This window comes from Mucilaginibacter mali, assembly GCF_013283875.1.
Classification (GTDB): domain Bacteria; phylum Bacteroidota; class Bacteroidia; order Sphingobacteriales; family Sphingobacteriaceae; genus Mucilaginibacter; species Mucilaginibacter mali.
Map to the genome: position 1 here is coordinate 57,672 of NZ_CP054139.1, position 57,671 is coordinate 115,342.

Sequence of the window (57,671 nt, forward strand, 5' to 3'; positions counted from 1 at the left end):
AAGGCCTTTGGCAGCATGCTGATAGGCGAACAAAGCGACCTGGGTGTATTTGAAAAAGCGATTGAACTTACCAGGCAGCATAAGCCTTACGAGGTGGAAATGCTGATCTACAAAAAAGACCGCACCCCTATTTGGGTGTATCTTTCAAACAGCCCGCTGTTTAACGAGGCCGGGCAACTGGAACGCCAGATTGGCGTAATGGTGGATATTACTGAACGGAAACAGCAGGAACAGCAGGTAAAACTACTATCGCTGGTGGCCAGTAACTCGGTAAGCGGGGTGGTTATTAACGACGCTGTTGGCCATGTAGAATGGGTGAACGATGCCTTTACACGCATTACCGGCTATACACTAAAGGATGTAAAGGATTATCACCTGGGCGATGTGCTGAAAGGCGAACTGACCGATGTAAGCATCATCGAGAAAACCCGTGAATTATCAAAAAATAAGCAATCGTTTGAGGTTGATCTGTTGGTATACCGTAAAGACGGGCAGCCGCTGTGGCTATCGGTTATTAACTCGGTGATAGTGAACGCCAGCGGACAGGTTGAAAAATATATAGAGGTACTGATTGACATTACCGCCAAAAAGAAGGCCGAACTGGAACTGATAGCCGCCAAGGAGGAAGCCCTGCAACTGGGCCGCGCCAAGGAGATGTTCATATCGGTAATGAGCCATGAGATACGTACGCCGCTGAACGCGGTGATCGGTATATCGCACCTGTTGCTAAAGGATAATGCCCTGGCCGCGCAGAAGGAAAATTTGAACGTGCTGAAATTCTCGGCCGATAACCTGATGATGCTGATAAACGATGTGCTTGACTTTACCAAGATGGAAACCGGTAACGTTCAGCTGGAAAAGGCCAACATCAACCTGCGCGAAATTGTGCAGGGTGTGGTTGCAACCATGCAGTTTAAGGCGGTTGAGAAAGGCATATACGTTAAGCAGCACATAGATAAAGGCATCCCCGAAGAAGTGGTTGGCGATAGCGCGCGCCTGGTGCAAATATTGCTTAACCTGGCCAGCAACGCCGTTAAATTTACCAATGAAGGCGGCATCAGTATAGATTTGAAGCTGGTAGAACAGTCATCTGAAAGTATAAGGATACGATTTGGCGTAACAGATACTGGAATAGGTATTGCACCCGAGAAGATTAACACTATATTTGAGCTGTGGAAACAGGCCGAGGCAGACACTACCCGCAAATATGGCGGTACAGGTTTGGGTTTGGCAATAAGTAAACGTTTGGTCACACTGCACGATTCGAGGATAAATGTGGATAGTGTTGTAGGGCAGGGGTCAACGTTTTGGTTCACGATATCTTTTAAAAAGACTATTGATCACTTAGTAATCAAGAAAAATAAAGTGGAAGAAGGACTGAAAATACATGCGTTGGTGGTAGACGATAACCAGATAAACCGCCTGCTTATTAATAAAGTGCTAAAAAAATGGGGCGCTACTGCCGATTTTGCCGAGAACGGGCAGGAAGCCGTAGATAAAATAAAAGAGAACCGCAACTACGATGTGGTATTGATGGATATCCACATGCCAATAATGGGCGGTTTGGAAGCTACACAAGTAGTAAGGGCCATCCCCGAAGCTTATTACCAGCAATTACCTATCATCGCGCTTACCGCATCGATGCTTAACAGCCAGATGGACCAGATTGGTGGCGCCGGCATGAACGACTACGTGCTGAAGCCGTTTGACCCCAAAACATTGTTCGAAAAACTGAGCCGCTACCAAAAGCAGTAAAATAAAAAAGGCAGGGTATTTTTCAATAAACCTGCCTTAACCAATTATAATTAAACGCTCCTGAGTACTTTTACGAGAATTGTTTTTAAAAGGTTTCGATTTTTTTTAATTATTATTTAAAATATTTCGGGGCTCTTCTACCCGTATTGCTAAGCGATAGCGAAGCATCCCAAACTTTCCATTGTCGCCCAAATCGGGGATTCTTCGCTATCGCTCAGAATGATAGTTTGTTTTTCCGCTGAAGCCTCACCCTACCCTCTCCAGAGGAGAGGGTTCCAAAGTCTCCCCCTTTGGGGGAGATTTAGAGGGGGCTTTCATCGGCATGTCATAAAAACCATTAGAGGCCGCCGGGATTATATTACTCAGAATGACAGTTTGGGAAAATCAGGTCTTCTGCTTTTTCTTTTTAGCAGCCGGGAAAAGTACATTATTCAATATCAGGCGATAGCCTGGTGAATTGGGGTGCAATTTCAGGTCGGTTGGCGGGTCGCCTACCTGGTGCTGGTAATCTTCGGGGTCGTGGCCGCCGTAAAAGGTCCACTGGCCTTTGCCGTATTCGCCGTGGATGTAGCGGGCCTCGTTGCCGGTTTTCATTTCGCCCATAATGGTAACGCCAGGCTTGATGAGGCTTTTGTTGAAGGCGGTAGTAAGGCCCATAAAACCTTTGATCACCTTATCGTGGTTTTGGGTTAGCATGCTGGGCACCACATCCCACTTGGCCGAAAAATCAAACAGGGTGAAGAAATCGCGGGTGCGGTCTACCTGGCGCGAGCGGGTTACGTCAATATTACTGAACCTGTTAGACATCGGGTTCATATCTACAGTAAAATTCTGAAAAGCGAAGGTTTCACTAAAATCCAGTTTGGATTGCGCGTCGGGATCGGCGCCATCGCCATCAAACATGCCCTCGCAAATATCGGTATTGGCCGCGGCCAGGGCTATATCAAACGTATCCGTACCCGAACACATGGCGAACAGGAAGCCTCCATTGCCACAAAAATCGCGGATGTGGCGGGCTACATCCAGTTTCATTTTTGATACCTTTTGGTAACCCAGTTTATGCGCTACGGCCTCGTTATTACGCACATCATCAATATACCATTGCTGAAAACGAAAGCCATTGAAAAATTTGCTGTACTGACCGGTAAAGTCCTCGTGGTGCAGGTGCAGCCAATCGTATTTGCCCAGATCGCCGCGCAGCACTTCTTCATCGTAAAGCAAATCGTAAGGGATCTCGGCATATTTTAGCACCATGGTAACGGCATCGTCCCAGGGCAGGATGCTTTTGGGGGCGTATACCGCCATGCGCGGGGCCTTTTCCAGCTTCACGATATCCATATTTACCGATGGATCGCTCACTTCTGTCATGATCTCGTTTACCTTGGCATCGGCAATTACCTCGTAGCTTACACCACGGATCTTGCATTCGTCTTCCACCTGCTTATCATACTTCAGCATAAAGCTGCCGCCGCGGTAGTTTAGCAGCCAGTCAACCTCCTCGCCCTTTTGCAAAGTCCAGAAGGCTATACCGTACGATTTCAGGTGATCCTTCTGCGCCTCGTCCATAGGCAGCAGCAGCGAAGCCGCGCGTGAACCGGCAGCCATAAGCATCAGCAGAATAAATAAAATACTTTTGGGTAACCGCATAGTTTATCAAAAATAACGAATTGCATCGGAAAGTTATTATAGTGCTACGGGTAATATTCGCAAACCGTCAATTGCGGGGTACGAAGCAATCTCCAAGCATGTTAGGTCTGTACAACTATGATCGATTAGTGTTGTTATTAATGTCAGTCTGCTCATAGCCGCAGGGGCCTATTTCTTTTTCTTGATAAAAAGAAACAAAAATCAAGACAGCGCTAATGCTTCCTTTGCCGCACAGGGCCTTTGCCCGCATCAGGCAAAACCACGGTACGCAAGAATTTGCCCCTGCTCGCACACCCGCTATGCCAACGCTTCAGGCAAATCCGCTTCCCTTTCCCTGCCCGCAGGGCCACCATCGTTTTGCCTGATCTTGCCGGAAGCAAACCGCTGTCGGTAGACCCCTCCCAAACCCTCCCCGAGGGGGAGGGCTTCAAAAGCAAATCCGGGCGGAGCAAAGCTCCGCCCGGATTTACCCCCATTCTTCCTTACTTCCCGACAGCAAAACAGCTTCCGGGTGAAAACGAGCAGAACATGGTGGGCTGTGTGGCGGGAAAGGGCATTAGCTTGGTGCCTGAAGCGAAAGCCTGTGGGTGCGAAGCAGGGGCATCAAGGTTCAGCCCTGTGGTTCTGCTTGTTTTGCAGGGCAAAGGCTTTGTGCGGCAAGGAAGCATTTTTGATGTCTTGATTTTTGGTTACTTTTTATCAAGAAAAAGTAACAGCCCACCCGGCGGCGATTGAGCCGGACTGACGTTCATGGTGCACTAACCAACAAAACAAACACTAACCCACTAACGTAGAGATTGCTTCGTTCCTCGCAATGGCGTGGTGGAAAAGGCAGCGACGCCTTAACTACTCCACTTTATACCTATACACCATCCTCCCCAAATTACCATCATTATCAATGCCTTCAACCACTACCCGGTAGGTGCCTTTGGCATCGGCATTAAAAAACTCGAATGATGTTTTGCCGTCCTTGTCGGTTACCAGGTTGGGTTTCCAGCAGATGGTGGTGCGCAGGTCGGCTACACTGGCGTTGGTTTTAGGGTCATCGTACTTAGGGGCATAAAATATCCGCGAGGCATAATAACCTTTAGGCGCATAGGTAGAGATCCCCGGCGCGTAGCGGATATAATTGGTATCGCTGCCGCCACGTTTGGTGGTGATGATCAGTACACCGGCGCCGCCACGACTGCCGTATATCGCTGTGTAACCAATGGTGCGTAAAACTTCTACGCTCTCCACATCCTGCGGGGTTATATTATCCAGTGTAAAATCTTCAGACATGGTCATGCCGTCCAGAACGATGAGCATAGGGGTGTTGGGGCTACGGGTAGAATAGGCCATACCATCGCGAAAAGTAACAAAGTTGGCGCGACCGGTTAAACACATCTCCAGTGTTGGGCAACTGTTCAGCGCGTCGCTTTTAATTACCTGGTCGGCATTGCCGCCACCGTTAAGGTTGTTGGAGTTTTCCATCACCGTTTTCTTTTTTTCAGTAATTACCACCTCTTTAAGGGCGGTCACATGGTCGCCCAGGCCGTATTTTAGCTGCTCGTTATACTGGCTTTTGCTGTTTTGCAGGTAGCCGCTCATAGCGTTGCTTACGCTCACCTGTATATCGGGCGCGTTTTTGTTTTTGCCGGCTGGCAGGGGGCCAACATTATCCAGGAAGATCTCCACATCCTTGCCACCTTTTGGCGTGCGGGCCTGCACCAAAAAGCGCACGCTATCCTTAAATACCAAATTTTTAAAGGCGAACCGCCCCTGATCGTCAGCGATGGAATCCTGCATAAAAAATCCGCCCGAAGTACTGAAGAGCATCACCTTAGCCTTAGCCACCGGCTTGCCGCCGCTGGTTTTAATGGTACCCGATATGGATAATGATTTTTCGGGCTGATAGGCCATCGGTGGGAAAACGTCGTTCAATATCTGTTTCCATGCAAAGCGGCGGTAGCCCTGGGTCAGCATCAGCGCGTCAAGGTTGCCGCGGGTTTCATCGGTGGGGTTGTTAAAATAATAGTTAGGTTTTTCGATATAACCCTTCAGATCGGATGTGAGCAGCAGGTTGCTAAGGATGGTGGTTTCGCTGTTCTCATCTACCGGTACTTTGCTTTCGTCGATTACCGTTGCCGAGAAGCTGCCAATGATAGGCTTATCCGCGGCGTCCTTCGCGTTAAGATCTATCTTCACTTTTTGGCGCGGGGCATAGCTTTGCTTTTCGGTACTCACAGCCAGTTTAAGCAGATCGTTATTTTGTACAAACACCACCCGCTCGTTCAACGGTTCGCCGGTGGCCGAGAACAGCGTAAACTGCACTATGCCGCTGGGAAAACGACTTTTAGGGATAGTGGCTGCGAAACTGGGCTTGGTGATCTTTGTTTTGGCCGCGAAATAAACCTTGCCATTTTGCTGCGCCACCACACTGATCTCGGCATCGCCCTTATCAACAATATCCTGGCTGGCACCGATCTTCATGATCAGGTTGTCGGGATCGTTGCCAACAACACTCAGGGTAAATCCCTTGTCGGTTGCCTGTGGCAGGGCTACGGTGGTCTCGCTGCCATCGGGCAGGGTAACTACGGCTTTGTAGCTTTTGCCGGCTTCGGGCGCCATTACCAGGTAGCCCATGCCAAAATGCGATGCCCCCATGCGTACCACATCGTTATTGGCATTATCTTTTATAATGCCCTTTACATCAACACCCAGTCCATCGGCGCCGGTAGCTTTAAAGCCTATCTTACAACGCAGCCCATTTACCAGGCTGCCCCCCTCGGGGAAGAATTGCACATCTACCTTATTACTTAAAGCCTTTACCGGGAGGGTTTGGGCGGCGGATTTTTTATCGGCGTATTTAATGGTAGTAACAATGCGGCCGCTGTTCAGTGTATTGGGCTGCGGATTGGTAAAGCTGATGTTAAGCACCCCGCCGGCATCGGTAATTCCCTTGCCACGGATGGTGTTTTTAGCATCCAGTTGTACCTCGTAGCTTACCTCCTTACTGGCGTAAGGCGTGCCGTTCAGATCGGTATAGGTGATGGCGGCGCTTACCTTTTGTTGCCCGTTTTGGGTGCTGTACTGGTAAGCCACTTTGGTAAACACGCTATTGTTTACCGCATTGCCAATGGCCAGCGTTTTATCAAAAAAGTATTCGTTACCGGCGTTGCGCATATAATTGGTATAGGCGCGGATGCGGTAGTTGCCGGCATGCAGGCTATCGGGCAGGGCAAAATCGCCCCAGGTAATACCATTGGATACCGGCAGCTTGATGGCCCGTTTAATAGAATCGCGGTCGTCTATCAGTTCTACATTCAGCACCGAACTGAGGGCCGATAACTGATGCTTCTCGCCGATGGTGATATAGGCTTTAAACCACATATCCTCGCCGGCGGCGTAATAGGGTTTATCCATTTGCAGGTAAACCTTTTCCTGCGGGTTATCATCAAGCCATTTGCTTAACTGGGTAACTATCTTTTTTATCGGGTCGTCATCTTTAGGGGCAAAGGCAAACAGTGCCGCGACGCCTAAACAAGCAATAAGGCCGGTAAGTATCTTCTTAGGTTTCATAGGGATATAATAAATACTAAGTTAGATAAAAATAGGGGAGTATTTGTTGGGTAAATGTTTGAGCGTGGGGGGAGTTCATTAAATCTTCATGGAGGGGGGAGGTTGCCATGACATTGCAAGGTTGCAAACCTATGGAGCAAAAACAAGCCTTACGAAGCTTTTAAAACTTCGTAAGGCTTAAATTAAATATCAATAGTATTAACGCCAGCCCAGGCCCGGCGCTACATGTTCTAAAATAGAAGATAACAGGTGGATGTTGTAATCGACACCTAAAGTATTGGGGATGGTTAAAAGCAGCGTGTCCGCTTCCTGTATGGCCTCATCTTCAGCTAATTCTTTAATTAATTGGTCTGGCTCGGCGGCATAACTCCTCCCGAAGACAGCGCGCTGATCGGCTTCTATATAACCAAACTTGTCGGCCCCGTTGCCTTGCTGCCCAAAGTAAAAGCGGTCCTGATCGTTCACCAGTGCAAAAATAGACCGGCTTACCGAAACCCTTGGCTCGCGTTCATGCCCTGCTTTTTTCCATGCCTCTTTGTAAAGCCTGATCTGTTCGGCTTGTTGTATATGGAAAGGCTTGCCGCTTTCATCAAACTTTAAAGTAGAACTTTGCAGGTACATACCATTTTCGGCAGCCCAAACAGCCGTAGCGTTAGATCCGGCCCCCCACCAGATCCGTTCGCGTAGCCCTTCGGCATGTGGTTCCAGGCGCAACAGTCCCGGCGGATTGGGGTACATCGGGTAAGGATTAGGTTCGGCAAAACCAATTCCGTTTAGCCTTTGCAAAAACAGCATGGCATTACGGCGCCCCATTTCGGCATCGGTTTCTCCTTCGGCAGGTTCGTAGCCAAAATAACGCCAGCCATCTATCACCTGCTCCGGCGAACCGCGGCTAATACCCAGTTGCAACCGCCCGCCCGATATAATATCGGCCGCGCCGGCATCTTCCACCATATACAATGGGTTTTCGTAGCGCATATCAATTACGCCGGTACCAATCTCAATGCTGTTTGTTTTAGCACCGATGGCCGATAACAATGGGAAGGGTGATGCTAACTGCGCGGCAAAATGATGCACTCTAAAATAGGCGCCATCTAAACCAATTTCTTCGGCGGCAACGGCCAGATCTATGGATTGCAGCAGCGTATCGCTTGCCGTACGGGTTTTATATGCGGGGTGGTTTGACCAGTGCCCGAAGGATAAAAAACCAATCTTTTTCATAACGCTTTGAGGGTTGATGTGGTAAACTGATGTAAAGATAATCATCATGCAGGCAGAATGCGTGTTTAAACACTTTTTTACATCAGATATGGCGTTGAACCGACAAAAAGCTTCTTTTGCCACATCGGGTAATTTTTTGTGTGATTACGATCGACCATAGCTGAATAGCATACGGACTATTTTTACTCACCCGGTCGTTGCTTCGCCGACCACCCTTTCTCCGCTGTGCGGAAAGAGGGAATGGGTAACCGTAGCGATGGGTTTGAAACCCATCTATGCAAATGCACCACAACTCCTGCCCGCTGCCCCGCGCAGCGGAGAGAGGGCCCACCAGCGTAGCGCGGTGGGGGCGAGTCTGCGTCGCTTTGCTTGTGGTCGATGTTCTGACCGCGCCACATTACCATTTACTGAAGATCACTTCGTCTCACCCTCCTCCCATCGGGCAAAAACGCCTCTGCAAACCCTGCGGCTCTTCACCAGCGCGCCAACCTCCAGTGTAAGGCCAAGCCCCAACATAAACCCCTGCAAAAAATCGGGCCAGTGAAAATACCGGGCCAGCATGGGCCCCGAGGTGGTTAACAGCAGGCCGCTGATGAGCAGCGCCAATGCAGGTTTTGATAGTTGTCTATTCTTCATCTCCTTCAAATTGTTGGGCCAGTTTTTGGTAATGTTCCTTTATGCGGTTTAGCTTGGCGGCGTTTTTGGCAAACAGGCGCGGCCTTACCACAAACCACATCAGCAGCCAGTAGATAACGGTAACAGCGAATAGCACCCCCGTATACAGCGGTCGCCGGGTAGCCGGTTCGTACAGGTATAATATCAGGCCGGTAACAGATAGCGACATGATACGCAGCTGGGTCTTTTTATAATAGCGTAGCTGGTTTTCGCGCGTACGATCGATAAAAGCCCAAAACTCGCGGTTGCTGCAATTATCCAGCTGATTAAAGCGTTTAAGCGAGCGCCAGTTATCTACCGCCAACAGCATGCAGGCGGTGGCGATAAGCGTACCGCCCAGCCAGGTGCTCACCATTTTAGACCCCGACCAGATCATGGTACCAAACATAAATGCAGCGATGAGCGTGGATAAGATGATCACCATCCATTTTTTGCGCACCCGCTCGGTTTGGAACGATTTGACCATCCGCTTCATTTCGCTTGGCGCAGGCAAGTTCGGTGTGCCGGCGCTGTGCCATATGGCCTTTAGTTCATTCAAATTGTCCATACGCTTTAAATTTTTTAGCCAGTTTTTCCTTTATGCGGTGCACCTTAACGCGGATGTTCACATCGCTTAAACCCAGCACCTGCGCTATCTCGGCCTGTGGCATGTCCTCCAGTTCAAGCGATATGATGATGCGTTCGGTCTCGGGTAGTTCGGCTATGCATTTATACAAAAGGGCCAGTTTGTCGTCGGGCGGGGTAGTTTCGGTTGCCGCTAAATGATAGGGCATTTCGCCTGCGGGCATCCGTTTGGCAATCTCCAGCGCGCGCAGGCAATGGTTGGTAGCAATGCGGAAGATCCAGGTACTGACGCGGGCCTCGTTACGGAACGATGACAGGTTGCGCCATACCGAAAAGAAGGTTTCCTGCACCAGGTCCTTGGCCTGGTCGGGGTTGTTGGTATAACCCATACACACGCGATAGATCTGCGGGGCGTACTGCTTATATATGTCGTCGAAGTCCAAGTTTGGGGTAATTTGCGGTTTTAGATACGGGGTGTTTGAAAATGTTACACCCGGCCTATATCACCTCATTATAATGACGAAGACAGCTTTGAAAGAGACGATTTATTTAGCACGGTAAAAATGGTGAGGGCAGTAAATAATGTTAACGGGAATTATCGTAGATCTGCCGGCCTTAATCTTTTCACATCAAAAAATACTTCATGCAGGTGATCGAAATCTCCATCCGTTGTAACCAGCTTTAAACCCAGCAGGGCGGCTGTGGCAGCTATCCACAGGTCGTTCTTGCCCATATTTCGGGCAGTTGTAAAATTATATTCGGTAAATAGTCGATTTCGACGCTGCGAGTAAGCATCTATCTGCGCATAAGTATCTGTTAAATTGTCGCTAATTGTTACGGCTGAAATATCTTCCAGCAAAAGCCCGATTAAATTCAGTCTACGCGGCCCCCAATTATTCTGCAACGCGAATGATTTCAATTCGGCAAGGGCCACTACCGATATATATACCTTCTGATTATCCGGGTTGATCCGTTGAAGTAAACGTAAGGAATTGTCCTTAGCCAAATGGATCAGAATGTTAGTATCAAACAATAAGTTCATTTATTGTTCTTAAGATATTCCAGCGCGGCTTTGGCTTCTTCGTCTGTTAAAAAATCTTCCTTAGGAAGCGCTTTTAGTCGCGCTATCGTGTGCTGGGTATTCTTTCCCAACTGATTTGCAAAAGCAGTAGTGCCGCCGGCAGCAAGGATCTCCGAAACAGAATATGTTTTGATGTTAAATGGACTTTGAGTTTCGCCACCTGTTTTTATATCTGCCTTTCCCATAGTTGATCCTCCTTTTTACAAATTTACTAAATTTTATATTGGTTGAAGCCTTACTTTTCCAGCCAATTTTTTGTATATTGTATCAACACAAATCGTGTACAATCAGCCGATTGTACAATGTTCGCGAAGGCCGTCTTTTCAGGTGAACCTAAAACTCCAAATATAATTTTGTAAAACACGCGTTCCACAAACAATAAAATCAAGCCGTTCTTTGATATCAATGGATAAAAATATGCCCTTACAAAGCGTATGATAAGTTTTTCTGACCTGGTTTGTGATATGGCCGGATAAAAGGCGCAAATACATCAGGCTTTTGAGTGCGTTTTTCAAAAAAGTTTTTGATGATAAGATCGTAGCATCGGCGTAAAGATGAACTGAAATATGCTAACTTACATCAGCAATTTAACCGCCATGACCGTACCCGAATTCATCAGCACCATCCCTGCCGGGCGCCGGCAATTGATAACCGCCCTGCACGAAGCTATTATGGCTAACGATGCCACCGTAGCCCCGGTTATTGAACCGATGATGGGAGTGGAAATGATTATTTATAAAGAGAGGGCTTACATGAAGTATGGCCTGGCCAGCACAAAAAAGTATATGTCGTTGCATTGCCTGCCCATGTATATGAACCCACCGTTACATGCTAAGTTTAGCGCTTTGCTGCCACTGGCTAAATTTCAAAAGGGGTGTATCAATTTTACGGATACTGAAGAAATGCCGGTGGATGCCGTCGCTGCGCTGATCACAGATTGCGCCGGCATCAGCATCGCCGCTTTGCTGGAAGCCCGCAACCGCAAGAAAAAATAGGTTTTCATCACCATAATTATCGGGTTTATCCACATCGCATTAATAGGTGTGCAATAAAACAGGCATCTTGGCTGTGGTTTTCTGAAAAGAGATAAATAGCCCCAAACCCTTTAAAAAAGAATTGTAATTTTGGGGCTTGAAACCGAATTATGAATAAACCCAATCGTAAACAGGACGCGCTTAATTACCATTCGAAGGGCCGTCCCGGTAAAATACAGGTAGTACCTACCAAGCCCACCAACTCGCAGCGCGACCTCACTATGGCCTACTCGCCCGGTGTTGCCGAACCCTGCCTGGCCATAGCCGAAAATACGGAAGATGTTTATAAATATACCGCCAAGGGCAACCTGGTAGCCGTAATTAGTAACGGTACGGCCGTTTTAGGCTTGGGTAATATTGGTCCTGAAGCCAGCAAGCCGGTGATGGAAGGTAAAGGCCTGCTGTTTAAAATTTATGCCGATATCGACGTGTTCGACCTGGAGCTGAATACGCGGAACGTGGATGAGTTCGTCAATATCGTTAAAGCGCTGGAGCCAACCTTCGGCGGGATCAACCTGGAGGATATATCGGCCCCTACCTGTTTCGAGATAGAACGCAGGTTGAAGGCGGAGATGAACATCCCCGTAATGCACGATGACCAGCATGGTACGGCCATTATATCGGGCGCGGCGCTGATGAACGCCTGCGAGATCCAGAAGAAGAAGCTGGATAAGATAAAGATGGTAGTGAACGGCGCGGGCGCCGCGGCGGTTTCCTGCTCAAAAATATACCTGTCGCTGGGGGTAAAAAAGGAAAACCTGGTGATGTTTGATATCAACGGCCTGCTTACCGAAGACCGCACCGATTTGGACGAAATGCGCATGCAATTCGCTACTAAGCGTAAGGATATTAAAGACCTGAAGGGTGCGCTTAAAGATGCCGACGTGTTCATCGGCCTTTCAGCCGGTAACGTGGTAACGCCCGAGATGCTGAAGGGGATGGCGAAGAACCCTATCGTTTTTGCCATGGCTAACCCTAACCCCGAAATAGCTTACGACATTGCCGTTGAAGCCCGCCCGGATATGATCATGGCTACCGGCCGCTCAGATTTTCCTAACCAGGTGAATAACGTACTGGGCTTCCCGTTCATCTTCCGCGGCGCGCTGGATGTTCGGGCTACCGCTATAAACGAAGAAATGAAACTGGCCGCCACCAAGGCTATTGCCGAACTGGCTAAGAAGCCGGTTCCCGAAGCGGTAAATTTGGCCTATGGCGCCCGCAATCTGAAGTTTGGTAAGGATTATATCATCCCCAAACCAATGGACCAGCGCCTCATTACCGAGGTATCATCGGCAGTGGCCAAAGCTGCCATTGAATCGGGTGTGGCACGCAAGATCATTACCGATTGGGATGCTTATAACGAGGAATTGCGCAGCCGCATCGGTAAGGATGATAAGCTGATGCGTAACATATCGCTGAAGGCAAAGGAAAACCCGAAACGAGTAGTATTTGCCGAGGCTGATAACTACAAGATCCTCCGCGCGGCACAGATCGTTAAGGACGAGGGCATTGCTACGCCGATACTGTTGGGTAATACCGAAAAGATCAAACAAATTATGCGGGAGAACGACCTGGAGCTGGGCGATGTAAAGATCATCGATACCCGCCAGGAATGCGAAAACGCCGCCGAATATGCCGAGAACCTGTTTAAAAAACGCCAGCGCAGGGGTATTACGCTTTATGAGGCTAAAAAGCTATTGCGCGACCGCAACTACTACGGCGCCAGCATGGTGCAATACGGCCATGCCGACGCGTTGATATCGGGCCTGACCAAAAACTATGTAACCACCATAAAGCCTGCCTTGCAGATCATCGGTACCGAGCCCGGTGTACCAAAGGTGGCGGGTATGTATATCATGATCACTAAAAAAGGCCCGGTATTTTTTGGCGATACCACCGTGAATGTAGACCCAAGTGTACAGGACCTGGTGGATATTGCCGTGCTGATCGAACGTTCGGTACGCCAGTTTATCACTAACCCAAGGGTGGCATTGCTATCGTACTCCAACTTTGGATCGAACGAGGGCGATGTGCCTGAAAAAACCCGCGAGGCGGTAAAACTGCTGCACAAAAACTATCCCGATATGGTGGTTGACGGTGAAATGCAGGCCAACTTTGCCATCAATACCGAATTGTTGAAGGATAACTATCCTTTCAGCACGCTGACCGGCAGCCCGGCTAATACGCTCATCTTCCCTAACCTGGAATCGGGTAACATTGCCTATAAGTTGCTACAAGAGTTGGGCGGCGCCGAGGCGGTGGGACCGGTACTGCTGGGCCTTAACAAGCCGGTGCACGTTTTGCAGTTAGGCAGTTCGGTTCGCGAGATCGTCAATATGATCACCATTGCGGTGGTTGACGCGCAGCACAGGGAAGTGAAATGATTAGCTTAAAGCTGAAAGACTAAAGCAGAAAGCTTTGCGTTAGTCTTTCAGCTAATTGAAATTCAAAATATAATTAACAGGGGAGTGGCTTTATGCTTTTAGCTTTAGCCTTTCAGCTCCTAAAAGCCTAAACAAAAAATGTACGCTTACATCGACGGTAAATTAGTTTTTAAAAGCCCTGCCTACGTAGTAATTGACGCGGGTGGTGTAGGTTATCATATCAATATATCGCTTAATACCTATTCTAAACTGGGTGATGGCGAAAGATGCAAATTATTTACATGGCTGCACGTTAAGGAAGACGCGCATACCTTATACGGTTTTATAGATGAGGGCGAGCGCCGCCTGTTCCTGCACCTGGTATCGGTATCGGGTATAGGGCCAAATACGGGTCGCATGATCCTGTCGTCTATCACACCACAGGAAATACAGGCTGCTATTTTAAGTGGTAACGTTTCGCAAATTCAACGTATAAAGGGTATAGGGCCAAAATCGGCGCAGCGTATGATCCTGGAGTTACAGGACAAGCTGAAGAAGGACGGCCCGGATACGCTGATCAGTGTGCCGGTAAGTGTTACCGCTAAGGACGAGGCGCTGTCGGCATTGGTGATGCTGGGCTTCGCGCGCAACGCGGCCGAGAAGGTTCTGGATCAGGAAATTAACAAAAACGGGGGTACTTTAACAGTTGAACAGCTGATAAAATCTGCCCTGAAAAGCTTATAATTACAATATAATACCGGGTGTTGCTTGATTAAAAATTTTACTGCCAGGTTAAGGATAAGTGTGCTGTTGATCTTTGCTTTTTGCGGGGTTAACATCGCTTTTGCCCAAATTAAGCCCACCGATTCGGTAACAATAAAAACCCCCATCAGGCTTTACGATTCGCGCAACATGATGTCGCGCCGGGGCTACTTTGATGCCGACCCACCGGGGCTGGTAACCACCATCGAGTATAATGTGGCTACCAACCAGTATGTGCTGATCCAAAAACTGGGCAATATGATGTACCGCCCGCCACGCTACCTCACTTTTGAGGAATACATGGCTTTGCAGCAAAGTATCAACCGCCGTAATTACTTCCAACAACTGTCGGATAATTACGCTTACCAATCGCAGCAGCCGGGTTTTATACCGCAGATACAGGTACGCAGCCGCACGTTCGAGCAGATATTTGGCAGTAATACCATCGATATCCGCCCGCAGGGAACGGCCGAAATGATATTTGCCGGGCAAATCAACAGCAATCAAAATCCGCTGTTCAATACCAACCAGCGCAAGCAGTTCAACTTCAACTTCGATCAGCGGATCCAGATGAACGTGGTGGGTAATATCGGCGATAAGCTGAAGATATCAACCAATTACAATACCGATGCACAATACCAGTTTGATAACCAGATCAAACTGGATTATACCGGCCACCCTGACGAGATCATCCAGAAGATTGAGGCCGGTACCGTAAGCATGCCCCTGCCAACCACTTTGATCACCGGTACGCAGGCGCTGTTCGGTGTAAAAACCAAGTTGAAGTTCGGTAATCTTGATGTAACCAGTATCTTCTCGCAGCAGCGGTCGCAGGCTAAAAACATTACCATTACCAACGGTACACAATCTAACGAGTTCAGGCTTACACCGGTTGATTACGATGCCAATAAGCACTATTTCCTGGCGCAGTATTTCAGGGATAATTATAACCGGGCGCTGGCTAACCTGCCCATCATCAGTTCAAACGTTACCATCACCAAAATAGAGGTGTGGACCACCAACCGAACCGGCAATACCACCGATTCGCGCGATGTGATCGGCTTTATCGACCTGGGTGAAAACAAACCTTATAACACTACATTGGTGCAGGGTGGAGCTGGGTTTTCGGCTTTGCCTGCCGCTTTTACCGGTCCGGGTTTTACCCAGCGGTCAAACTCCCTGCTCAACAACCTGCCGGCCAACGCGCGATTGACCAATGCTAACGACATTGTGCAGTATTTCGCTTCATCTGGCGCTACGGATAACTACGCCAAGCTAACCTATGCCCGCAAGCTGACCGACAGGGAGTTTACCCTGAACCCGCAGCTGGGTTATATCTCGCTGAACTACCCGCTGAATAACGATGAGGTGCTGACCGTAGCCTACCGATATACCTATAACGGCCAGGAATACCAGGTGGGTGAGTTCTCTACCGATGTGGCGGTAGACCCGGCTAACCCCAGGGTGCTTTACACCAAATTGCTGAAGAACGAGATCCTGAAAACCAACCTGCCCACCTGGAAGCTGATGATGAAGAACATCTATTCGCTGGGCGGGAGTCAGCTTAGTCCAACCAATTTTAAGTTGCAGATATCGCGGCTGGATGAAAAATCGAGCATCGAGAAATATATTATGGACGAGGGGCAGAACACCAAAAGTAAACTTTGGCTGCAATTGACCGATGTAGATAACCTTAACCAGCAAAAAGATAAACAGCCCGATGGCTACTTCGATTTTGTGGAGGGGATTACCGTTAATTCGCAAAACGGGCAGATCATTTTTCCGGTGATAGAACCGTTTGGGTCTGACCTGGCCAAACAGTTTGTTACCCCTGCCGAACAGGCCCTGGTGAGCCGCTATGTTTACCAGCCGATGTACGACTCTACCAAAACCATCGCCCAGCAATTGTTCCCGCAGCTTAACCGCTACGTGATAAAAGGAACCTACACCGCGCAGCGCGGATCGGAATACCAGGTAGGGCAGGGTAATATCCCGCAGGGATCGGTAGTGGTAACCGCAGGCAGCATCACCCTGCAGGAAGGTGTGGATTACACCATGGATTATAGCTCGGGCCGTATCAGTATCCTTAACCAGGCGCTGCTGCAATCGGGCCAGCCTATCAATATCAAGATAGAAAATAACGAGTTGTTCGGCATCCAGCAAAAATCGCTGTACGGCTCGCGGTTTGATTACCGGGTGAATAAAAACCTGGCGCTGGGCGCTACCATTATGCACCTGAGCGAGCAGCCGATTACCCAAAAGGAAACCGTCGGCGATGAATCCATCTCCAACACGATATGGGGTTTTGATGGTAATTACAGCGCGCAATCGCGCTTCCTGACGCGTATGGTAGATAAGCTGCCGTTTATCAGCACCAAAGCGCCGTCGTCCATCAATATCAGCGGCGAGTTTGCCAAATTAAACCCCGGTACACCAGGTGCGCTCAATTTCGCCGGGTCTAAAAAAGGGACATCTTATTTAGATGATTTCGAGAATAGCCGCTCGGTGATCGATATAAAAAGCGCCGTTAACTGGCAGATCTCGGGCACGCCGCAATTATTCCCCGAAGCCAAGAACTTTGATAACCTGAGTTACGGCTTTAACCGTGCCCGGCTGGCCTTTTACAATATCGACCCGATATTTTACAACCTGTCGGGCTCAAGCGCCCCGGCTTTAAATAACTCACGCACCGAACTATCCAACCACTATGTACGCCAGGTGCTGGAGCAGGAAGTGTTTCCGTACAAGCAATCGGTTACCGGCCAGGCATTGATATTGCCTACTTTGGATCTGGCTTTTTACCCAACCATCCGTGGCCCGTACAACTTTACCGCTACCGGCATTAACAACGATGGAACGCTGCAAAACCCCAAATTGCGCTGGGGTGGGATCTTCCGCAAACTGGAGACCAACGATTTTGAATCGTTGAACGTGCAGTTCATCGAGTTTTGGATGATGGACCCGTTTATGTACAAACCGGCATCGCAGGGTGGCGATCTGTACTTTAACCTGGGTAATATATCCGAAGATATTTTGTACGATGGCCGCAAAAGTTTAGAGAATGGCCTGCCCGTAGACGGCGACCTGAGCAAGGTTGACGAAACCAACTGGGGCCGTGTACCGAAACTGCAACCGGTGATCAACGCATTTGACAGTAACCCGACTGCCCGTTTGTTGCAGGATGTGGGTTTGGATGGTTTAAGCGATGCCGATGAACGGAAGAAGTTCGCGACGGTGATCCAACTCATCAAAGCGCAGCTGAACCCAACCGCGGCCGCCGCTTTTGATAACGACCCCGCATCCGACGATTACCAGTACTACCAGGGGCCGGCTTTGGACGATGCCCACGCGGGTATACTGGCGCGTTACAGCCGTTACAACGGTTTGGAAGGTAACTCTAAAACAGCCGAGCAATCAAAGGCAGAGTTGGGCCTGTCTACATCGGCATCCACATCGCTGCCCGATGGCGAGGATATTAACCGCGATAACAACATGAGCCAGGCCGATGAGTACTACCAGTACAAGGTTTCGGTGCGCCCGCAGGACCTGGTTATCGGCCAGAATTATATTACCGATAAGGTAACCGCGCAGGTAAAGCTGCAAAACGGCAGCACCGCCTCGGTTAACTGGTACCAATTCAGGATCCCCATCGCAAACTATACCGCCAAATACGGTAACATACAGGATTTTAAATCGATCCGCTTTATCCGCATGTTCACCACCAATTTTGCCGATACCGCGGTGATGCGTTTTGCCACCCTGCAACTGGTACGCGGCGAATGGCGTAATTACAATGCCGAAAATAACAGCACCAAAGTTATCGCCGATCCGGCTTTGGTGAACCCGCCGCTGGATAACTCGACACTGGATGTGGGTACGGTAAATATTGAAGAAAACGGCACACGCAGCCCCATCCCGTATGTATTGCCGCCGGGGATAGACCGCCAGCGCGATTATAATAACCTGCGTACCGATACCCGGTTGAATGAGCAATCGCTATCGCTGAACGTTAAAAACCTGCGCGACGGCTACTCGCGGGCGGCATTTAAAACCTTTAATAACGACCTGCGATCATACAAGCGCCTGCAAATGTTTATCCACGCCGAGGGCGACCAGTTGCAAACTAATGATCTGAACGCCTTTATCCGTTTAGGCGTAGATTACCAGGATAACTATTACGAATACGAGGTGCCCCTGCAGGTTACCCGCCCCGGCACTGGCGATCCGTCATCCATCTGGCCGGATGCCAACTCGATTGACCTGGAACTTGACTTGCTGACCAAAGCCAAACTGGCACGTAACGTAGCCAAGCTGAACGGGCAGGCCTGGCCGCTGACGGTGCCGTTTACCATTAGCGATGGCAAGAACAAGATCACCATTAAAGGTCAGCCCGATCTGAGCCGCCTGCGGGCCATTATGCTGGGTGTGCGTAACCCATTGAAAACGTCGGCGTCAATAGGGGATGACGGACTGGATAAAACAGCCATTGTATGGTTTAACGAATTACGCCTGACCGATTTTGATCAGCGCGGGGGCTGGGCGGCGATCGGCCGCTTCAACGCCAAGTTGGCCGACTTTGCCGATGTAACCATGCTGGGTAGCAAAAGTACCATCGGTTTTGGCTCGATAGATCAGCGCCTGAGCGAACGCAGTCGCAGCGATAACGAAAGCTATGATGTATCGACCAGTATGGAACTGGGTAAGTTCTTCCCGGATAGAAAGGGTATCCATATCCCTATGTACTTCAGCATATCTACCCAAAGCGCCATGCCGCAGTATGACCCGGGTATGCCCGATGTGGAACTGAAGACCACCCTTGCCAACGCCATTAACCAGCATATCCGCGATTCGATAAAGAATGCCGCTATCGATTATACCATTCGTAAAAGCATCAACTTTACCAATATCCATAAAAACCGCACCGACCCAGGCAAACGGGCGCATATTTGGGATGTGGAGAACCTGAACCTGTCGTACGCCTTTACCGATTACGAGCACCACGATTTTAACACCCAAAGCGAGTTGCAGAAAACGTACAAGGCATCGTTCGCGTATAATTATACCAACCAGCCGGTGTATTATACCCCGCTCAGCAAAATAAAAAGCAATATGCTGGCCCTGCTGCGCGATTTTAATTACAGCCTGCTGCCATCGCGCCTGTCGTTCCAGATCAGCTTCGATCGTTTTTATTCGGAAAATACCATCCGCAATAACGACCCGAACAATTATATCCCGATACCGACATCGTTTAACAAAAACTTTAACATCACACGTGTTTACGGTATCACCTGGAACCTGTCTAAATCCTTAAAAATGGATATCGATGCCACCAATCTTTCGGTTGTTGATGAGCCGGCCGGCCGCATCAACGGCCTAAAGCGCGATACCCTTTGGGAAAACCTGAAGAAGCTGGGCCGTACCGTAAACTATAACCATACGCTTGATTTTAACTATACCACTCCGCTTAACAAAATACCGGGGTTAGACTGGACAAACCTGCTGGCTACTTATACCACCAGCTTCTACTGGCAATCGGCGCCCGCGTTCGCCATTAATTCGCCCACTTATAATGTGGGTAACACCATCAATAATCAGCGCACCATTAAACTGAACCCTACGCTAAACTTCAACGGGTTGTACAATAAATTCCGCGGCTTACGCAATATGGCCAGCAAACCCGACGAGCAAAACGCACTGAAGAAAACGCTGTTAGGCTTGCTGACCAGTATTAAATCGGTAAACGGATCGTACACGCGCAGCGAGGGTACTACCTTGCCGGGCTATCTGCCGCAATCTAACCTGTTTGGGCAGGACCTGGATTACAGCGCGCCGGGCATCGGCTTTTTATTAGGCAGCCAGGCCGATATCAGGCCCAAAGCATTGGCCAACGGTTGGTTATCGAGAGATACGCTGCAAAATCAACCGTATACCACCACGCTTAACGAAGTGATAGACCTGAAGGGTTCGCTTGAACCGTTTAAGGACCTCTACATCGATCTGATATTTAAGCGCCAGCAGGAAAAGGATTTCCAAACCAATTATAAATACCTGGCCAGCACCAACAGTTTCCAGGACCTGAGTCCCATCACTTCGGGTAACTACAGTATATCGTACCTGTCCATCGCTACCGCCTTTGCCAAGCCTTATGGTATCGATAATAAATCGGGCGTGTTCCAGCAGTTTTTGGATGACCGTAAAGTGATATCACAGCGCCAGGGCAGGCAAAATGCCAACTCGCTGGGCGCGGATGCCACCACCGGCTATTACGATGGATATGGCGCTAACTCGCAGGACGTACTGGTACCTGCTTTCCTGGCCGCTTATTCGGGTAAGGATCCGAATAAAGTGAGCCTGAATAATTTTCCATCGATACCTATCCCTAACTGGAACCTAAGGTATAATGGCCTGAGCAGGCTACCTTTGTTCAGCGATATTTTTGACGGGTTGGAAATTACGCACGGTTACCGCAGCACCTTTGCCGTAAGCAGTTACAGTTCGTTGCTGCGTTACCAGGAGCAGCGCGGCAGTTCGTTTAACCGCGATGCCAGCAATAATTTTTTACCGCGTTACCAGTTTACACAGGTTACCCTGTTAGAAAATTTTGTGCCGCTGATTGGCGTTAACGCCCGCTTTAAAAACGGGGTGACCAGCAATGTGGAGTTCCGCAAAAGCAGGGCGCTTAGCCTTAGCCTGCTCAACAGCCAATTGGCCCAGCAAAACGAAAATATCCTGACGCTGATGATGGGTTATACCACCACCCACTTCAGGTTCCCGTTTGGCTGGTTTAGCAATGTAAAACTGGATAACAACATGAAATTCCAGCTGGAGGCAGCCTTGAGAGATAACAAAACGCTGATCTACCGCGCCGACCTGCAATCGGCCGAGATATCATCGGGCCAGCAAAATATCACCATGCGCCCGTCGGTTGATTACGCCATCAACCAGCGCTTCAACATGACCATCTTCTACGATTCGAACATCACCAAGCCCTATACCTCGCAAACGTTTAATACCTCGGTTACCAATTTCGGGGTTAATTTGAAGCTGATATTGCAGTAAGAGAGTTGTGATTGTGCAGTTTGCTTAAGAGCCCATTTCAACAAAGCGGTGGCCAAGTGCGATTCCCTCCCATGGGGCAATGTCATTAAGTAAAGCTTTTAAGCCCCACCTAAATCCTCCCCAAAGGGGAGGACTTTAAGAATTTTACGCTTGTGCAGCCTAAGTCTCCCCTACCGGGGGAGATTTAGAGGGGGCTTTATTCGGCTGGTCATCCTTTACTTAATGACATTGCCCCAAGGGAGGGAATCGCACAAGGCTTCAGCTTTGAGTAGAACACCTACCTTTCCTCATTCTCCTCTTCAAACGCTGCCTTTAGCTGCTTCTTTGCCTCCTTTACCCGCTTTCGCTCGGCGCGGCGCTCCCTGCGTTCGGCTTTTTTTATTTTGTGTTCTTCCTTTTTAACCTTGCGTTCGGCTATTTGGGTTTTTATCTCTTTCTCCTTTTGCTCGCCGTAGCCGGCGGATGCGCGGATACCGGTAAGCAGGGTTTTCCAGATGGTTTTAAAGAAGGCGTACTCGGGTGGGCGCCGATAGTTTACATAGTACGACCGGGGCGCTTCGCCGGGAGTATCGGGGTTGTTGTGTTTAATGATCATCGCGTTGGCAAAAAGCGACTCGATGGTCATATGTTTTAGCTTTTTTTGGATGGTATCGGGTTTCAGCAGGGTAACTTTCAGGTCGTTGTATAAAACGGTTACGCGCCCATGGGCTGCATTTTTATCGCCGCTGATATTAAAATCGAAGCTTTTTAACTTGCCGCCGTTTATTTTCACCATGGCCAGCGTCATAGCTGCCGGGTTTACAATTTGCAGGTTGATGGGATCCAAATGCCCTTTGTAACTGTAACCCAGGTTAGGGTCGGCCATGTCGAATTTCAGATCGACATACAGCTTGCCCTTATTCATAAAGTACGACTGCAGCGAGATAATGCAATCTTTGTTCTTCGTCAGCGCATCGGCATTTGTGGTTAAATTTAAAATGCGGCAAGTGGTGTTGTTAAAATCAACATAACCCAACTTGTGCGATTTTACGTTCAATTCGGTATACTTTATATTAATGCGCCGCAGCAAAACCGAGTCGATGTTCAAATCGGTTTTAAGCCGGTAAATACCCGCGTTGGGAAAAGATGCCGAGCGGTCGGCTAATAGCTGATCCGGGTCAGGCAATTGCGGCCGGGAGAATATGCCAAGCCGCCCGCCCGAAAGGATCATGCTTGATGCGCTAAACCGGCGATATTTATAATAACTTAAATAGTTGAAATGATTCATCTGCAATGAATCGATATGCATGGTAAAGCGGTCGTGCTTGCTTTTATCAAAAAACTGGTTGGGGTTGGCGGCTTCCAGGTCAATATCCTCGGCGTTTATTTGCGATGTACGGGTAGATAGCTTTAGCAGCTTCATTTTGTAGTTGTACAAGCCGTTGCGGGTGGTGCCGCTAAAGTTATTCAGTTCGGTGGTGATATCCCGGCAATATAAAAATCGGCTTTTATCGGTCATTGATAACGAATCGATAAGCATATCGGTAGCGCTCAGGTTCATTTCCTTTAGTTCGGATATGGCTACCTTATTGCCGCTGTAATCCTCGTACTTAAACTTCACATCGTTAAGCCCGATATGCCCCACATGTACCGAGCGGAGGGTTTTTGAGATCCGCTCGTAAAGCGTGCGGTTATCCTTTGTGGTGGTATCCTTAGTATGATTAAGCTGGTAACTAAGGTTAAACTCGGGCGCGCTGAGGACGATCTCGTCTATATCCAGCTTGCGCCCAAAATACAGGCTGATAGGATGGATATAGGTTAGCGCAAGTTTTTTAATGTGGATATGATACAGGTTATTGGGGCCTATGCCTGCTTTCTTTAGCCGGTTGTAAACATTGGTGTCGGGTTCCAGATCGATGTTGTACATCACGATCTTCCGCTGGAAGATGTGCACATTGGCATCGGTAAAGCTAACATGGTACAAACTATCCGAACTACTAAGCACCATGCTTTTTACCGTGCGGCCTAAAATTGGCGAGAAGTAAAAGTTGATGAACAAACCCGCGGCCAGCACAATTAGGGCTATCGCTATCATAATGCGCGCTGTTATGCGCTGCCATCTGTGCTTCAAAAATTGCAGGTTCATTTAGTTAACAGGGGCGATTTTTATTAAGCCGTTTTGCAGCGGTTGTGTAAAACGGTTATAACCTAATGCAATATTACTGATTTTGAACGAGCACCGGGCGCCCCATCTCCGCTTTTTGTTATAAGCGGCTGTTTTAGAAATAGGGATAAAGCCACGTAAACCGCGATTTTGTTAATTGGCTGACAAACTGTCACGCTTTATTTAAAAGATTGTGTATTTTTGCGGGCTTAAGTTTTAAATATGATCGATCTGGTTATTCCCGACAAAACGCACGATGAAGAAAGACAAGGTGAGGCCCTGATGCTGGAGCCTGCAGAGGGGAAAAATAGCGGCCGCAAGCTGTATATTGAAAGCTATGGCTGCGCCATGAACTTTTCTGACAGCGAAATTGTTGCTTCCATTTTGCAGGAAAGCGGTTTTGAAACCACTAAGGATTATAACAATGCCGATGTGGTTTTCATCAACACCTGCTCTATCCGCGAGAATGCCGAACAGCGCGTACGTAACCGCCTGAAGGAATTTACCATCGCCAAGGTGAAGAACCCGGGCATGATAGTAGGTGTTTTGGGCTGCATGGCCGAACGCCTGAAATCGAAATTTTTAGAAGAAGAAAAATTGGTTGACGTGGTAGTAGGCCCCGACGCTTACCGCGACCTGCCCAACCTGATAGATACCGCCGATGGTGGCCAGAAAGCGGTGAACGTATTGCTATCGCGCGAGGAAACTTATGCCGATATCAATCCCGTACGCCTGAACAGCAACGGTATCAATGCCTTTGTTTCTATCATGCGCGGTTGCGATAATATGTGCTCGTTTTGCGTAGTACCCTTTACCCGCGGCCGCGAACGCAGCCGCGAACCGCAGTCGATAGTAAAAGAATGCACCGACCTGTTTAAAGCCGGCTACCGCGAACTGACCTTGCTGGGCCAGAATGTGGATTCGTATAAGTGGTCGAAGCCTCACCCTGCCCTCTCCAAAGGAGAGGGTTCTGATGTGCTGGCAGGCGAAGTCCTCTCCTCTGGAGAGGATTTAGGTGAGGCTCTAACCACCTTCGCCAACCTATTGGAAATGGTGGCGCTGATCAGTCCGGAACTGCGCGTGCGTTTTTCTACATCGCACCCTAAGGATATTACCGACGAAGTGCTGCATACCATGGCCAAATACGATAATATCTGTAACTATATCCATTTGCCGGTACAATCGGGCAACAGCCGCGTGCTTGACCTGATGAACCGTACTTACGACCGTGAGTGGTACATGGAGCGCGTGGATGCCATCCGCCGTATCATCCCGGGTTGCGCCATCTCTACCGATATCATCACCGGTTTCTGCACCGAAACCGAGGAAGAACACCAGGAAACCCTGAGCATGATGGACTACGTGCAGTACGATTTTGCCTATATGTTCATGTATTCAGAACGCCCGGGAACGCTGGCCGCCAAACGTTATGCCGATGATATCCCGGAAGCTGTAAAAAGCCGCCGCCTGCAGGAAGTGATCGCTAAACAACAACAATATTCGCATGTGCGACTATTAAAGGAGATAGGCCAGGTACAGCGCGTGCTGATCGAAGGCTTCTCAAAAAAATCGGACAAGGACTACGCCGGCCGCAGCGATAAAAATGCCATGGTGATATTCCCGGTTGATGAAAGGTTTAAGCCGGGCATGTATGTTGATGTAGTTGTTGAGCGTTGCACAACAGCAACACTTATCGGCAAGATCGTTTCATAGAATCAGGAGTATAGAGTCAAGAGACAAGACAGGAACGCAGGTAAAGAAATTGTAAAAATCATAAACCTTAATAATCATGAATCACAATTTTAAAAAACTAATGATTTGGCAACGAGCAATGGACTTAACTGACTACACGTTCGATTATTGTAAAAACATGCCGACTGACGAGCGTTATAATCTTATCGACCAGATCAACCGGTGCTCTTGCTCGATTCCGTCTAACATAGCTGAAGGTTCAGGGAAAAGCACCCCGAAACATTTTGCCGAATTTTTATCGACATCATTATCATCGAGTTACGAACTTGAAACCCAGTTGCTGATCTGCGAGCGCAGGGCTTATGGAAAAGCAGATGCCCTTAAACGATGCCTGGAACTGGTTGTTGAAGTGCAAAAAATGATATTTAGTTTCAGAGAATACATTTTGAATAGCAAAGTGTAAATGTCATTCTAATCTTGAATCTTGACTCTCAAAATCCTGATTCTATTCTACCTATGGAAGTACAAGAAATTAAACAACGCTTTGGCATTATCGGCAACTCGCCGTTACTGAACAGAGCTATAGTTATAGCAAACCAGGTTGCACCTACCGATATCTCTGTTCTGATAACAGGCGAAAGCGGTAGCGGTAAGGAGGTTTTCTCGCAGATCATCCACCAGATGAGCCCGCGTAAGCATGGTCCATTTATAGCGGTAAACTGCGGCGCTATCCCCGAGGGGACTATCGATTCGGAACTGTTCGGGCACGAAAAGGGTGCCTACACCGGTGCCGTTGGCGAGCGTAAAGGTTATTTTGAGACCGTTAACGGCGGTACCATATTTTTAGATGAAATTGCCGAAATGCCGCTGGGTACGCAGGCGCGCTTATTACGTGTGTTGGAATCGGGCCAGTTTATTAAAGTAGGTTCATCAAAGGTTGAGAAAACCAATGTGCGCGTAATAGCCGCCACCAACGTTGATGTTTACGATGCGGTAAAGAACGGCAAGTTTCGCGAAGATCTTTACTACCGCTTAAACACCGTACCGCTGAAGATCCCGCCTTTGCGCGACAGGAAGGAGGATATCTATTTGATCTTCCGCAAATTCACGTCAGACTTTACCGATAAATACCGTACCCCGCCTATCCACCTGGATGAGGGTGCGCAGCAGATGTTAGTGAACTACTCGTGGCCCGGCAACGTGCGCCAGTTAAAGAACATGGCCGAACAACTCGCCGTGCTTGAACGCGACCGCACCATCACCGCGCAAACGCTGCTTAATTATATCCCGCTGGAAAATAATAGCCGCAACTTGCCTATGCGCCTGGATACCCAGCCCAAGGAAGATCTGTCGGAGCGCGACATCTTATATAAGGTATTGTTTGATATGAAGCGCGATATGGTGGAACTGAAGAAACTGGTGGCTGATATTATTGAACATGGCGGCGTATCACCAAGCTACGCTAACCACTCGCAAACCATTAACCAGCTTTACCGCGATATCGAACTGCCGCTGAACGATCATCACGAGCCGCCACAATTTACGCTGCAACAACCCGTTAATACAGTCGTAAATAACGATCAGCATTATAACATTACCCACAATGCCGAGGAGGTGGAGGAGTCGCTGTCGCTGATCGAAAAGGAGTCGGACCTGATACGCAAGGCGCTTAAAAAGCATAAAGGCAAGCGTAAACTGGCCGCGCATGAGCTGGGTATATCCGAACGTACCCTTTACCGTAAAATAAAGGAATTAAATTTATAGGCCATTTGTATGATGAAAAGGATTATAGTTGTTTTGGTTTTATTTGCAATAATGGCTACGTATTCATCATGTTCGGTTACGTTAAACGGCGCGTCTATCCCTGCCGAGATGTCGACGGTTGATGTAGAGTATTTTGATAACAACGCGCTGTTTGTAGTAAACAACCTTAGCCAAAACTTTACCGAGGCGTTAAAACAACGCATCCGCTCGCAATCGCGTTTAAGTATTGTGCGCACACCCGAAGCCGATGCGGTATTTTCGGGCGCGATTATTGCTTACAACATAGCGCCGGTATCGGTACAGGCAACGGGTAACGGCAATACGCCGCCTATTGCAAATGCCAGCCGCTTAACCATTACGGTTAAGGTAAAATATAAGCCAAATAATAGCAAGAAGGGATTGGAGCATGCCGAAGGCTATGAGCAGGAATTTACTAAAACGGCCGATTATACCGGCGATATCGGATCGCAGGAACAGGCTTTAATTTTAAATATAACCAAGCAGTTAACAGAAGATATTTTTAACAAGGCTTTTGCAGATTGGAAGTAATTCGTAGCTTCAACCCCGTGGACGAGTATTTAAATAACAGGCAGAAGGAAATTTTACTTAAGTTATTGGCCAATCCGGCCGATACAGGCAGCGCCTACGCCGGTAGTTTGCAGGAGTTGGTTCGTGCTTATCCGCAGTCGGGTTTGTTTCGTGCCCTGCACAGTCGCGCCCTTGGGCAAACCGTTCCGGTAGCAGCCGGCGCTTACTTTGATGGCCGCGCCCTGCATAAGATCATCAATCATAACGATGATCTATTGTCGGTTGATAACGCGCAGGTGATCCTCCAGGCACAAGGCATATCGCAAAACGGGCAGGCGGCATTGCCGGGCGCGCCAGTGGTTGCCGCATTGCCACCTCCTGTTACCGAAAAAATTGAACCGGTGCTTAGCGATGTGCCGCCACCAATACCTGAAATGTTTAGTACAGGTTGGCCGGGTGCGGATGAAGTGCCGCCGATACCACCGATAGAAGATACACCTGTTATTGAAGATAAGCAGCAGCCTATTGCAGCTACTCCGGATGACGATTTAGGCCGCGCCCCGTGGGAAATGGACGACGACGAAGATGGGATGCCGGCATCTGTAGCGCAGAAACCTGTAGCGCCGATGTGGGAACTGGAAACAACGGAAGCGATTGAAAACGCGCCCGCCCCATGGGATACCGATGAGGATGAAGACTGGCAAAATGCCGCTCCGGCCACTGAAGCACCAGCCCAACCACTTTGGGACCTGGATGAGGACGAGGAAATACAACCTGTAGCCGAAACCGCGCCGGTATACGGATCGGAACCTCCCCATTGGGAAAACCAACAACCCGAACCGGTTGCCGATGAGCAGCCTGTAGCCGTTGCACCGTGGGATGAAATAGCTAACGAATATATTGCCGCCACGCCATCATATACCGAAGGAAGCCCGGTTGAAGATGATGTTTATGAAGAAATTTCGGGGATAGAGGATATTGGGATCATTCATCCGCAGGCACAGCCGGAAGTACCGGTTATTAACGATACGGAAATAGCGCATGCCGATGAGACGGCCCTGTTTGAAGCAGCATATAGCTACGATCAGCCGGAACCGGTATACCAACAACCTGCAGAGGCCCAGTGGCAGGAACCTGCTGCCCCAGCCGAGCCTATCAAAACCGACGAGGCCGAAAGGTTGATCATGGGCAATATTGCCGCCACTGATTACTTTAAGTTTGATAAGGCATTTGGCGACAATAAAAAGCAGGAGGCCGAACCGGTACAGTCGCCACCCGCCGCTCAACCCATGCCGGCAACGCCTGTTGTACAGGCTGAAGCGAACAACGATCCGGGCGTATCTAAATATCATGACGAAAAAATGCCATACACCTTTAGGTGGTGGCTTGATAAAACCCGCATGGACCATGGCGCACTGTACCAGCCTTACGTAAAGGCGCCAATGAACAGGCCATCGCCTGTTAATCCGGGGAAACCAAAGGCAGACGAACTACAACAGCAGTACTTCGAAAATATCTTCCACCTGTCATCGGCAGAGGAACTGGTTCCCGATGCGACCGCCAATACGGTTGAGTTTGATATGCAAAGCAGGGAAGATCGTATCATTCAACGCTTCCTGGCCGAAGATCCGCAGATCCATCCACCGGTAGGCGAAAAACTGGATACCGAGAACAAGGCTAAGCGAAGCTCGGAAGACGCGTTTGATATGGTGACCGAAACGCTGGCCAAAATTTATGCCGACCAAATGCTATTTCCTAAAGCCATAGCCACTTACAAAAAATTAATGTTGAAATTTCCGGAAAAAAGCCGTTACTTTGCATCCCGTATTGAAATTTTAGAAAAGAAAACGAATTAATATAAAAAGAAAATGTACATTTTATTAGTGATCATTGCCATCCTGGTTTGCTTCCTGTTAGGTCTTATCGTATTGATACAGAACCCTAAAGGCGGTGGTTTAGCATCAAATTTTTCATCGTCATCGCAACTAATGGGTGTGCAAAAAACCGGCGACTTCCTTGAAAAAGGCACCTGGGTTTTAGCCATCACTTTAATGGTATTATCGCTGGCTATTAACGTAACTGCCAAAAGCGGTAACGGTAAAACTGCCGATCCTGCCCTGAAAGAGCAAATTGAGAAAGCATCAAAACCAACTGCACCGGTAGCTGCACCTGGCCTATTGCCAGCTCCATCAGCGCAGAAACCAGCTGACAGCACCAAGAAGTAAGGTTTGGTAAAAATATTTTTGAAACGGCCCCGGTTAACCGGGGCCGTTTTTTGTTTAAGCGCCTTCCGTCATCTTGAGTGATAGCGAAAGATCCCCGGCTTGCAATTCCCGTTTGCAAGGTAATTCATAAAAAAGTATATATTTAAACACCCTACCCGGTACACCATTTAAATGAGATCAGCCAAATTCTGGATAAAAGCGCTGTTGCTTACAGCCATTACAATTGCATGCATTGGGCACATGCTGTTTCTGGGTATGATGGAGTTTTTAACGCGGCAGCAGGGTGCTGATATTACGTTTGCTTATTGGTGCCCGCTGGCTATACACATCACTATCATTTTAATATGCATATTGTATTGGGTAAACAGGGTGCTTTATTGGTACAAGAATGGCACAGCTTAAAAAAGATGAATTATATATTTTACTGCATTTATAACACACAATATCTTGACGGGAAAAACAGGATTAATAAGACCCCATGGTTCACAGCATTTGGATTAATGGTAGCCGGAAGCGTTTCGTGGTTAATGGTTTTATTTGAAATTTATTTTTTCTACATCTTAAAGAAAAATGTGCCGGCATCTTCAATGATCGGGGTGCTGACTATCTGCATTATCCTATTTGTGGTACATTATTACGTTTTCATAAGGGGTAAAAAATATGAGCGTATTTACGAACGATATAAAATAGTCGACAAAAAGAATCCTGGGATAGAGAAACTAATAGCTCTATTATATATAATTTTTTCGCTGCCGCAGGTTTAGCATAGCGTAACCTGTGGCTACTATCGCGGAAGTTTTAAACTTCCGCCAGCCAGGGGCGTATTTGATCCGATCCGCTACCCCTACTTAAACTTACCCCGGTAAAAGATGAAAGGACATTAGCAGAGCCGTAAACCAGCGTTATGGATTGCAGCGGATACCGGCCTGTGGCTAAGGCCCTGTGCAGTATGAGCGGATAGCCCGGCCGCAGGCAACGCCCAAATAGAGAACATTTATCAAACCTAAATTTGCTGCCGCAGGTTTAGCACAGCGTAACCTGTGGTTTGTATTTACGGAAGTTTCAAACTTCCGTTATCCGGGGTACAAGTTGATCCGCCCGGCTACCATCCGCTAAAACTTGCGACACCTGATGAGTTAGCAGAGCCGTAAACCCGCGTTAGGGATAGGAGCGGATACCGGCCTGTGGCTAAGGCCTTGTGCAGTATGAGCGGATAGCCCGGCCGCAGGCAACGCCCCAATAGAGAACATTTATCAAACCTAAAGCAAAAAACTTTTGCAAACAACTCACTGTAGTTATAAAATGCTTATTTACAAATACTTAAATAGGTCATAGCAAACAATGTAACATGTTTTCAAGGCAATTTTATATTAAATGATTGATTGTCAATTGTTTAATATGGAAATTTGATCGAATTATGTTACATTGTGTTACATGGATGTCAATCTTTTGGTACTTTGTCAAAACCATACACGCGTTGATTCTCTCCCGGTTGGCTAAACTTACACCAGCCAATTCAAACTGCCATCCTGACACCACCATGTTAACTAAACTTTAAGCCTTAACTGCCTGCATAACTTAAATATGACAATACAACAGTTTGTCTGACAATTATTAACTTGCGCCCCTGCTTGGCATAATTGATGTGCATTATGCCGTACAAAAGAAAATTAAAATCTAAATAAATTTTTATTTTATGTCGATTAACGCGAAACCTATTGGAGACAGGATATTAATTGAAGCTGCTCCGGCTGAAACCAAAACTGCTTCGGGTATATACATCCCTGAAACTGCTCAAGAAAAACCACAACGCGGCACTGTAGTAGCCGTTGGTCCGGGTAAATATGCCGAACAAACCGGCACCCTGATCCCTGTATCGGTAAAAGTTGGTGATAAGGTACTTTATGGCAAATTTGCCGGCCAGGAATTCTCGCTGGATGGTAAAGACTACCTGATCATGCGCGAATCGGACATATTTGTTGTCCTTTAATAAATGTGCAGATGTGCGTATATGCATATGTGCAAATGAAAGGAATGAATGTGCAGATGCGAAAATATGCAGATGTGCAAATGAAGAATAAGTAAAATCAGAAACACATCGGTGAAATCAAGAAGTAATCGGTGAAATCAAAATCAACAATATAATGGCAAAACAAGTTAAATACAATGTTGAAGCTCGCGACGCCCTGAAAAGGGGTGTTGACATTTTAGCCAACGCTGTGAAAGTGACACTGGGTCCTAAAGGCCGTCACGTAATTATCGACAAGAAATTCGGTTCACCAGCTATCACTAAAGATGGTGTTAGCGTGGCTAAAGAAATAGACCTGAAAGACGCTATTGAAAATATGGGTGCCCAGATGGTGAAAGAAGTAGCATCAAAAACTGCTGATATTGCAGGTGATGGTACTACCACCGCTACCGTATTGGCGCAGGCCATCGTAGCTGCCGGTATTAAAAACGTTGCAGCCGGTGCTAACCCAATGGACCTGAAACGCGGTATAGACAAAGCTGTTGCAGCTGTTGTTACCAGCCTGAAAACACAAAAACAAGATGTTGGCGAAGATTTCGACAAGATCAAACAAGTGGCAGCTATCTCGGCTAATAACGACGAGGTGATTGGCGAAATGATCGCCGACGCGATGAAAAAAGTAGGCACCGCCGGTGTTATTACTGTTGAAGAAGCAAAAGGCACCGAGACCGAAGTTAAAACGGTTGAAGGTATGCAGTTTGACCGCGGTTACCTGTCGGCTTATTTTGTTACCAACGCCGATAAAATGGAAGCTGAGTTAGACAACCCTTACATCCTGATCTACGATAAAAAGATCTCGTCGATGAAAGAGTTGCTGCCTATCCTTGAAAAACAGGTACAGACCGGCAAACCATTACTGATCATTGCAGAAGATTTGGATGGCGAAGCACTATCTACTTTGGTAGTTAACAAGATCCGTGGCTCGCTGAAAGTGGCTGCTGTTAAAGCTCCCGGCTTTGGCGATCGCCGTAAAGCAATGCTGGAAGATATCGCTATCTTAACAGGTGGTACCGTAATTTCGGAAGAGCGTGGTTACAAACTGGAGAGTGCCGACCTGAGCATGTTAGGCCAGGCCGAAAAGATCTCTATCGACAAAGACAATACTACTATTGTTAACGGTGCCGGCGATGCTGAAAACATCAAAGCCCGTGTTGGCGAGATCCGCGTACAGATAGAGAATACTACATCAGACTACGACAAAGAAAAATTACAGGAGCGCTTAGCCAAATTATCTGGCGGTGTGGCTGTACTTTACATCGGTGCCGCGTCTGAAGTAGAGATGAAAGAGAAAAAAGACCGTGTTGACGATGCCCTGCACGCAACCCGCGCCGCTGTTGAAGAAGGCATTGTTGCCGGTGGTGGTGTAGCTTTCATCCGCGCTGTTGAAGCCCTGAACGATTTGAAAGGTGCTAACGAAGACGAGAACACCGGTATCCAGATCATCCGCCGCGCTATCGAAGAGCCGCTGCGCCAGATCTGCGAGAACGCTGGTATTGAAGGTTCTATCGTGGTGCAAAAAGTTAAAGAAGGCAGTGCCGACTTTGGTTACAATGCACGTACCGATAAATACGAAAACCTGATAGGCGCCGGTGTTATCGATCCTACTAAGGTATCGCGCGTAGCATTAGAGCACGCTGCTTCTATCGCTTCGATGCTGTTAACCACCGAATGTGTGTTAGCAGACGAGCCTGAAGAAGATAAAGGCCATGGCCACCCGCCAATGGGCGGCGGCATGGGCGGCATGATGTAATCTTTTAGCTGAAAGCTAAAAGACCAAAGCAAAAAGCCACTTATAAATTCAAAAGCGCTACGAGATCCGTAGCGCTTTTTTTATGCAATAATATTCCCAAGCTTTCTGCTTTGGTCTTTCCGCTTTAAGCTTTCTCCCCCTGTCTGCAATTCCCTACACCCCACTGTATTCAACACCAAACGTCCTTTCGTCATGACAGGGTAAACGGAGCGTCATCAGTTAATCAAATGATTAACTTTCTATTAATTCTGTTACACTTAAACCTAAATTTGTACAGGATATCAAATAGATATCAACACAGGCACAGCTTTTGCATATATCACAATACCATGAAATACATAGTAGAAAAAAACAAACAATTAAAGAGCGCCCTGGTAGACTGGATGTTTATCAAAGGCCCCGAATTATTTATTGCCATATACGGTAAATAATAATTAGTGCGTAAATTTGCTTCTCTATATGCAACAGTTAGAGAAGTTAATAGACCATAGGGACAGGGTACAAAAGCTTTACGATAAAGCTTACGATTGGGTGCTGGATAACGGCCCCAATATAATTGCGGGACTGATCATATTATTTGTAGGCCTTTGGCTGATCAGGATCTTAAAAAACCGCATTCGCGCTCAGATGAGCAAAAGGGAGATCCACTCCTCATTACAACCATTCTTCTTAAGTGTTAGCATCATCGGCCTTAATATATTGCTGATCGTTTCGGTAATGCAAATAATGGGCATCGGCATTTCGTTGTTCACAACGGTATTGGGTGCTTTTACGGTTGCCGCGGGTTTAGCACTTTCGGGTACTTTCCAAAACTTTGCCGGCGGGATCTTGATCCTGTTGTTAAAGCCCTTTGAACTGGATGACAGCATCCTGGCCCAGGGCCAGGATGGCAAAGTAGTATCTATACAGATATTTTATACCGTGCTGCTCACCGCCGATAATAAAACAGTAATTATCCCCAATGGTAAGTTGTTTAACGAGGTAATTACCAACGTTACCCGTGAGGGTAAACGCCGGGTTGACTTTGAGTTAAAGCTGGAATACGCCGCTGATGTGGACGAGGTGAAAAAAGTGATCTATAACGCGATAGAGAACACGGCGAATATATTAGAGGCACCCAAGCCAAACGTTGGCGTTTTTGCATTGGAGCTGGATGGCGTGCGATACACCGTGCGCGTTTGGGCGCAGGCATCTGATTTCCTTTCAACCAAGCTTGAATTACAGGAAAGGGTAGTGAAGGAGTTGAAGGCAGCCGGTGTTAAGCTGCCGGGTATCATCTCGCCGGTGACTCCACCCGCGGAGGCGCGTGAGCCTGCTTCGGATAATATGTAATACACTAAGTTATGCCCGCGTTAGGGATTGCAGTGGAAAGCCCGGAGCCGTAAGGGCTTGTGTGTGGGGTTGGCGAGGACTTGTAGCGTAAAGCCCGGCCGCAGGCAACGCCAAAAATATTTTCGTGCTATCGCGATAATAATACACTAACTGCATCGAAATTTATCCGTAAATTGCACGCAATGCAACGCGAACAGATCTCCGTTTTCGATATTTTTAAGATAGGTATTGGCCCCTCCAGCTCGCACACGCTTGGCCCCTGGCGGGCGGCGCAACAGTTTGTACAAACCCTCGCCGATCAGGATGTTTTAACCTTGGTGAGCGAGGTGAAAATATTACTGTACGGATCGTTGGCTAAAACCGGTAAAGGCCACGGTACCGACATTGCCATACTGCTTGGCCTTAGCGGCGATGACCCGGTTACGTTCGACGTAAATGCCATCGACCATAAGATATCGCAAATAAAGAACGATCATAAATTGATGCTGGGCGGGCAGCAGGAGATCAACTTCAGTTACGAGGATGACTTGCTTTTCCTGTTTAGCGAAAGTCTGCCTTTTCACCCCAACGCGGTAACGTTCCAGGCATTTTTAAATAACGGGAAGGCCGTTTCGGGTACTTATTATTCTATTGGTGGTGGTTTTGTGGTAAAGGATGGCGATAGCGGTCAGGGCAAAACCGAGGTTGATCTGCCTTTCCCTATCGATACCGCCGGCGATTTGCTGCATTGGTGCATCAAAACTGGCCTGAAGATATCGGAAGTGGTGATGGAGAACGAACTGGCCTGGCGCAGCGAACAGGAAACCCGCAGCGGCGTGCTGAATATTTTCCGTGTGCTGAAGGAATGCATTTACCGCGGTTGCCATACCATGGGCCATTTACCGGGTGGCCTGAATGTTGCACGACGTGCGGCTACACTAAATAAACGCCTGATAGGCGATGCTGTGTATACCAACTTTGATGAGTGGCTGGTAGCTATTCGCAAAACCGGCATGAGCTTTAAAAATATTTTGGATTGGGTAAGCTGCTTCGCGCTTGCGGTGAACGAGGAGAATGCCTCGTTTGGCAGGGTAGTAACGGCGCCTACCAATGGCGCGGCTGGGGTGATACCGGCAGTATTAGGCTATTATATGATGTTTTGCGATGGTTATACCGATGATAAGGTGATCCAGTTTATCCTCACCGCGTCGGAAGTGGGCAGTATCTTTAAAAAGGGCGCTACTATATCGGCTGCGATGGGTGGTTGCCAGGCCGAGATCGGCGTATCATCGGCTATGGCCGCGGCAGCATTGACCGAATGCCTTGGCGGATCGCAACGTCAGGTATTAATGGCTGCCGAAATTGCCATGGAGCATCACCTGGGCATGACCTGCGACCCTATAGGCGGCCTGGTGCAGATCCCCTGCATCGAGCGTAATACTATGGGTGCCATAAAAGCTATCACTGCATCACAACTGGCCCTGCAAACCAACCCTGATAATGCTAAGGTTAGTTTGGACGCGGTAGTGAAGACCATGTGGCAAACCGCGCAGGATATGAACTCTAAATACAAGGAAACCGCTGATGGTGGTTTGGCGATAAATATCCCAATCAGTTTGCCGGAGTGTTAAGTACCACTGCTTCCTTGCGACGAACAAGATAATTTGTACGTTTGTGGTTTTGTGCTTTTAATGTTCGATTAGTACTTTTTTAACGTCAGTCTGCTCATAGCCGCAGGGGCCTATTACTTTTCCCTTGATGAAAAAGTAACAAAAGATCAAGACAGCGCTAATGCTTCCTTTGCCGCACGTAGCCTTTGCACGCATCAGGCAAAACCACGGTACGCAAGAATTTGCCGCTGCTTGCGCACCCGCAGGGCCACCGCTTCAGGCAAATCCGCTTCCCTTTCCCTGCACACCGTGCCAGCATCGTTTTTGCCTGATCTTGCCGGAAGCAAACCGCTGTCGGGAACCCCTCCCAAACCCTCCCCGAGGAGGAGGGCTTAGGAAGCAAATCCGAGCGGAGCGAAGCTTCGCTTCGCATGGATTTGCACCGTATCTCCTCCATTCCGACAGCAAAACGGCTTCCGGGTGAAAACGAGTAGAACATGGTGGATTGTGGGCGGGAAAGGGCATTAGCTTGGTGCCTGAAGCGTTGGCTTGCGGGTGCGATAGCGGCGGCATCAAGGTTCAGCCCTGTGGTTCTGCTTGTTTTGCAGGGCAAAGGCCTGGTGCGGCAAGGGAAGCATTTTTGATGTCTTGATTTTGGTTACTTTTATCAAGAAAAGTAACAGCCTATCCGGCGGCGATTGAGCCGGACTGACAATCATAAAAGCACTACCTATAAAATGAAGACTAAAACCCGCGTTGATTTGTATCGCAAATTATACTATAAATCCCATTCACATTCAATAAATTAGCCTATCATAAACCACAAACTTATGGCAGGCAATACCCTGAATAACCGCCGCGATTTTATTAAGCAAACCGCAACCGGTGGATTGGCGGCGTTATCCTTAACAACTTTAGGAAGTGTATCAGCTTTGGCTGAAACCATTAGCGCTTCTACTGCGACTTTAATAAAGCCCAATGTGCTGGTGCGTTCCATTCCGCAGAATATGGTTTATGGTTATTATGGGGCCGATGTGCCGCCGGTGGCTAAGGCTAAGGATGGCGATGTAGTGGAGATTCAATGCATCAATACCACGGGTATCAGCGCGCGCGACCCGGAGGCTTTCTTTAAAAAGAATAACTATTCGCTGGATACCGAGCATGCCAAAGATGTGGTAGACATTATGAAGAATGTAAAGCGACAGCCAGGCAACCCAACAGGCCACATGCTTACCGGCCCGGTAGAGATTGAGGGCGCTGAGGTGGGCGATATGATGGAGATCAGGGTGCTGGACATCATCATCCGCAGCGAATATGGGGTGAACAGCGTTTGGCCGGGTGGGGGAGGTTTGCCTGATGGCGTTACGCAGTCCGAGACTTTTGTGTATAAATACAATAGTAAAAAAACACTTGCTGCCTGTGAGCGTATCCCGGGTGTTGAAATACCCATTAAGCCGTTCTTCGGGGTAATGGCGTTGTCTCCGCCGCCTGAATTGGGCCGGGTAAGTTCTATCCCGCCGGGGTTTTATGGTGGTAATTTCGATATCCGTTATCTAACCAAGGGCACTACGCTTTACTTGCCGGTATCGGTAAAGGGTGGCATGTTCACTACCGGCGATTGCCATGTGGCCGAGGGTAATGGTGAGGTGAGCGGTGTATCTATCGAGGCATCGCTGTCGCTGGTGGCTAAATTCATCGTACACAAAAATAAACCACTTAAAATGGCCCGCGCCGAAACACCAACGCATTTTATCGCCATTGGTATCGACCCTGACCTGCGCGTGGCGATGAAAAACGCCATTGCCGAAGCGACTGGATTTTTAAAGGACGAGATGGGTTATACCTTTAACCAGGCTTTATCTATTTGCAGCGTAGCAGTTGATTTTGAAGTGAGCCAGGTAGTGAACCGCACGGTGGGTGTACATGCCATGATACCGAAATCGGTATTTACGGATAAGAAGTTTAAGTATTGGAGTTAGGGTGGATGTGCAGATTAATAGCTAGTACTTAACCAATATAAATTTAGCTACTTTATATTGGTGGTCTTTTTCTCCGTGGGTTTATTCTTTCTGAAATTTAGAAAAGAGTTTACTACAGCAATCAGGATTACGCCGCCGAAAACAGTTCCCTCCACTTTCATGTTTTGAGAAATTAAATAAGCGGAAAAGAACATACCAGCTATAAGAACTAAGAAAGCAGCGATGATTGTCGACATATCTATTGCAAAAGCTTTTCTGGTAGAACTTTCTATAAGGCCCATTTTTCTATTGTTAAAATCTAATCTGGCATCTTGTTCTTTTTCTGTGCGTGATTTTATCCAATCAATTATATTGGGGTCTAATTCCTTGAGTTTGCTTAATTCTACAGCTTCAGGTAACAGGCTATCATCATAACTTTCATGTTGTTCAAATGATGCGCCTTTGCCTTGTTGAGAAACAATATGACTTTGTTTGGTTGAATGAGTTTGTTTAGCCATTTGCTAATTCAGAGTGATAAGCAGCGATAGATTTTTTTATGTCGTTTTTAAAATATCCCCCATCACTTTTCATGTTCTTTTTATCTTCCCGGATTCCTTTCATCTCCAAATCACTTACGATTTCATCGTAATAATCATTAAACTCATATGGTAAATCATGTTTATGAATCAGTAAAATTCCATGCGACTTTACAAAGAATGTTTTGATAGCTTCGATCATGGTGATTATTTTCTTGAAAATCATAGAACTTGTTTTTAAAATAAAAACTGTTCTAAGGATATAGGTTAAAGTATATAAACGTATAAAAGTAATAAATAGTTGTAATTAAAAACAAATACAACTTAAAAGGTTACAAAGGTAGAACAAATAAATTAATACTGATACTTGTTTCAAATAGCAGATAATGTGCAAATATACTTACTGTATAGGAACAAAAAGATGGCATACAAATGTCAGTATGTTCCCAATATATTGAACCTATTTATCCAGCACCGCATACCGCGCTTCGGTATCCGAAACCTTTGGTTGGCATTTTACATCGATCACCATGAGGTTAGGCGACCCGGGGTTAAAGGTTTGCCATGGGGTTAAGCCTTTACCATTGGGGTTGCCGGTCTTCACAAAGTTTACAAAGTAGCTTTGCATGGTTTCGGATATTTGATGATCATCGGCCGTCCACGCGTAAACTTTATTGGTAGATAGGTTACCTAAAGCATACTCTATCTCGGCCGAATGCACCGCGCCAATGCCTGTGTTCACCTTGCCATCAACCGTGGTTGGGCGTTTGCGGGTATAGTAGTAGCGGTAAACCGGCTTACCGCCGGTTTTACTCTGCATATCAATAAACTTCCAGGTGCTGAAGGCGATAAACCTATCCGATGCCAGTTCGGTGGCTACCTGTCTAACGTCAGCATCGGTGGCTGGTACATATACCTTTAGTATTTCTACCGATTGATTGCCATACATTTTTTGCACGGCGGCGGTAAAGTTGGCAATGGTTGGCTCGGCTTTGCCTAAAACCGCGGCATCACCGCCCTCGGCCGAATTCCAGCCGGCCAATAGGTTCACGTGCATTTGCTTACCCGCGGCAAAGATATTAGCCGGAGCTTCGGGCAGAAAGTAACCATCGATATCAGTTCCGAACCGGCTGTTTGCCGATAGTTCTAAGAGTTTATCAGCCGGTATCTTACGCAGGTCTGCAAGGCTATTGGCGCCAACGGTACTGCCAAATTTTACGCCATTCTGTTCGGCTGTGGCCAGTGGCATAGGCGACAGGTTGCCTAACAAAGAACCGCTCTCGCCAATGGCGCCAATAAATAATCCCTTTGATAGCGGCGAGGCTACCTGCCCGCAAACCGACATTGATCCCGCCGATTCGCCGCCGATGGTTACTTTTTTAGGGTCGCCGCCAAAAGCTGCTATATTTTTTTGCACCCAAACCAGGGCCGCGTGCTGGTCCATCAGGCCATAATTGCCCGATGCGTGGTTGGGCGATTCCTTAGTCAGCTCCGGATGGGCCATAAAGCCGAATATGCCTAAGCGATAGTTTACGGTAAGGGTAATGATCCCTTTTCTTGCCAGCGCTTCGCCATCGTAACGGTACTCCGAACCATCGCCCGCCTGAAAGCCGCCGCCGTAGAAGTAAACCAGTACCGGAAGCTTTTCTTTAGCCGATTTGGCCGGCGTCCACACATTCAGGTACAGGCAATCTTCGCTTTTGCCATCGCTGCGGAACATCATATCATTGTAGATATATCGTTGCATAGCCTGCGGGCCAAAATGATCGGCCTTGCGCACGCCTTCCCAATTTTTTGGGGCCTGTGGTTCGCGCCAGCGCAGATCGCCAACCGGAGGCTGGGCGAAAGGGATCCCTTTAAACGAATGGATACCGCTTGCTTCGGCAACGCCCTGCAGCGTCCCGTTAGCGGTTTTTATTTGAGGGGCAGCCTCCTGCGCGTAAGTATTAACAGATAGCATGAGCAGCAATAAATAGCATATGTTTTTCATGATGGTACAAGCGTAAGCATATCGGTTTAAACGATCGGTGTTCAGCAAATTTAATGTTTATGCTGATGTTTTGTTAAAGATAATTTAAACCGTGGGGCACGTTACTTCGTGTCTTGTTTCCGTGTCGTACATCAAATAAAAAAACACGAAGTATCGTGTCTTTACTGTAGAAGATCAATCCTGCTCGAAACCCTTACGATATTTTTTCAGCGCGCGCAGGATGGATTTAGCAGTCGCCATCTGCCCTTCTTCCGAACTGAGGTATTTCTCGTCTGCCGGGTTATTGATAAAACCGGTTTCCACCATTACCGATGGCATGGCGCTATGGGCCAGCACCAATATCCCCTGCTCAATTACACCTTCCGACCGGCGGTTGTCTACATCGGCAATTTCCCGGCTAACCAGTTTGCCAAACTTAATGCTTTGCGCCCGGTAGGTTTGCATAAACATATTCAGGGTGATAAAATAGGCCGGATCGTTATCCTTATAGCCCTGGTATTTTTTGGCGTAATCCTTTTCCTGGTAAATAGCCGAGTTTTCGCGCAGGGCTTCTAACTGCTCGCCTTTGCGGTGTAAGCCATAAACCAATAGCAGCGCCCCCCTGCGCGTCCCCACTTTTTGCGGAGAAGAGTTACAGTGGATAGAGATGAACAGGTTAGCCTTGGCGTTGTTGGCAATTTCGGCACGTTGCTGCAGTTCTACAAACTTATCGGTAGTGCGGGTCATGATCACGTTGAGCGATGGTATGGCTTCGTTAATAGCATCGCGCAGTTTCAGGGCAATGCCCAGGGCTACGGTTTTCTCTTTGGTATATTCGCCGTGCGATCCGGGGTCTTTTCCGCCATGGCCTGCGTCTATCACTACGGTTTTAAACTTAAAACCCGGAATTTCCTTAGTGCCTTGCGCATGGGCAATGCTAACCAGTAACAAAATAAAACCAAGGCAGGTGATTAATTTATGGCGGAGGTATAAGTGTGGCATGTCTGTTAGTTGACTTATAGACATTTGAACGATCAAATAGTTTACAGGGCGCAAATATAAGTGCTCTAATTGGTTAGCCCCTGTATTTTTTATCAACGTATTGAGGGCGTTAACCCAGGGGCGGGAATTATATCAGATTGTGTATTTCGATTCAATAGCGCCGGCATATGAAATCTCCGGATAGGATAGCATAACTGTGTCAGTTGTGCAAAACAAGGAAAATGTTATTTCCTGTGAAAAAATGAACATGGCTTTAAATTGTCTGATATTCAGGCAGATGTGTGTTTAAATCTTGTTCAAATTCTGTTCAGAACTTGTTCATTTTTCGCAGATCCATTAAGCTATCAGGCGCCTGAAAATTGGCTTATCAGGTCGTTTTCATGCTATCACATATCTCTGTTATCGATCGGCTGATAGGTTTAAAATTGATACCGATGGCCTTTTTAATCTTTGTATTATCATAATTACGCTGCGCGCTGGCACTTTGCGCGGCAACTTTATCGATAGCCGGTGTACCACCTGTAATAGCGGCCAGTACTTTTGATGCCCGCCAGGCCAATCCCATTACCCATGGCTTGGCCAGTATGGAGGGGGCCGGGTTACCGAAGCATTGAGAGATCTCGGCGGTGATGTTTTTATAATCGCGGTTTTCGGCGCTGACGATGAAGCGCTCTTCGTGGATGTCGCTATGCATCAGGGTGATCATGCATTTGGCCACATCCTGCACATCGACAAAGCCAATGCTGCCCTGCGTATAAAACTTTAAGCCTTTACGTATCCGGGCGAACAGCTGTCCGCTGCCGTCAGTACCCGCGTTTGGACCGATGATGATGGATGGGTTAACAATTACCGCATCCAAACCCTCGGCAATGCCGCGCCATACTTCCATCTCGCTTTCCAGTTTTGATATGGCGTAGCCGTCGTTATCGCTGCTTTCGTCAAGGTGATGGTTTTCGGTGATGAGTTCGCCAGGCTTAGCCTCGCCAATGGCGGCTACCGAACTTACATGTACCAGCCTTGCCCCGTATTGCAGGCACAGGTTTACCAGGTTGGCAGTACCTTCCACATTAGTGCGGATCATCGGATCCTTATCTGCCTGCTTTAGCGATACCCATGCGGCGCAATGGTATACCTGCGTTACACCGGTAAAGGCTTCGTCAAGCGCGTGGTAGTTCACCATGTCGGCATCGGCCCACTCAATTTTATCGCTATAAGGAATTAACAAATCGGGAATTACCGAAGCGGCGCGCTTAGTACAACGAATATGTTCGCCGGCTTCAGCCAGTTGCTTAGCCACTTCCGAACCTAAAAAACCTGTCGCGCCTGTTACAAGGATCATGCTTTATAAATGTGCAAATATGCAGATGTGCAAATGTGCAGATAATTTTTTGATGTTATAATGGCGATCTTAAAGGCATCTGCACATTTGCATATTTGCACATTTCCCCTCATCTGCACATTCAAAAAATCTTACATTTGCAGGCATGTCTCTGTCCGATTTTTTTGCGCCTATCGATCTTAAAACCATATTGCCTAAAAATGGCTTTTACGCCAGTCACTTAGGTAGTAAGATCGAGCATCATTCCGTTGCCTTTCCCGATCTGGAAGGGGAAAAGATAGACATTGCCATTATCGGTGTTCAGGAAGACCGCAACGCCATCGGTAACCCCGGCTGCGCGCTGGCGCCCGATTATGTGCGCGAGAAATTATACTCGTTGTACGAGGGTAGTTATAATTCAAAAATTGTAGATCTCGGTAATATCAAACAGGGTGCGTCGGTTACCGATACCTATTTCGCCTTAAAAACTGTTGTTACCGAACTGGTTAAGAAGGATATATTGCCCATAATCATCGGTGGGGGACAGGATCTTACCTATGCCCAATATTTGGCCTACGGCGATTTGGAGCAAAGGGTTGACCTGGTGGTGGTCGATCCCAGATTTGACCTGGAAGATGATGCCCAATCAGAAACTATCGAGACCACATCAATATCCTATCTTAACAAAATATTTCTGCACGAGCCTAATTACCTGTTCAATTTTAGCAACCTGGGTTACCAAACCTATTTTGTAAACCAGGAGAGCCTGCGGGTAATGGATAAGCTATATTTTGATACCAGCCGCCTTGGCGAACTAAGCGGACAGATAGCTGTTACCGAGCCGGTATTGCGCAACGCCAGTATGATCAGCTTTGATATGGGCGCCATCCGCTCATCCGATGCTGCCGGGAATGCCAACGCTACGCCCAACGGCTTTTACGGTGAGGAAGCCTGCCAGCTATGCCGCTATGCCGGTTTCAATGATAAGCTGACATCGATAGGGTTTTACGAGTTTAACCCGGCTTACGATACCAACGGACAAACAGCCACCCTGCTGGCGCAAATGATATGGTATTTTATTGACGGCTTTTATAACCGTAAGCGCGATTTTCCGCTTAATCCAAAATCGCAGTATCTTATCTACAAAACCAGCCTTAAGCACGATGAGCATGAACTGGTGTTTGTGAAAAGCAAAAAATCAGATCGGTGGTGGATGCAGGTGCCATATCCAACCGGCGGATCGCAAAACGAACGCTACCATTGGGTGCCCTGCCGGTATGAAGAATACAAGATGGCCGTATCCGGCGAGATGCCCGACCTATGGTGGCGCACTTATCAAAAACTTAGTTGATAATTTATAGGCTTTCAAGCCGTTATTATAGCTTTAGTTCTGTTTGAAACAAATGAAGAAGTTATTTTTTTATGTGATCGCCCTGCTGCCCTTCGCAGCCAGCGCGCAGGATACTTTTACCCTTAAAGGCCAGGTTGGTAAACTGAGCGCCCCGGCCAAGGCTTACCTGTTGTACCAGGTGGGGGCCAACCGCGTGCTCGATTCGGCCTATATAATTAACGGCGAGTTTGCCATAACCGGTAAGGTACTGAACCCTGTAGGCGCTATTTTGGTGATAGACCGCGCTGGCGTGGGCATCACCCGCCTGGATAAAAGCGCCGATAACCTGACCGTTTATTTAGAAAAGGGCGATATCAACCTTAACACAGCAGATTCGGTAAGCAAGGCGCAGATCACCGGTTCGCCTATTAATGATGATAATAAGCGCCTCACCGCGCAATTGGCTTTGGTAAACAACAAGGCGAAAAAGATCGCTGCCGATGCAAAAAATGCGCCCCTGGCCCAGCAACAAACCGCCGAGTTTCAAAACAACATCCAAACCCAATTAAAAGCGTTGCAAGCGGAGCAGGAAACCACACTGAAGAACTTCATCACCGCTAACCCTAAAAGCTATTTGAGTTTGATGGCGCTTAGTTCGTTAGGTGGCCCATCTGCCGACCCTAAAACGATTGAACCATTGTACAATAACCTGTCGCCCGAGTTAAAGGCATCAGAGGCAGGCTATGCCATAAAGCAATCTATAGATGAATTGAAAACAACTGCTATCGGTTCTGCAGCGCCCGATTTTACGCAGAACGATGCCAATGGTACGCCGATAAAGTTATCCTCATTCAGGGGCAAATATGTGCTGCTGGATTTTTGGGCATCGTGGTGCGGGCCTTGCCGCCAGGAAAACCCCAACGTGGTAAAGGCTTATAATAAATACAAAACCAAAAAGTTTACCATTTTGGGTGTTTCGCTTGACAGACCCGATGGCAAAGCCGACTGGATGGCCGCTATTAAAAACGACGGGCTGACCTGGACACAGGTATCCGACCTGAAGTACTGGAACAACGAAGTGGCCGCTTTATATTTTGTACGTTCTATTCCGCAAAACTACTTAATCGACCCGGAAGGTAGGATAATCGCCAAAAACCTGCGGGGCGAAGACCTCGATAATAAACTGGCGGAAATTTTTGGAAAACTGTAATTTAAAGCACTATATTGCATTAGTATACTTCATTAACCATACTAATCAATACAGAATATGAAAAAAGCATTGCTTACTTTACTTGCAGGTTTGCCTGTATTAGCCTTTGCCCAAACCCCCTTTACAGTTAAGGGTAAAGTAGGCAACATTGGCGCCCCATCAAAAGTGTTTTTACAATACCGCAACGATGGTAAAACCGTGTTAGATTCGACCGTGGCCGTTAACGGCGCGTTCACTTTTACCGGTACTGTTAAAGATATTACTTCAGCTACGTTGATCTACGATCCGACCGGTAACGGCTTATCTAAACTTGACCGTAAAAGCAAAGTAGACGTTGCACAGGTTTATCTTGAAGCAGGTACTGCTACTGTAACCAGTGCCGATTCACTGTCGAAAGCGAAGATCAGCGGTACTAAAGTTAACGACGACAACACTGCTTATAAAGCATTCATGAAGCCGGTTAACGATAAGAGCGCCGCTTTAAATGCATGGTATAGTGCTACTCCGGCCGAAGCTCGCAAAGCGAAAGAGTTCCAGGATCAATTAGAAGCTAAGTCGGACGCTTTGGATAAAGAGCGTGGCGAACTTTCTAAAGCATACGTAAAATCTCACTCAGATTCGTTCATGGCTTTAACAGCTATGAGCAGCGCTTTAGGCTACTATCCTGAATATGCTGATGCTGCCGCGATGTACAATATGTTATCGCCTGCATTAAAAGCCAGCCCTGCCGCTAAAACCTGGGCAACCCGTTTAGATAAACTAAAAGGCGTGGCTTTAGGTGCTATCGCTCCTGAATTTGCCCAGGCCGATACTGCCGGTAAAATGGTAAGCCTGTCTTCTTTCCGCGGTAAATACCTGCTGATAGATTTTTGGGCTTCATGGTGCGGCCCTTGCCGTGCAGAAAACCCTAACGTGGTAAAATGCTTCAATAAGTTTAAAGATAAAAACTTCACCATCCTGGGCGTATCGTTAGATCAGCCAGGCGCTAAAGACAAATGGATCGACGCTATCCACAAAGATGGTTTGAACTGGACACAGGTATCTGACCTGAAATTCTGGAACAACGAAGTTTCAACCGCTTACGGTATCCAGGCTATCCCACAAAACTTACTGCTTGACCCTAACGGCAAGATCATTGCCAAAGGCCTGCGCGGTAAAGATCTGGAAGATAAACTGGCATCATTGCTTGGTAAAATATAACTACACGTCAAAACTTTTGACGCGAAAGAGGCCGTATCATAAATCAAATGATGCGGTCTTTATTTTTTTAGCCTAATAGCTGAATTTGGTATTGAGTTTCTATGGAATTTTTTGAGGGGGAGGGGGTAGCTTTCTTGGGCGAACCTGAGTGGTAAAACGACTCATTTAAGCCGCTTTTTTCCTTAGATTTTGTGCGATTGCAACTAAACCCCATTCTATTTCTACTTTTTCCTTGCCGCGGAGCATAAACCGTTTAAAGCCATGGTTCTGCTTAATATTACCAAATACAGGTTCTACATCAAAGCAGCGTTTCTTTCGCCGTTGTATGCCTTCTTCACTGTTTAACAGCTCGTGCGCCTTTTGTTTCAGGCGGTTCAGGTTTTCATTGATTTCAATGATCCGATTCCCTTTTGATTTATGGCAAATACCGTTCAGCGGACAGTTAGCGCAGTTAACTGCCTGGTATCTTTTTACCGTTTGTTCAAACTCCGTGCTTGTTTTTCTTTTACTTGTTCCGATGAAATTCATTTGCTGGCCCATCGGGCAGATGTAACAATCTTTCTCCTGGTTGTAAAAAAGCTTATTTGCTGCAAAAGGGTGCTTGTTGTTGTGATTCTCATTTTGTTCCTTATCGAACATCCCATACTTTACAAAGGCGATTGTTCCTTTTTGTTCCAACCGCGTGTAGTTCTCCTCGGAGCCATATCCGGCATCGGCTGTAAGCACTTGCGGTGCTTTGCCAAAGCTGACTTCATGCTGCGCTAAATGAGCACTTAATGTATTGGTGTCTGTGGTGTTGGAGTGAATGGTGTAATTGACAATGAACTGGTTGGATGTGGATATCTGAACATTATACCCCGGTTTTAACTGGCCGTTTTTCATGTGGTCTTCCTTCATCCGCATGAATGTGGCATCCGTATCGGTCTTGGAATAGCTGTTGCGTTCACCCAGCAGAGCTTCCTGCTGCTCATAGCGGGCAATGGCCTGCGGGTAATGTTTGCTGATATACCGCAGCTTGCTTTTGACCTGTTTGGAAACATCCTCACGCGAGGAAAGCTTCTCATTGAGTTTATCTACTGCGGCATTGACCTTTTCACTGTCAATAACAGTAAAGTCAGGCGGATCAGGCAGCCTGTCTTCTTCTTTTGCTACGCTTTGGGCATAGTCCCATATCTCTGACAGCTGCTTTTTCATCTTTTCCTTATTGGTCTGAATCGCTTTCTTCCAGACAAAGGTATACCGGTTTGCATTCGCCTCTATCTTTGTCCCGTCCGTATTCACTTCTTCAATACTGAGCAGGCCTTCCTCTGCCAAAAGTTTCACCACATCTTCGAACACATCACGCAGCGCATGCTTCAAACGTACGCCCCGGAAACGGTTGATCGTATTATGATCAGGATAGTTCATCGAACTCAGCCACATCAGGTAAACGCTTTCCCGGCAGGCTGCTGCCAGCTTTCGGCTGGAGTAGGTGTTGGTTACATACCCATATACCAGCACCTTTAACAACATTTGCGGGTGATAGCTTGAACTCCCGCGGATATGATAAGCTTTCAGCAATGGTTCCAGATAGAGCCTGTCGATCACATCGTTAACTACACGCACCGGGTGCGATGCCGGAACTAATTCGTCAAGTGTCGGAGGAATAGCCATCAACTGCCGTTGCTGGTAGGGCTTGAATACAGGTCTTTTAGAGGACATACTACGCTACTTTCGATACATAAATATATGAAAATCAGATTATTATATCAAATAAATACCCCTCTTTATTCCAATAAATTATGCACAAATAAAAAAGAGGCCATGCCATGATTTATGATACAGCCTCTTTTTGTATATTGGCATTACCAATAAAACGCTGATAATGATTAAAAAAGCACTGGTAACAGTTTTCTGTTTACTTCCTTCAATCATATTTGCCCAAACAGCTAAACGCCCGGCATTGGCCGATACCAGCGATATGGCAAGCTATAATGTATATATTAAACCTATAAAAGACAAAATAGCTAAACTGACCGCCGCCTTTATGAAGGCGCCCACGGCTACGCGGGTGTCAAAAAAATACCAGGATATTTACCAGCCAAAGTTTGATAGCCTCTACAAAGAAAGCGATCGCCTGAACCGGGAATGGGTGATGAGGCACCCCAACTCGCCAAGCAGTTTAACGGCTTTAACTGCCAGTTACATGGCCTATCACGATTACGAGCATACCTCGGCAGCCTTCAATAGCTTATCCGATCAATTGAAAAATACCGACAAGGGTAAACTGATAGCCAAAAACATAGAGAAGTTTAATACCGTGGCCTTAGGTGCCGACGCGCCGGAGTTTTCGCAGGCTGCGCCCGATGGTAAGATGATCAGCCTGTCATCCTTTAAAGGCAAATACCTGCTGATAGAGTTTTGGGCATCGTGGTGTGTGCCTTGCCGTGCCAAAAACCCTGACCTGATAAAGACTTACCAAAAATTTAGGGAGAAAAACTTTGCTATCCTTGGCGTATCATCTGATAAAGATAAGCAAGCCTGGGTAGCCGCCATCAAAAAAGACGGGCTCACCTGGCCACAGGTATCAGATCTGCAATATCGCAACAATGCTGTAGCCCTGCTTTATCGTGTTCATGCCATACCGCAAAACTTTTTGATAAATCCGGATGGTAAAGTGGTGGCTAAAAATCTTTTTGGTAAGGATTTGGATAAGAAGTTGGGGGAAATATTAGGTGTGATGTAAAATTACCTTTTTTTGGTAAATTTATTTATTTTAATTATATTTGATAAATCTTCTACAAAATGCGTGTTGTAATTGAGGATGAATATTTAGTTCGGCTTTATTTGAATGGTAAAAGCTTGGGTAAACCTAAATTTAACTACGATATTGAAAAAGGTTTTATTAAAAAAGTATTGCAGATTGAAAATGCGACGAACACACAAGATCTTCGGAATATAAAATCCTTGCATTTTGAAAAGCTATCCGGTGACTTAGAAGGTAAATACTCTATCAGAATAAATAAAGGATACAGGATTATTTTTAGGATTGAAAGGGAGGGGAATAACACCCGGGTGGAGATAGTTTGTATTGAAGAATTAAGCAATCATTATTCATAATGTAAGATCAGCTATTATGGGCAACGTATTTGACAAAGAGGGAAATGAAATAAAAACCGTCATGGCTTTTCATCCCGGAGAACTTTTACAAGAAGAAGTTGAAGAACGTGGATTAAAAAAATCTGAACTTGCTTTCAAACTGGGGATACTGCCCGGTCATTTAAGCGAATTGTTTAAAGGCAAAAGAAATATTACTGCCCGTATTGCGGTACGTTTGGAGAAAGCTTTGGATATCAGCGCCGAATATTGGTTAGGTATGCAATCATCTTACGATTTAATGCTTGCCCGCCAACTGGAGCAAGCATCATAAGGTTTACCCCACTTTCCGTTGCGCCTTATCCCATGCCGCGCTTTGGCTGCCTTTATAATAGCGCACAATACCGGCCAAAACCGCATAATTCATTACGCAAAAATAATAGGGTACAAACAGCGCCTTTACCCGTATCTGGCGCTTTTCCATAATAAAGCCCAGGAGAGCAAGGCCATAAAATAGCGCCTGTCCCACCAGTAGTAATTGATAGATCAAACCACCTCCCGGCCCGGCAACTATCAGGATGTTGCTGATAAACGCCAGTATCATAAAAAACGGCGTTACCGTCCACCGCAAAACACGGTGGCTGATGTACTGGAACGATAACAGCGGGTATTTGAAAATATTGAACAAACCCTTCAACCATATTACCGATTGTATGCCACCGGCGGCAATCCTTACCTTGCGCTTCAGTTCTTCGCTTACGTTGGCCGATGCTGATTCTATCGCGTAGGCATCAGGTTCGTACACAATGCGATACCCTTTTTCAGCAATCAGCATCGATATCATGAAATCATCAAGAATAGTATCGTTTGATACCGGCCGGTACAGGTCGCGGCGAACGCTGAATAATTCGCCGGCGGCGCCAACCACGGTAAATAACTCCGAATCCCATTTCTTCAGGGCCGATTCATACTTCCAGTAGAAACCCTCACCCGCGGCGCTGGCATCGTCGGTAGCTTCTATTTTTACGCGTTTTTCGCCGGCTACCGCGCCAACGGTTTTGTCGGCATAGTGGCGGCAGATCTTTACCATGGCCTCATCGTTCAGCATGGTATTGGCATCGGTAAATACCACAATTTCTGTATCCACGTATTCCATAGCCCTATGCACGGCTACAATTTTGCCTGAGCGACCGGGTTGATGCAATAGTTTGATCTGCGGGTATTCTGCAATAATATCAGGGGTGTTATCTGATGATCCATCTGTAACAAAAAGCACTTTTAGTTTACCGGCGGGATACTTTAGCGCAAGTGTATTATCTATTTTCTCGCGGATGATATCGGCTTCGTTATAGGCAGCAATCACCAGTGTGCATTCGGGTAAAAGATCGTACTCAGGGTCGGTGATATGTTTACGGCCATAAATGGCGCGCTTTATTTTAATGATAATAAAAAGCAAAATGCCATAGCCCACATAGGTATAAAACGCAATGAAAAGGCTTATCCAAAAAAGTATTTCCATGTGTTGCTATTTGAGGGTAACGCCCAGGTCGTGGCTATCTTTTTTATGCGTAAAATTCCACCAGATGGCTTTAAACAGGTATTTGATAAATTCAGTATTGCCCGATTTGATATAGCCGAGGATATTTCGGGGCGCAACTATCAGTAAAAAATAAATGTAAAACAAAAACACCACCACCGGTGAGGCATTACGACGGGTAAATAAAATACGGTTGCGGGTCATGAAGTACTCTTTCAACCAGCTCTTTTTTCCTACCGATATCGACTCTTTATGATAAATAACCGCGTCGCCGCGCACCCAAAGTTTGTAACCGGCCTTCTTAACGTGCTCGCACCAGTCAACCTCTTCGTAGTATAAAAAGTAGCTTTCGTGCATCGGGCCGGCCTTGTCTATCACTTCGCGTTTTACCATTACAGCCGCGCCATGAATGTAGGCTGTAGGGCCTATTACGCTGTTGAAATCATCGCCGTTGCGCTGAAACTTGCCGATCATTTTATTGCGGCCGGTAATGAAGTTGATCTGTGTTGAACCGGCGTACTGTGTCATCCCGGTATCTGGAAAGAATTGTATGCGTGGCGATACCATGCCTACCTCGGGGTGCTGGTCCAATACGTCAACCAGCTTCTGCACCAGGTCGGGGGTAAACTCGGTATCGGTGTTCACCAGGAAAAAGTAATCGCCGGTGGCAGCGGCAATACCAATATTATTACCGCCGGCAAAACCTAAATTGGCTTCGCTGCGTATAAACTTTACATCAGTAAACTGCGGTATCAATTCGGTAACCTTGCCGGTGGTACTTCCGTTATCTACAACAATTATTTCTATATCTTTATAGGTGTTTACCTGTTGAATAGATAATAGCAACTCCCGCGTAACCCCGGGCTGGTTGAAATTAACGGTAATGATGGATATTTTTTTCATTTACTTAGCCGACACTAAATATACATTTTATTAATACCTCCAGCTAATAGCTTTTTTTAATTTTTACGCTCATACTCGGTATTTAGTTACACAAAAAAGGAATGGATAATTCGGCGCTGATAGAAGATAAGGTAAACGAGCTGGTTGATTTGCTGCGCAAAAACCCACCCGATAGGGAACAGGCGCAACATATTAAAAGCAAGATAGAAAACGTGCTTGGAGATCAATCGCTTCCCGGCACATTAGAAGCTTTCCGCGAATTGGATAACCCCGATCTGAGCCGCCTGGAACTGATGGATGACCTGGAAGCCTTACTATCCAACCATCAGTTGGATAATACCATCACCAAAAAATTCCTGCTGCGCGAAAAGTTTAACAAATTGCTGGTGATCATCATAGGCATCATCATGATCACTTTGGGGATGGGCATGATCATTATGCCGGCGCCGCCTTATTTTGAAATGTATACCCTTTTTTACTTTAACCCTAATGATGGCGTTACAATAATGGACGTATTATCATTGCTTATTGTATTTACAGGTGTATATTTGTTTTCGAGTGCATTGATATCCAAGCCCAAGCACTAAACAAAACCGATCATGCCTGCATCACATAAAATACTTTTGGTTGATGACAATCCCCTTGTTTTAGAGATGATGGGCCGCGCGCTTTCGCGCGAGGGTTTTATTTGCATGAAGGCCAATTCGGCTATGCAGGCGATGGAACTGCTGGAAAAGGATGTGCCCGATATCATCCTGTCTGACTATGATATGCCCGAAATGAACGGTTTTCAGTTCAGGCAGCAGTTAATGGGGAATAAAAAATTCAAACATATTCCTTTCATGTTCCTTACATCAATGAACAATGCCGAACTGATGCTGGAGGGGATGAATATGGATGCCATTGATTACATTGTTAAGGATGTCCCGGTGCCGGTTATCGTATCTAAAATAACCAATGTTTTAAACACCATACGCGAGCAGCACGAGCGTTCCATCAGCGAATTGAGCAGGGCGGCTGTGGCCCTGAATTTAAATTCTGTTCCGCAAAAAGTGCCCGTACTTCACGGTTTCGGTATTGATTTTTGGCATAAGCCTTACCAAAATTACCCGGGGGGCGATTTTATAGATTTTATCCAGATAGATGAACGCTACACTTTTATTGTGCTGGGCGATGTGATGGGAAAAAAATGGGGGGCATGGTTTTTTTCGTTCGGGTTTTTAAGCTATGTGCGGTCGGCGGTGCGGCTTTGCATCTTCGATGGCGATCTTTCTACCAAAAGCATCATGCAAAAAATAAATTCGGTGGTGCATCACGATCCGGTGGTTAGCGAGGTTTTATCCACACTATCGCTGGTGATGGTTGATACCGAACTATCGCAGATGAGTTATTCGGGCGCGGGCGATCTGCCTTTGCTTTATTATAACTATGCCGGGGATAAAACAAGCAGGATACAATCGGAGGGCTTATTATTGGGCTTGCGGCAGGATGGCGATTTTGATGAGTTTATGCTAAAATTAAACCCGGGCGACCAAATACTGATGCTAACCGATGGGATGATAGATGAGGAAACGGCGGGAAGGAAGCGATCGGACTATAGTAACTTTGAGCAGGCAATAACCGCCTTTTTAGGTAAGCCGGATACTTTTAACCAAATAAGAAACAGTGATTTTTTAAACAAAAAGGCCCAGGAACAAATTGACGATTGCAGCCTGATTTTTTTGCAAAAGGAGATAAACTAATGATACTGAACACCCGCGACGAAAACGGCATTACCATTGCCCAAATATTGATACAGGAAGCTAATCTTACCCAGGCCGATGCCCTGAAGGCAGAAATGGTGGCGATAATTGATAAGCACCCCAAAAAGATACTGACCGATTTTAGCCAGGTGCAATATGTGGATAGTTCGTTTTTGGGCGCTATGGTATCATCATTAAAATACGCTGTAGCAAACAAAGCAGATATTGCCGTGGTTAATTTACCAAAGGATATACACGACCTTTTCGCGCTGATAAGGCTTGATAAGGTTTTTAAAATATACACCAGTGTTGAGGAGGCATTGGCCGATAGTAATTAAACCTAAACCATGGAACAAGCGATAAGGCAAATACTGATATTCCCTAACCGGGCCGATAAGATATATACCTTTATACAAAAGGTGGTAGGCTTTATTGAGCAGTATATGCCCGAAAAGGTTTCTAAAGTTTCCTTTAATATCCGTGTAATTGTAACCGAACTGCTTACCAATAGTATAAAACATACAGGCGGGGGCGATACCGGCGTGGAACTGATACTTACCCCAACCACCTTTACTATTAAAAAAACCGATGAGGGAACGCCCTTTGATATTAAGCACGACGGGGCAGGCTGGCCTTTGGATGAGGGGATAAAAGGGCCAATAAAAATATACTCGGATGTGCTGAATGGTTTATATGCCAACATTGTTTCACCCTATAGCCTTAGTTTTTATACCGAAAGCTACGCTGATGCCGGTGAAGATCATGCGGATCTGTCTGAACATTACGGCCTGATCATTATTTGCCGGGCGAGCGATTCGTTTGTGTACCAGTATAACCCGCGCAGCAGGCAAAATATTTTTACGGTTACCATTAACCTTGTTTAGGTGTTCTTTTTTAATAGTTAAGCGTAAATTCCTTCAATAATAACGTGGTAAATGTGCATATTTACAATGCGGGCATGAAACTACGTAACTAAATAATTGAACCGAATGGCAATGAGCAATATTGCTGCGACAGGCCAAAAAAAGGCTAAAATATTTTTCCCTAATTTAAACGGCGTCAGAGCTATTGCATCACTGATGGTGGTGATTGCGCATATCGAACTGGAGAAAAAAGAATTTAATCTGCCGCTTATCCCGCATATCACGCTTTTAAATTTCGGTAAAGTTGGCGTATCGGTGTTTTTTGCCCTAAGCGGTTTCCTGATCACCTACCTGTTGCTTGAAGAGCGTAAGAACTTTGGCAAGGTTTCATTTGCCGATTTTTATATGCGCCGTATCCTGCGGATATGGCCATTGTATTTCCTCATCGTTATTGTCGGTTTTTTTATCTACCCTAAAAACAATTCGAGCGAGGCGTTTTGGCTGTCGGTATTTTTTCTTCCTAACCTTGCTTTTACTTTAAAACTGTTACCCGCCTTGTTCGACCCAATTTGGTCTATCGGTACCGAAGAGCAGTTCTACATTTTCCATCCGCACTTTTTCAGGTTTAAAAAGGTATTACATGTTTTTTATGCCCTTTTCGGTTTCTTAATATTTTATCTTGTTTTTGGCCAGGTTACCCGCCATTTTTCTGAAGGTAATTATGTGGTAGGTGTAATTGGCGAATTGACCTATTACGCCCGTTTTGATAACATGGCCATCGGCGCGCTTGTGGCCGTATTATACTATAATACTAAAAACAACGAGTTTAAATTTTACTTCCAAAAACTGTTTGACCTTGTTTTTAACAAGTATGTACAAATACTGTTGCTGCTGGCATTTGTAGGCTTTGTATATATTTACCTGCAGCGCCTGCCACCCGAAGGCGACCTGGTGATAGCTACTTTAGCGGCACTGCTGATAGTTAACCTATGCGAAACTGAAACCAGCATCGTTTCGCTTAGCAACAGCAAAATTCGTTTAATTGGCGAAATTTCCTACGGTATTTATTTGATACACAAATTTCCGGTACGCCTGATGGTTTGGTTTGTAAAAACCTATATGCCTGATGCAGGTGTACTGGTGCAAAACCTGGTCATCTATATCGCGGCTATTGCCGTAACATTAGTGCTTGCCTGGTTATCATACAATTTCTTCGAGAAATATTTCCTTGGATTGAAGAAGAAGTTTGCCAAGATCACACAGCATTAAGATTTCCTGCACCTTCCTGCATCATGCTGAGCGATATAATCCCTGCGGGCCTCTTAATGGTTAAATGACATGCCGATGAAAGCCCCCTCTAAATCTCCCCCAAAGGGGGAGACTTTGGAACCCTCTCCTCTGGAGAGGGCAGGGTGAGGCTTCAGCGGAAAAACAAACATGTCATGCTGAGCGGTAGCGAAGCATCCCAAGCTATGCTTTGTTGCTCTTTATACCGGGGGATGCTTCGCTATCGCTCAGCACGACGGTGAGATTTTAAAATAATAAACATAAGGTCTCTATATCAAGTTTGCGAAACTGCAAGCACGTTTTTGGCGATGGGTAAGTAATGCTCCCCATAAAATTCTCTCCGGTGAAAAAACTTTCCGTTATCCAGCCGATATTTTCATAATCAACAGGCAAAGTGCCTTTACCATCCAGCGCCGGCATATCGGGCAGGTTATCATCTATGCCGGTTCCGCAGGCTTTTAACAGGGCCTCCTTGCGTGTCCATAATAAAAAAAATGCTGCTGTAGCGTCAGGCGAACTATTGATGTAATCCACTTCGGCTGCGCTAAAATATTGCGATGCCACGTCCGCATAAGCGAAATCAGGGTTCATCCATTCTATATCAATGCCCAATTCGGTATCGCCTAAAGCAATTAAAAACTCCCCGGCCGAATGTGAGATATTGAAATGGCAGGACCGGTCTGCAACAGCTAAACCGGGCTTTTTATTGGAATTATAAGTAAACGGAATCTGTCGCGCGGGCATATTCACTTGTTGCCCCAGTAATACCCGCAAAATACCATGCTGAATAACATAACGCTGCTTGTCCTTTAACTGGTAATAGCGCAACGCCCGGGCTTGTTCCTGTGGCTCTAAAAGGGTAAAACAAGCATCGTATAAATGCAGCAGACCGGCGGTTACCCCATGCCAAATGTAAACGGTGTATTTATGTAAACCATCAGATGCCGGTTGCTGATCCCACGCCGGG

At 46.9% G+C, this 57,671-nt stretch carries 47 protein-coding genes (2 of these 47 cut by a window edge); 29 read left to right on the forward strand and 18 right to left on the reverse strand.

Annotated elements, in window-relative coordinates; genetic code table 11:
- A protein-coding gene (locus HQ865_RS00305) for a PAS domain S-box protein (RefSeq protein ID WP_173412966.1) crosses the window boundary here: on the forward strand, window positions 1–1,755 show its 3' portion. Its footprint begins 1,371 nt before the window's first position; 1,755 of the gene's 3,126 nt are visible here — the last part of the coding sequence; its start codon lies off the left edge, out of view; the stop codon is at window positions 1,753–1,755.
- Between the two features lie 384 nt (window positions 1,756–2,139).
- Here the strand turns inward: HQ865_RS00305 and HQ865_RS00310 are convergent, their stop codons facing one another.
- Entirely contained in the window at window positions 2,140–3,321 is a 1,182-nt protein-coding gene (locus HQ865_RS00310; protein ID WP_202020478.1) for an asparagine synthetase B, read from the reverse strand.
- Between the two features lie 438 nt (window positions 3,322–3,759).
- On the opposite strand from HQ865_RS00310, the gene HQ865_RS00315 reads away from it, so the two are divergent.
- On the forward strand, window positions 3,760–4,137 hold the full coding sequence (locus HQ865_RS00315) for a hypothetical protein (RefSeq protein ID WP_173412967.1): 378 nt from the start codon (window positions 3,760–3,762) through the stop codon (window positions 4,135–4,137).
- Between the two features lie 111 nt (window positions 4,138–4,248).
- Here the strand turns inward: HQ865_RS00315 and HQ865_RS00320 are convergent, their stop codons facing one another.
- The 7 genes from HQ865_RS00320 to HQ865_RS00350 all read right to left on the reverse strand — a co-directional run bounded on the left by HQ865_RS00320 (window position 4,249) and on the right by HQ865_RS00350 (window position 10,689).
- Window positions 4,249–6,963 (reverse strand): TonB-dependent receptor plug domain-containing protein, encoded by a 2,715-nt coding sequence (locus HQ865_RS00320; protein ID WP_173412968.1) that lies wholly within the window; start codon window positions 6,961–6,963, stop codon window positions 4,249–4,251.
- A gap of 198 nt (window positions 6,964–7,161) precedes the next feature.
- Window positions 7,162–8,184, reverse strand: a complete 1,023-nt coding sequence (locus tag HQ865_RS00325) for an LLM class flavin-dependent oxidoreductase (RefSeq protein ID WP_173412969.1) — start codon at window positions 8,182–8,184, stop codon at window positions 7,162–7,164.
- A gap of 414 nt (window positions 8,185–8,598) precedes the next feature.
- Window positions 8,599–8,820: a hypothetical protein gene (locus HQ865_RS00330; RefSeq protein ID WP_173412970.1), complete on the reverse strand. Its 222-nt coding sequence runs from the start codon at window positions 8,818–8,820 to the stop codon at window positions 8,599–8,601.
- Window positions 8,810–9,406 (reverse strand): hypothetical protein, encoded by a 597-nt coding sequence (locus tag HQ865_RS00335; protein WP_173412971.1) that lies wholly within the window; start codon window positions 9,404–9,406, stop codon window positions 8,810–8,812. Before HQ865_RS00335 ends, HQ865_RS00330 begins: the two co-directional genes overlap by 11 nt.
- Entirely contained in the window at window positions 9,390–9,866 is a 477-nt protein-coding gene (locus HQ865_RS00340) for an RNA polymerase sigma factor (RefSeq protein WP_173412972.1), read from the reverse strand. Before HQ865_RS00340 ends, HQ865_RS00335 begins: the two co-directional genes overlap by 17 nt.
- Before the next feature lie 152 nt (window positions 9,867–10,018).
- A complete protein-coding gene (locus HQ865_RS00345) occupies window positions 10,019–10,465 on the reverse strand; it encodes a type II toxin-antitoxin system VapC family toxin (RefSeq protein ID WP_237073676.1) in 447 nt (148 codons plus the stop codon).
- Window positions 10,462–10,689, reverse strand: coding sequence for a hypothetical protein (locus tag HQ865_RS00350; protein ID WP_173412973.1), 228 nt, complete (start codon window positions 10,687–10,689; stop codon window positions 10,462–10,464). Before HQ865_RS00350 ends, HQ865_RS00345 begins: the two co-directional genes overlap by 4 nt.
- A gap of 381 nt (window positions 10,690–11,070) precedes the next feature.
- On the opposite strand from HQ865_RS00350, the gene HQ865_RS00355 reads away from it, so the two are divergent.
- The 4 genes from HQ865_RS00355 (at window position 11,071) to sov (ending at window position 21,722) form a co-directional block, all read left to right on the forward strand.
- Window positions 11,071–11,499 (forward strand): DUF1801 domain-containing protein, encoded by a 429-nt coding sequence (locus tag HQ865_RS00355; protein ID WP_173412974.1) that lies wholly within the window; start codon window positions 11,071–11,073, stop codon window positions 11,497–11,499.
- A gap of 149 nt (window positions 11,500–11,648) precedes the next feature.
- Window positions 11,649–13,922 carry an NADP-dependent malic enzyme gene (locus tag HQ865_RS00360; RefSeq protein ID WP_173412975.1) on the forward strand — a complete coding sequence of 758 codons (2,274 nt, stop codon included), beginning with the start codon at window positions 11,649–11,651 and terminating at the stop codon, window positions 13,920–13,922.
- 138 nt (window positions 13,923–14,060) lie between these two features.
- Window positions 14,061–14,645, forward strand: coding sequence for a Holliday junction branch migration protein RuvA (ruvA, locus tag HQ865_RS00365; RefSeq protein WP_173412976.1), 585 nt, complete (start codon window positions 14,061–14,063; stop codon window positions 14,643–14,645).
- A gap of 24 nt (window positions 14,646–14,669) precedes the next feature.
- Window positions 14,670–21,722: a T9SS outer membrane translocon Sov/SprA gene (gene sov, locus HQ865_RS00370; RefSeq protein WP_237073678.1), complete on the forward strand. Its 7,053-nt coding sequence runs from the start codon at window positions 14,670–14,672 to the stop codon at window positions 21,720–21,722.
- Window positions 21,723–21,999: 277 nt separating this feature from the next.
- On the opposite strand, the gene HQ865_RS00375 is transcribed toward sov, so the two are convergent.
- Window positions 22,000–23,847 carry a hypothetical protein gene (locus tag HQ865_RS00375; RefSeq protein WP_173412977.1) on the reverse strand — a complete coding sequence of 616 codons (1,848 nt, stop codon included), beginning with the start codon at window positions 23,845–23,847 and terminating at the stop codon, window positions 22,000–22,002.
- A 240-nt stretch (window positions 23,848–24,087) separates the two neighbouring features.
- Here HQ865_RS00375 and miaB point away from each other — a divergent pair, with 240 nt between their 5' ends.
- The 12 genes from miaB (at window position 24,088) to HQ865_RS00435 (ending at window position 38,753) form a co-directional block, all read left to right on the forward strand.
- A complete protein-coding gene (miaB, locus tag HQ865_RS00380; RefSeq protein WP_173412978.1) occupies window positions 24,088–25,578 on the forward strand; it encodes a tRNA (N6-isopentenyl adenosine(37)-C2)-methylthiotransferase MiaB in 1,491 nt (496 codons plus the stop codon).
- A gap of 76 nt (window positions 25,579–25,654) precedes the next feature.
- Window positions 25,655–26,020, forward strand: coding sequence for a four helix bundle protein (locus HQ865_RS00385; RefSeq protein WP_173412979.1), 366 nt, complete (start codon window positions 25,655–25,657; stop codon window positions 26,018–26,020).
- 53 nt (window positions 26,021–26,073) lie between these two features.
- The gene (locus HQ865_RS00390) at window positions 26,074–27,321 is read left to right on the forward strand and encodes a sigma-54 interaction domain-containing protein (protein ID WP_173412980.1); all 1,248 of its coding nucleotides are present in this window, start codon (window positions 26,074–26,076) and stop codon (window positions 27,319–27,321) included.
- Between the two features lie 9 nt (window positions 27,322–27,330).
- Entirely contained in the window at window positions 27,331–27,870 is a 540-nt protein-coding gene (lptE, locus tag HQ865_RS00395; protein ID WP_237073680.1) for an LPS assembly lipoprotein LptE, read from the forward strand.
- A 17-nt stretch (window positions 27,871–27,887) separates the two neighbouring features.
- Window positions 27,888–29,705 carry a hypothetical protein gene (locus HQ865_RS00400; RefSeq protein ID WP_173412981.1) on the forward strand — a complete coding sequence of 606 codons (1,818 nt, stop codon included), beginning with the start codon at window positions 27,888–27,890 and terminating at the stop codon, window positions 29,703–29,705.
- Between the two features lie 12 nt (window positions 29,706–29,717).
- On the forward strand, window positions 29,718–30,074 hold the full coding sequence (gene secG, locus HQ865_RS00405; protein WP_173412982.1) for a preprotein translocase subunit SecG: 357 nt from the start codon (window positions 29,718–29,720) through the stop codon (window positions 30,072–30,074).
- Window positions 30,075–30,245: 171 nt separating this feature from the next.
- Window positions 30,246–30,476, forward strand: a complete 231-nt coding sequence (locus tag HQ865_RS00410; protein WP_173412983.1) for a hypothetical protein — start codon at window positions 30,246–30,248, stop codon at window positions 30,474–30,476.
- Between the two features lie 1,294 nt (window positions 30,477–31,770).
- Window positions 31,771–32,064, forward strand: a complete 294-nt coding sequence (locus tag HQ865_RS00415; RefSeq protein ID WP_173412984.1) for a co-chaperone GroES — start codon at window positions 31,771–31,773, stop codon at window positions 32,062–32,064.
- Between the two features lie 154 nt (window positions 32,065–32,218).
- Entirely contained in the window at window positions 32,219–33,853 is a 1,635-nt protein-coding gene (gene groL / locus HQ865_RS00420; protein WP_173412985.1) for a chaperonin GroEL, read from the forward strand.
- Between the two features lie 459 nt (window positions 33,854–34,312).
- Window positions 34,313–35,185: a mechanosensitive ion channel family protein gene (locus HQ865_RS00425; protein WP_173412986.1), complete on the forward strand. Its 873-nt coding sequence runs from the start codon at window positions 34,313–34,315 to the stop codon at window positions 35,183–35,185.
- 182 nt (window positions 35,186–35,367) lie between these two features.
- Window positions 35,368–36,795 (forward strand): L-serine ammonia-lyase, encoded by a 1,428-nt coding sequence (locus HQ865_RS00430; RefSeq protein WP_173412987.1) that lies wholly within the window; start codon window positions 35,368–35,370, stop codon window positions 36,793–36,795.
- A gap of 809 nt (window positions 36,796–37,604) precedes the next feature.
- On the forward strand, window positions 37,605–38,753 hold the full coding sequence (locus HQ865_RS00435; RefSeq protein WP_173412988.1) for an acetamidase/formamidase family protein: 1,149 nt from the start codon (window positions 37,605–37,607) through the stop codon (window positions 38,751–38,753).
- A gap of 47 nt (window positions 38,754–38,800) precedes the next feature.
- On the opposite strand, the gene HQ865_RS00440 is transcribed toward HQ865_RS00435, so the two are convergent.
- From HQ865_RS00440 to HQ865_RS00460, 5 genes are all read right to left on the reverse strand, one after another.
- Window positions 38,801–39,250, reverse strand: a complete 450-nt coding sequence (locus HQ865_RS00440; RefSeq protein ID WP_173412989.1) for a hypothetical protein — start codon at window positions 39,248–39,250, stop codon at window positions 38,801–38,803.
- Window positions 39,243–39,470, reverse strand: a complete 228-nt coding sequence (locus HQ865_RS00445) for a hypothetical protein (RefSeq protein ID WP_173412990.1) — start codon at window positions 39,468–39,470, stop codon at window positions 39,243–39,245. The genes HQ865_RS00440 and HQ865_RS00445 overlap by 8 nt, the downstream gene beginning before the upstream one ends.
- A gap of 258 nt (window positions 39,471–39,728) precedes the next feature.
- Complete coding sequence (locus HQ865_RS00450; RefSeq protein ID WP_173412991.1) at window positions 39,729–41,258, reverse strand: carboxylesterase/lipase family protein; 1,530 nt, start codon at window positions 41,256–41,258, stop codon at window positions 39,729–39,731.
- 174 nt (window positions 41,259–41,432) lie between these two features.
- The gene (locus tag HQ865_RS00455) at window positions 41,433–42,239 is read right to left on the reverse strand and encodes an N-acetylmuramoyl-L-alanine amidase family protein (protein WP_173412992.1); all 807 of its coding nucleotides are present in this window, start codon (window positions 42,237–42,239) and stop codon (window positions 41,433–41,435) included.
- 367 nt (window positions 42,240–42,606) lie between these two features.
- Complete coding sequence (locus HQ865_RS00460; RefSeq protein ID WP_173412993.1) at window positions 42,607–43,578, reverse strand: NAD-dependent epimerase/dehydratase family protein; 972 nt, start codon at window positions 43,576–43,578, stop codon at window positions 42,607–42,609.
- A 145-nt stretch (window positions 43,579–43,723) separates the two neighbouring features.
- Between HQ865_RS00460 and HQ865_RS00465 the strand changes: the two genes are divergently transcribed.
- Genes HQ865_RS00465 through HQ865_RS00475 form a run of 3 tightly spaced genes read left to right on the forward strand, consistent with a single transcriptional unit; the run spans window position 43,724 to window position 47,297 of the window.
- Window positions 43,724–44,908 carry a formimidoylglutamase gene (locus HQ865_RS00465; RefSeq protein WP_173412994.1) on the forward strand — a complete coding sequence of 395 codons (1,185 nt, stop codon included), beginning with the start codon at window positions 43,724–43,726 and terminating at the stop codon, window positions 44,906–44,908.
- A 52-nt stretch (window positions 44,909–44,960) separates the two neighbouring features.
- Window positions 44,961–46,097 carry a TlpA disulfide reductase family protein gene (locus HQ865_RS00470; RefSeq protein WP_173412995.1) on the forward strand — a complete coding sequence of 379 codons (1,137 nt, stop codon included), beginning with the start codon at window positions 44,961–44,963 and terminating at the stop codon, window positions 46,095–46,097.
- Window positions 46,098–46,154: 57 nt separating this feature from the next.
- Complete coding sequence (locus tag HQ865_RS00475) at window positions 46,155–47,297, forward strand: TlpA disulfide reductase family protein (protein WP_173412996.1); 1,143 nt, start codon at window positions 46,155–46,157, stop codon at window positions 47,295–47,297.
- A 165-nt stretch (window positions 47,298–47,462) separates the two neighbouring features.
- Here the strand turns inward: HQ865_RS00475 and HQ865_RS00480 are convergent, their stop codons facing one another.
- Complete coding sequence (locus HQ865_RS00480; protein ID WP_173412997.1) at window positions 47,463–48,998, reverse strand: IS1182 family transposase; 1,536 nt, start codon at window positions 48,996–48,998, stop codon at window positions 47,463–47,465.
- A gap of 163 nt (window positions 48,999–49,161) precedes the next feature.
- Between HQ865_RS00480 and HQ865_RS00485 the strand changes: the two genes are divergently transcribed.
- Genes HQ865_RS00485 through HQ865_RS00495 form a run of 3 tightly spaced genes read left to right on the forward strand, consistent with a single transcriptional unit; the run spans window position 49,162 to window position 50,706 of the window.
- Entirely contained in the window at window positions 49,162–50,022 is an 861-nt protein-coding gene (locus HQ865_RS00485) for a TlpA family protein disulfide reductase (protein ID WP_173412998.1), read from the forward strand.
- A gap of 59 nt (window positions 50,023–50,081) precedes the next feature.
- Window positions 50,082–50,396, forward strand: coding sequence for a type II toxin-antitoxin system RelE/ParE family toxin (locus HQ865_RS00490; RefSeq protein ID WP_173412999.1), 315 nt, complete (start codon window positions 50,082–50,084; stop codon window positions 50,394–50,396).
- A 16-nt stretch (window positions 50,397–50,412) separates the two neighbouring features.
- Complete coding sequence (locus HQ865_RS00495; protein WP_173413000.1) at window positions 50,413–50,706, forward strand: HigA family addiction module antitoxin; 294 nt, start codon at window positions 50,413–50,415, stop codon at window positions 50,704–50,706.
- 3 nt (window positions 50,707–50,709) lie between these two features.
- Here the strand turns inward: HQ865_RS00495 and HQ865_RS00500 are convergent, their stop codons facing one another.
- Both HQ865_RS00500 and HQ865_RS00505 read right to left on the reverse strand, forming a co-directional pair.
- A complete protein-coding gene (locus HQ865_RS00500; RefSeq protein WP_173413001.1) occupies window positions 50,710–51,891 on the reverse strand; it encodes a glycosyltransferase family 2 protein in 1,182 nt (393 codons plus the stop codon).
- 6 nt (window positions 51,892–51,897) lie between these two features.
- A complete protein-coding gene (locus tag HQ865_RS00505) occupies window positions 51,898–52,812 on the reverse strand; it encodes a glycosyltransferase family 2 protein (RefSeq protein WP_173413002.1) in 915 nt (304 codons plus the stop codon).
- 101 nt (window positions 52,813–52,913) lie between these two features.
- Here HQ865_RS00505 and HQ865_RS00510 point away from each other — a divergent pair, with 101 nt between their 5' ends.
- The 5 genes from HQ865_RS00510 (at window position 52,914) to HQ865_RS00530 (ending at window position 56,686) form a co-directional block, all read left to right on the forward strand.
- Window positions 52,914–53,399, forward strand: coding sequence for a hypothetical protein (locus HQ865_RS00510; RefSeq protein ID WP_173413003.1), 486 nt, complete (start codon window positions 52,914–52,916; stop codon window positions 53,397–53,399).
- Window positions 53,400–53,411: 12 nt separating this feature from the next.
- Window positions 53,412–54,554 (forward strand): fused response regulator/phosphatase, encoded by a 1,143-nt coding sequence (locus HQ865_RS00515; RefSeq protein WP_173413004.1) that lies wholly within the window; start codon window positions 53,412–53,414, stop codon window positions 54,552–54,554.
- Window positions 54,554–54,892 carry an STAS domain-containing protein gene (locus tag HQ865_RS00520; protein ID WP_173413005.1) on the forward strand — a complete coding sequence of 113 codons (339 nt, stop codon included), beginning with the start codon at window positions 54,554–54,556 and terminating at the stop codon, window positions 54,890–54,892. The genes HQ865_RS00515 and HQ865_RS00520 overlap by 1 nt, the downstream gene beginning before the upstream one ends.
- Window positions 54,893–54,901: 9 nt before the next feature.
- A complete protein-coding gene (locus HQ865_RS00525) occupies window positions 54,902–55,438 on the forward strand; it encodes an ATP-binding protein (protein ID WP_173413006.1) in 537 nt (178 codons plus the stop codon).
- 105 nt (window positions 55,439–55,543) lie between these two features.
- The gene (locus HQ865_RS00530; RefSeq protein WP_173413007.1) at window positions 55,544–56,686 is read left to right on the forward strand and encodes an acyltransferase family protein; all 1,143 of its coding nucleotides are present in this window, start codon (window positions 55,544–55,546) and stop codon (window positions 56,684–56,686) included.
- Between the two features lie 264 nt (window positions 56,687–56,950).
- Here HQ865_RS00530 and HQ865_RS00535 read toward each other — a convergent pair whose 3' ends face one another.
- A protein-coding gene (locus HQ865_RS00535; protein ID WP_173413008.1) for a 4'-phosphopantetheinyl transferase family protein crosses the window boundary here: on the reverse strand, window positions 56,951–57,671 show its 3' portion. 35 nt of this gene lie beyond the right edge of the window; 721 of the gene's 756 nt are visible here — the last part of the coding sequence; the start codon falls outside the window, past its right edge; it ends in the stop codon at window positions 56,951–56,953.

Coding starts and splice junctions, on each gene's coding strand:
- HQ865_RS00310 (WP_202020478.1), bottom strand. CDS start 3,321: ATGGACGAGGCGCAGAAGGATCACCTGAAATCGTACGGTATAGCCTTC.
- HQ865_RS00320 (WP_173412968.1), bottom strand. CDS start 6,963: ATGAAACCTAAGAAGATACTTACCGGCCTTATTGCTTGTTTAGGCGTC.
- HQ865_RS00325 (WP_173412969.1), bottom strand. CDS start 8,184: ATGAAAAAGATTGGTTTTTTATCCTTCGGGCACTGGTCAAACCACCCC.
- HQ865_RS00330 (WP_173412970.1), bottom strand. CDS start 8,820: ATGAAGAATAGACAACTATCAAAACCTGCATTGGCGCTGCTCATCAGC.
- HQ865_RS00335 (WP_173412971.1), bottom strand. CDS start 9,406: ATGGACAATTTGAATGAACTAAAGGCCATATGGCACAGCGCCGGCACA.
- HQ865_RS00345 (WP_237073676.1), bottom strand. CDS start 10,465: ATGAACTTATTGTTTGATACTAACATTCTGATCCATTTGGCTAAGGAC.
- HQ865_RS00350 (WP_173412973.1), bottom strand. CDS start 10,689: ATGGGAAAGGCAGATATAAAAACAGGTGGCGAAACTCAAAGTCCATTT.
- HQ865_RS00355 (WP_173412974.1), top strand. CDS start 11,071: ATGCTAACTTACATCAGCAATTTAACCGCCATGACCGTACCCGAATTC.
- HQ865_RS00360 (WP_173412975.1), top strand. CDS start 11,649: ATGAATAAACCCAATCGTAAACAGGACGCGCTTAATTACCATTCGAAG.
- ruvA (WP_173412976.1), top strand. CDS start 14,061: ATGTACGCTTACATCGACGGTAAATTAGTTTTTAAAAGCCCTGCCTAC.
- HQ865_RS00375 (WP_173412977.1), bottom strand. CDS start 23,847: ATGAACCTGCAATTTTTGAAGCACAGATGGCAGCGCATAACAGCGCGC.
- miaB (WP_173412978.1), top strand. CDS start 24,088: ATGATCGATCTGGTTATTCCCGACAAAACGCACGATGAAGAAAGACAA.
- HQ865_RS00385 (WP_173412979.1), top strand. CDS start 25,655: ATGAATCACAATTTTAAAAAACTAATGATTTGGCAACGAGCAATGGAC.
- HQ865_RS00390 (WP_173412980.1), top strand. CDS start 26,074: ATGGAAGTACAAGAAATTAAACAACGCTTTGGCATTATCGGCAACTCG.
- lptE (WP_237073680.1), top strand. CDS start 27,331: ATGATGAAAAGGATTATAGTTGTTTTGGTTTTATTTGCAATAATGGCT.
- secG (WP_173412982.1), top strand. CDS start 29,718: ATGTACATTTTATTAGTGATCATTGCCATCCTGGTTTGCTTCCTGTTA.
- HQ865_RS00410 (WP_173412983.1), top strand. CDS start 30,246: ATGAGATCAGCCAAATTCTGGATAAAAGCGCTGTTGCTTACAGCCATT.
- HQ865_RS00415 (WP_173412984.1), top strand. CDS start 31,771: ATGTCGATTAACGCGAAACCTATTGGAGACAGGATATTAATTGAAGCT.
- groL (WP_173412985.1), top strand. CDS start 32,219: ATGGCAAAACAAGTTAAATACAATGTTGAAGCTCGCGACGCCCTGAAA.
- HQ865_RS00425 (WP_173412986.1), top strand. CDS start 34,313: ATGCAACAGTTAGAGAAGTTAATAGACCATAGGGACAGGGTACAAAAG.
- HQ865_RS00430 (WP_173412987.1), top strand. CDS start 35,368: ATGCAACGCGAACAGATCTCCGTTTTCGATATTTTTAAGATAGGTATT.
- HQ865_RS00435 (WP_173412988.1), top strand. CDS start 37,605: ATGGCAGGCAATACCCTGAATAACCGCCGCGATTTTATTAAGCAAACC.
- HQ865_RS00440 (WP_173412989.1), bottom strand. CDS start 39,250: ATGGCTAAACAAACTCATTCAACCAAACAAAGTCATATTGTTTCTCAA.
- HQ865_RS00445 (WP_173412990.1), bottom strand. CDS start 39,470: ATGATCGAAGCTATCAAAACATTCTTTGTAAAGTCGCATGGAATTTTA.
- HQ865_RS00450 (WP_173412991.1), bottom strand. CDS start 41,258: ATGAAAAACATATGCTATTTATTGCTGCTCATGCTATCTGTTAATACT.
- HQ865_RS00455 (WP_173412992.1), bottom strand. CDS start 42,239: ATGCCACACTTATACCTCCGCCATAAATTAATCACCTGCCTTGGTTTT.
- HQ865_RS00460 (WP_173412993.1), bottom strand. CDS start 43,578: ATGATCCTTGTAACAGGCGCGACAGGTTTTTTAGGTTCGGAAGTGGCT.
- HQ865_RS00465 (WP_173412994.1), top strand. CDS start 43,724: ATGTCTCTGTCCGATTTTTTTGCGCCTATCGATCTTAAAACCATATTG.
- HQ865_RS00470 (WP_173412995.1), top strand. CDS start 44,961: ATGAAGAAGTTATTTTTTTATGTGATCGCCCTGCTGCCCTTCGCAGCC.
- HQ865_RS00475 (WP_173412996.1), top strand. CDS start 46,155: ATGAAAAAAGCATTGCTTACTTTACTTGCAGGTTTGCCTGTATTAGCC.
- HQ865_RS00480 (WP_173412997.1), bottom strand. CDS start 48,998: ATGTCCTCTAAAAGACCTGTATTCAAGCCCTACCAGCAACGGCAGTTG.
- HQ865_RS00485 (WP_173412998.1), top strand. CDS start 49,162: ATGATTAAAAAAGCACTGGTAACAGTTTTCTGTTTACTTCCTTCAATC.
- HQ865_RS00490 (WP_173412999.1), top strand. CDS start 50,082: ATGCGTGTTGTAATTGAGGATGAATATTTAGTTCGGCTTTATTTGAAT.
- HQ865_RS00495 (WP_173413000.1), top strand. CDS start 50,413: ATGGGCAACGTATTTGACAAAGAGGGAAATGAAATAAAAACCGTCATG.
- HQ865_RS00500 (WP_173413001.1), bottom strand. CDS start 51,891: ATGGAAATACTTTTTTGGATAAGCCTTTTCATTGCGTTTTATACCTAT.
- HQ865_RS00505 (WP_173413002.1), bottom strand. CDS start 52,812: ATGAAAAAAATATCCATCATTACCGTTAATTTCAACCAGCCCGGGGTT.
- HQ865_RS00510 (WP_173413003.1), top strand. CDS start 52,914: ATGGATAATTCGGCGCTGATAGAAGATAAGGTAAACGAGCTGGTTGAT.
- HQ865_RS00515 (WP_173413004.1), top strand. CDS start 53,412: ATGCCTGCATCACATAAAATACTTTTGGTTGATGACAATCCCCTTGTT.
- HQ865_RS00520 (WP_173413005.1), top strand. CDS start 54,554: ATGATACTGAACACCCGCGACGAAAACGGCATTACCATTGCCCAAATA.
- HQ865_RS00525 (WP_173413006.1), top strand. CDS start 54,902: ATGGAACAAGCGATAAGGCAAATACTGATATTCCCTAACCGGGCCGAT.
- HQ865_RS00530 (WP_173413007.1), top strand. CDS start 55,544: ATGGCAATGAGCAATATTGCTGCGACAGGCCAAAAAAAGGCTAAAATA.